Raw genomic sequence first — 56,120 nt, 5'->3', positions numbered from 1 at the left:
GGGAGGTGGCAGGCACTTGCCTGACGAAGGGGAGGTAAGGTGTCACCGCTGTTTCGCGTGCCTCCCCCTCCGTCGCCTACGGCGCCACCTCCCCCTGGCGGGGGAGGATCGTGAGGAGCGCATTCAAGGCATGGCGGCAACACTCACGAGCCATCAAGCACCCCCCCCGCGATTTCGCTGTCCTACTCCCCGATCGCCTGTCACACTCGCCGCCGATGCAGCTTCGCCTACGCGACTTGAATCATCTCTCGGCCAGCGCTCCGGCGCGGCTTGAACGCGTCGCCCGCGATGCTCATCTCCGGTTCGACGACACCGCGATCGCACTGTGCGTTGGCCTAACCCGGCCTAACCTTCTTTTGCAAAAGCCCTTCTTTTCCAAGCCTGTCCCTGAAAGGACCGTATGAGCCGTAAACCCGTTCCCGCCCAGTCCGGTGACCGCGCCCGTGTCGAGCTGCTGTTCGACAAGCCCCAATTGCTCGTCCGACTCTTCGGCCAGTACGACCAGAACCTGGTAGCGCTTGAGAATCGCCTCGGCGTCTACATCACCGCACGAGGGAACAAGATCGGCCTGGAGGGCACCGCCGAACAGGTCGCCAAGGCGCGCGACGTGCTCCACGATCTCTACGCCCGCATCCAGCGCGGGGAGGACGTCGATACCGGCTTGGTCGATGCGTCGATCGCGATGGCCGACGAGCCCGTGCTCGAAGGCATTATCCGCGCCGATGCCGGCGGCGGCGGCGCCCCCCCGATCATGATCCGGACGCGTAAGAAGACGATCGTCCCGCGTACCCCCGCGCAGGCGCACTACATGCGCGAACTCGCCAACAACGACATGATCTTCGCACTCGGGCCGGCAGGGACGGGCAAGACCTACGTGGCCGTCGCGCAGGCGGTGCAGCAGCTCATCACCGGCAGCGTCCAGCGCCTGATCCTCTCGCGCCCCGCGGTCGAAGCCGGCGAACGTCTCGGCTTCCTCCCCGGCGACATGAAGGAGAAGGTCGATCCCTATCTCCGCCCGCTCTACGACGCGCTATACGACTGCCTCCCCGCGGAACAGGTCGAACGTCGCATCGCCAGCGGGGAGATCGAGGTCGCGCCGATCGCCTTCATGCGCGGCCGCACGCTGGCCGACGCCTTCGTCATCCTCGACGAAGCGCAGAACACCACCCCTGCGCAGATGAAGATGTTCCTGACGCGCTTCGGCCAGAACAGCCGCATGGTGATCTGCGGCGATCCCAAGCAGGTCGACATCCCCGGCGGCGTGGCGGCCTCGGGCCTGGCGGACGCCGTCACCCGGCTGGAGGGAGTGGAAAGCATCTCGATGTGCCGCTTCACCGTCGGCGACGTCGTCCGCCACCCGATCGTCGGCCGCGTCGTCGCCGCCTACGAAGGAACCGATGCTTGATGGTGGGGATATCCTGGAGTACATCTTCAGGATATCCCCGGAGTCGGACGATGGCATCGCTCTATATCAAGAACGCGGATACCGCGGATCTCGCACGTGAGGTGGCGGGCTTGCTCGGCACCAGCAAGACAGCAGCGGTCCACGACGCTCTCCTGCACCGCAAGCGTATGCTCGAGATGGAGAAGCGCGCGAGTATCCATGATCGGTTCGCGGCTTGGCGAGCGGCTCACCCGCTAGGCGAACCGACGGGGTTGGAAGCGGACAAGGCCTTCTACGATTCGCTCAACGACGAAGACGACGATTGATCGCGTTCCTGGACGCATCCGCAATGGTCGCGATCATGACGGGCGAGCCGGAAGCCTTCTCTCTCGAGAAGCGATACGGTCAGGCTGACGCGGTACTGTGCTCGGCGATGTCGCTATGGGAAACGGTCCGCGCAATAGCACGCAAGCGCAAGGTTCCCGTTGCCGTCGCGCACGCCGAAGTCGAGACGTTCATAGTCGACTTCGCACTCCGCCTTGTCCCGATCGGCGAGATCGAAACCCGGGAGGCCATCATGGCCCATGAACGCTACGGCAAAGGGAACCACCCCGCCAAGCTCAACATGGGCGATTGCTTCGCCTATGCCTGCGCAAAGACCAGTGGTGCGGAACTTCTCTACAAGGGTAATGATTTCGCCCAAACCGATCTCGCCTGAAGGACCTGCATGCTCGAAATCGCGCTCTCTTCCGATGCCCCCTGGCCTGAGCAGGACTGGGACGCGCTCGCCCTGCGCGCAGCGACCGCGGCCATCGAGCGGACTCCACATGGCGAGTTGCTGACCAGCGCCGCAACCGTCGAAATCTCGATCCGGCTCGCATCCGACGAAGAGGTCCACACGCTCAACAAACAGTACCGCCAGAAGGACAAGCCGACCAACGTCCTGTCCTTCCCGATGGTCCAGGCGGACCTGTTAGAGACGATCACCCAGAACTCCGACGACGGCGAGGTGCTGCTAGGCGACATCATCCTCGCGCACGGCGTCTGCGTGGCGGAAGCCGCCGAGCGCGGCATTTCTGTCGAGGATCATGCCATGCATCTGATGGTGCACGGCACGCTGCATCTGCTAGGCTATGACCATATCGACGACGACGAGGCCGAGGGTATGGAGCAGATCGAGCGTGATGCGCTCGCCGCGCTCGGCCTTCACGACCCTTATCTGATAAAAGAGGACTGACGACCACGATGGCCGATGGCCCCAATGCCGGTAACGGCGATAGTAGCGACAGTATCTGGCGCGGGCTCAAGGGCCTGATCTTCGGTAGCCAGGACGAATCTCTCCGCGACCAGCTCGAGGATGCGATCGATCGGCACGAAGGCGATCCCGCGCCCGACGCCAAGGGCGATCTCACGCCGCTAGAGCGCCAGATGGTCCGCAACCTGCTCCACTTCAGCGAGCGCGACGCCGGCGACGTCGGCGTGCCGCGCGCGGATATCATCGCGGTCGAGGAGGACACGCCGTTCGCGGATCTGGTTAAGCTGTTCGCCGAGGCTGGGCACAGCCGCCTGCCGGTATATCGCGACAACCTCGATACGATCATCGGCATGGTCCACATCAAGGACGTCTTCAACATCCTCGCGACCGGCGCCGAGCATCCCGCGTCGATCGCCGGGCTGATCCGCGAGCCGCTCTACGCGCCCATGTCGCGCGGGGCGCTTGATCTGCTCGCCGACATGCGGCAGAAGCATGTCCACCTGACGATCGTGCTCGACGAATATTCGGGCACGGAGGGCCTCGTCACGTTCGAGGACCTGATCGAGGAAATCGTCGGCGATATCGAGGACGAGCATGACGATGCGCCGCAGGTGTTGATGACGCCGATCGAAGGCGGTGCCTGGGATGTCGACGCGCGCGCCGAGCTGGAGGACGCCGCAGAACTGATCGACGCGCGACTGGCGGAGGTCGATGGCGATATCGACACGCTGGGCGGCTTGGCGGCGCTGCTCGCGGGCCATGTGCCGCAGGTCGGCGAATGCGTCGATCACCCCAGCGGCTGGAAGCTCGAAGTCATCGACGCCGACGAACGCCGCATCAACCGCCTCCGCCTGCATCCTCCGGTGGTGGCGATCGAGGACGACGACTGAGTTTTGACGTTTGAGGATAACTGACGGCCTTTAATGTTCCCCGTAATCCCGCCCCCCTTGCCGCAAACCCGCCCCTCTTCCTCATTCCGTATCGTCCCGTCATCCCAGCGAAAGCTGGGATATCATCGTATAGGCCACGTCGCCCGCAAAAACGGGGAGACCCCAGCTTTCGCTGGGGCGACGGGGCTTGGCGGGGGCGGCGGGGTTGTCTGGGCGACGGGGTTGTCTGGGCGGCGGGGTTGTCTGGGCGGCGGGGTTGTCTGGGCGGCGGGGTTGTCTGGGCGGCGGGGTTGTCTGGGCGACGGGCTTGGCTGGGTGCTGGGGTTGAAAGGCGGCAGAGTTGGCCGGACGACGGGGTTTGGCGAGAACGGTCCGTTGAAGATGGGCACCGCGCCCCCGTCAGCCGCTCCACCGCAGATATCACCCAACCGATCACTGCCGACGACGCAATCTATTTCCCCAATCAGTCCGCTGATGGCATATCGTCTCCAACTGAAAATGCGCCCGATTGGAGATGGTATGACCACCGAAGCAACCACCGCAGCCCCCGCTGCCGGACAATGCCCGATGCATGGCGGCTCGACCCACCAGGCCACCAACGAGCCCGGCAAGATGGATGGCCCCGCCGTCCTGTTCGAGATGACCAACCGCACCTGGTGGCCAAACCAGCTCAACGTCTCGGTCCTCCACCAGAATCCGCCGGCCGGAGATCCGATGGGCGACGACTTCGACTATGCCGAGGCGTTCAAGTCCCTCGATCTTGCCGCGGTGAAGGCCGACATCGTCGCGCTGATGACCGACTCGCAGGAGTGGTGGCCAGCCGATTTCGGGCATTACGGTCCGCTCTTCATCCGCATGGCGTGGCACGCTGCGGGCACCTACCGCATCGGTGACGGCCGTGGTGGCGCAGGCGCGGGTCAGCAGCGGTTCGCGCCGCTGAACTCGTGGCCGGACAACGCCAACCTCGACAAGGCCCGCATGCTGCTGTGGCCGATCAAGGAGAAGTACGGCCGCAGCCTCTCCTGGGCCGATCTACTCGTACTCACCGGCAATTGCGCACTCGAATCAATGGGCTTCCAGACCGCAGGGTTCGCCGGCGGCCGCATCGACGTGTGGGAGCCAGCGACTGACGTGAACTGGGGCGCCGAGCGCGAGTGGCTCGCCGACGAGCGCTATTCGGGCGACCGCGACCTCGCGCACCCGCTCGCCGCGGTCCAGATGGGTCTGATCTACGTCAATCCCGAGGGCCCGAACGGCAACCCCGATCCGATGGGCTCGGCACGCGATATCCGCGAGACGTTCGGCCGCATGGCGATGAACGACGAGGAGACGGTCGCGCTGATCGCCGGTGGCCACACCTTCGGCAAGACGCACGGCGCCGCCGAGCCGGAGCCCTATATCGGGCCTGAGCCGGAAGGCGCGAGCATCGAGATGCAGGGGATGGGCTGGGCAAACAGCTACGGCAAGGGCAACGCCGGCGACACGATCACCAGCGGCCTCGAAGTCATCTGGACGCAGGAGCCCACCAAGTGGACCAACCTGTATTTCGAAAACTTGTTCGGCCACGAGTGGGAGCTGACCAAGAGCCCCGCCGGTGCGCACCAGTGGATCGCCAAGGACGCCGCCGAGGACGTGCCCGATGCGCATGACCCGTCGAAGAAGCATCGCCCGACGATGCTGACCAGCGACATCGCGCTCCGCGTCGACCCGGCCTACGAGAAGATCTCGCGCCGCTTCCACGAGAATCCGGACGAGTTCGCCAAGGCATTCGCCGAGGCCTGGTACAAGCTGACGCACCGCGACATGGGCCCCTACCCGCTGCTGCTGGGTCCGGAAGTGCCGGCAGAGCCCCGCATCTGGCAGGATCCCGTCCCCGCTGCCGAAGGCGAGCCGCTGTCCGACGCCGATATCGCGGCGCTGAAGGCGAAGATTCTCGACTCGGGCCTGGCGATCTCGCGTCTGGTGAAGACGGCGTTCGCGTCGGCCTCGACCTATCGCGGCACCGACAAGCGTGGTGGTGCGAACGGCGCCCGCATCCGTCTGGCGCCACAGAAGGACTGGGCGGTCAACGAGCCGGCCGAGCTGGCGCAGGCGCTCTCGACGTACGAGAGCATCCAGCGCGACTTCGCAGGCAGCGGCAAGACCGTATCGCTTGCCGACCTGATCGTGCTCGGCGGCAATGCCGGCATCGAAGCCGCGGCGAAGAAGGCTGGTCACGAGCTTACCGTGCCGTTCACCCCGGGCCGTACCGATGCGTCGCAGGAGCAGACCGATGCGCTGTCGTTCGCCCCGCTCGAGCCGCGCACCGATGCGTTCCGCAACTATGTCGGCGAGACGTCGGTCTATTCGGCCGAAGAGCTGATGGTCGACCGCGCGCATCTGATGGGCCTCAACGCCCCTGAAATGACGGTGCTGATCGGCGGCCTGCGCGTGCTGGGCGCCAATCACGGCGACTCGAAGCTCGGCGTGTTCACCGATCGTCCCGAGACGCTGACCAACGACTTCTTCCGCAATCTCCTGCGGACGAGCTTCACGGCAAAGTGGACCGCGACCGGCGAGGGCGTGTTCGAAGCCCGCGACCGCAAGACCGGCGAGACGCTGTGGACGGGCAGCCGCGTCGATCTGGTGTTCGGCTCGAACTCGCAGCTGCGGGCACTGGCCGAAGTCTATGCCGCAGACGACGCGAGCGAGAAGTTCGCGAGCGCCTTCGTGAAGGCCTGGAACAAGGTGATGAACGCCGACCGCTTCGACCTTGCCAAGGTCCGTGCGGAGCAGGATGCCGCGATCTCGTAAGCGACGTTTGGTTGATTAGAGGGCCGCTAGCAGCAATGCCGGCGGCCCTTTTTTTGTGCTCTGATCCGGTCTCCGACCGATCCCGCCATCCCCACTCTCCCGTCATCCTACCCCCCTCCCCGTGATCCCACGCCTACCCGTCATCCCAGCGAAAGCTGGGATCTCAATGAGGCGGATGCTGCGGCCCGAACTGAGAGATCCCAGCTTTCGCTGGGATGACGATCCTGGCGAGGATCACGCCGGGATTGCCCCCGCCCCGCCGCCCCCCTAATCTCCCCCCATGCGCAAACACATCCTCATCGTCCTGGGCCTGATCCTGCTCGTGATCGCCGCTGGCGTCACCTATCTCGCCTGGCCCGACACGGCGAAATTGCCGGTCGATCAGGTCACCGGCAAGCTGCCCAAGATCACCGACCCCCGCATCCAGACGATCCCGACCGTCAAGGTCGCCAAGGTCGTCGGCTGGCAGAACGGCGCGATGCCCACGCCCGCCGCAGGGCTGGCGGTGAAGCCGTTCGCGACTGGCCTCGATCACCCGCGCTGGATGTACCGTCTGCCTAATGGCGACGTGCTGGTCGCCGAGACGAACTCGCCTCCGCGCGAAGGTGGCGGGATCACCGGCTGGGTGATGAAGGTGCTGATGGGCCGCGCCGGCGCCGGCGTGCCGTCCGCGAACCGCATCACGCTGCTCCGCGACGCGAACGGCGACGGGGTGGCGGAGACGAAGTCGGTGTTCATGACCGGTCTCAACTCGCCGTTCGGCATGACGCTGCTCGACGGCCAGCTCTACATCGGCAACACCGACGCGCTCGTCCGCGTGCCCTATACCGACGGCGCGACGAAGATCACCGCCAAGCCCGAACTCGTCATCAAGCTCAACCCCGGCGGCAATCACTGGGCGCGCAACGTCATCACCGCAGCCGACGGCAAGACTCTCTATGTCGGTGTCGGATCGTCCTCGAACATTGCCGAGAACGGCATGGACGCCGAGAAATACCGTGCCAACATCCTGCAGGTCTGGCCGAAGGACAAGAACTGGCGGATCTACGCCGCCGGCCTGCGCAATCCCAACGGCATGGCGATCAACCCCAGGTCCGGCGGCCTGTGGACCGTCGTCAACGAGCGCGATCAGCTCGGCTCCGATCTTGCGCCCGATTACCTGACGCAAGTCGAGTTCGGCGATAATTTCGGCTGGCCCTGGTATTATTGGGGCGGCTATCCCGACAGCCGCGTCGAGCCGAAGAACCCCGCACTCCAGCAATATTCGAAGCGCCCCGACTACGCGCTCGGGCCGCACGTCGCCGCGCTCGGCCTGACCTTCTCGGCCGACGCCAAGCTCGGCGACCGCTTCACCAACGGCGCATTCGTCGGCGAGCACGGCTCGTGGAACCGCAAGCCGGTATCGGGCTACAAGGTCGTCTATATCCCGTTCGGCGACACCGGCTTCCCGGCGGCAAACGTGAAGCCGGTCGAAGTGCTGGGCGGGTTCCTCAACAAGGACGGCGACGCACAGGGCCGCCCGGTCGGCGTCATCACCGACGAGACCGGCGGTCTGCTGGTCGCCGACGACGTCGGCAACGTCATCTGGCGGGTCAGCGCGGGAGGCTGATCTTGGCGGGGGTACGCGACGCCCAGTTGGTCAGTCTGTCACCCCTGACGTGTTCTGTGCCTATCCCCTTCAAGTAAGGGCCGGTTGACCTTCGTACGGTACCCTGCCCTTCCTTGTTCTCCCGCGAAGGCGGGAGCCCAGTCTGGATCCCCGCCTTCGCAGGGAAACACGTCTTCTTGATTGAATGGCAAGCCGCCGACGTGCTGGAGGGAACCAGGATTCCGTAAACTCGAACTCGTCGCGGGCGCAGCATCGTGGACGCCGGGACGAGGCTCTCCCGGGCGTAGCCGAAGGGCCCGCATGAAAAATGGTCAGTCCGGGAGAATGTCTCTTGCGGCCACAAGATCTTCCTCGTCGACCATGACGCGCACCGGGATCAGCAGCCAGCTCCCCTCCATGATCGACATCCCCCCGTCGAACGCGACCGCGGGGATACCTTCGCTCTCGAGGCGCCCGACGATAATATGCGCTTCGTTCCGGCCGTACCGCCCCAGTTCGACCAGGCTCATGCGCCGACACGGTCCGGCAGGACGGTCCCAAGCCGCACCGGCAACCCGTCGATGCTCGCGGTCGGCCCCGCCAGCTCCTCGATCCGTTCGGCCTCGGTTTGCCGGGCATGATATTTCGACAGCGTCTGCCGCTCGCGGTCCAGTGTCATGAAGGGCACGCCCCAGCCGCAACTCGTCTGAATTTCATCGACATCGATCACGAAAATCTGTCGCGTGCCGGGTAGCGGCGTGAACCGGGCAAAGAGGTCCGCCCACCCCTCGTCCTGCGGCAGCACGGCACGGCCCTTGCCATAGATCCGGAAGATCAGCGCCGGCTGGTCGAACGCGCAGAACATGATCGTGATGCGCCCGTCCGCGCCCAGATGCGCGTTCGTCTCGTTCCCCGACCCACCGACGTCGAGATACGCGACCGTCTTCGCATCGAGCACGCGGAAACTGTCCATGCCCTTGGGACTAAGATTGATCCGCGCGCCCTCGGCCGCCGTCGCGACGAAGAACACCGGCTGCCGGTCAACGAACGCACGATGCTCGTCGGTGAGCGCGGGGAAGAATTCCATCGGTTGGCTCCGAATTGACGCGCAAGGATCATGCGCATAGATCTGTGCAATGAAACACGATGACATAGCTTCGAGCAAACGCCGCCCCGTCAACATGTCGATCGATACCGGCATCGTGGCGGCAGCGAAAGAAGCAGGTGTCAACATGTCGCGCGTCACGGAGGCTGCGCTTCGCGCGGCGATCAAGACCGAGCGTGAGCGACGATGGAAGGACGAGAACCGAGAGTGGATCGAAGCGCATAATCGCTGGATCGACGAGAATGGAATTCCGCTGTCTGGTCTCGAGACGCTCTAAATGGCACAGTTCGATGTCTATGCGATCGAAGGTCACGGCCTCGTCGTCGATTGCCAAAGCGATCTTCTGAGCGACTTGCGCTCGCGGGTCGTAGCTCCACTACGCGAACCCGACGAACCGTCTGTATCCAAGTCCCGCCTCAACCCTCTCGTGACGATGGACCGAACGGAATACCGGGTAGCGATCCAGTTTCTGCGCGCGGTCGATGATCGACGACTGCGCGAAAAAGTAGGTTCGCTGCTCAACTATGAATACGATCTCAAGGCCGCGATCGACATGGTGGTCAGCGGCCTTTAAGCCGCCGTCCCGCCGACCGTGAGCCCGTCGACCAGCAACGTCGGTTGCCCCACGCCGGCCGGGACCGACTGCCCGCCCTTTCCACACATCCCGATTCCCTCGTCGAGCGCAAAGTCGTTGCCGATCCCGCGCACCTTGGTCAGCGAGCTCGGCCCGTCGCCGATCAACGTCGCGCCCTTGATCGGTGCGCCGAGCTTGCCGTCCTCGATCAGATACGCCTCGGTGCAGCTGAACACGAACTTGCCCGAGACGATATCAACCTGCCCGCCGCCGAACGCTTTGGCGAAGATGCCCTTCTTGACGCGCGACAGAAGCTCGGCCGGATCGTCGTTGCCCGCCTTCATGAAGGTGTTCGTCATCCGCGGCATCGGCGCGTGCGCGTAGCTCTCGCGGCGGCCATTGCCGGTCGCCTCGACACCCATCAGCCGCGCGTTGAGCCGGTCCTGCATATAGCCCTTGAGGATGCCGTCCTCGATCAGCACGGTCTCGCGCGTCGGCGTGCCCTCGTCGTCGATCGTCAGCGACCCGCGGCGATCCTGGAGCGAGCCATCGTCGACCACCGTCACGCCCTCGGCCGCGACTCGCTCGCCGATGCGGCCGGAGAAGGCCGACGTGCCCTTGCGGTTGAAATCGCCTTCCAGCCCGTGACCGATCGCCTCGTGCAACAGGATGCCGGGCCAGCCGCTACCGAGCAGCACGGTCATCTCGCCGGCCGGCGCCGCGATCGATTCGAGGTTCACCAAGGCCTGTGACAGAGCCTCGTCGATCGCGCGGTTGTACGTCGCAGGCTCGAACAGGTCGTTATAGAGATAGCGACCGCCAATCCCGTAGCTCCCCGTCTCCCGGCGCCCGTTCTGCTCGGCGACGATCGAAACGTTGAGACGCACCAACGGCCGCACGTCGGTCGCGACGAAACCGTCGGCACGAACGATCTCGACCACCGACCATGTGCCCGACAGGCTTACCGACACCTGCGCGACGCGCGGATCTCGGGCGCGCGCGGCGGCATCGATCGTCTGGCACAAATTCACCTTGTCTGCGAACGGGACGAGGTCGAGCGGGTCGACGGCGGTATAGCGGCGCTGGTTCGTGCCCTGTGGCGGGCCCGCCTTTGCCACGACGCCAGGTTCGATCAGCGCCATCGTTTCGGCGGCGCGGCGGATCGCGGCGGGGGTCATCTCGTTGGAATGCGCGAACGCGGTCATTTCACCCGAGACAGCGCGAAGGCCAAACCCCGAGCTCGTATCGTAGGAGGCGGTCTTCAGCCGGCCGTCGTCGAAGCCGAACGCCTCGGCCTTGCGATATTGCAGGTACAGCTCGCCGTCATCGGCCTTGCCGAGCGCCTTGGCGGTCAGGGCCTGCGCCTGTTCGGGGTCGAGCGTATCGCGGTAGAGGAACGAACGGGGGTCTGCTGCTATCGTCATCCGATAGATATAAGCGGCTTAGCGCCCTGCGCCATCCCCGTGATCGCGCAATGTCGACTGGTCCGCGCCATCGGCCGTGCCGCCGACGAGGATGAAACGCCGGTCGCAATAGCCGCAATCGACATAGCCGGTCTCGTCGATCTGCAACCACACGCGCGGATGGCCGAGCGCTGCACCGCCGGGAATGTCGGTGGCGCCGTCGCAGGCGACGCGAGCGTGGGTGACGCGGGTGGTTTCGAGCGGCGGATGCATGAGGGGGCGATAGCAAGGGTGCGCCGGCCGGGCAATTGCTTCTTCGGCGTGGGCTAGAAGGAAGAATGGGTTCACGCGGAGGCGCGGAGACGCGGAGGTGTTACGCTTGTCGCAAAGCGACCTTCCGATCATCTACGGCGAAACAGACAGTTGCGTCTCCCGACCGACAGGCTGGATGCAACACCTCCGCGTCTCCGCGTCTCCGCGCGAACAAATCTTCTTTGCCACGCCCGAGGGGATGACCAGCCCGCGACGCCCCGCTATGCCGCTGGCATGACCGAAGCCGCGATCGCCATCAAGAACCTCTGCAAGACCTACGCGCCCGTCGGCACGGCGCCGCCGAAACGCGCGCTCGACGATGTGACGTTCGATATCCCCCGCGGCCAGATCTTCGGGCTGCTCGGCCCCAACGGCGCGGGCAAGTCGACGCTCATCAACATCCTCGCCGGCCTCGTCAACAAGACCGACGGCAGCGCCGCGATCTGGGGCTTCGACATCGACGAGCACCCGCGCAACGCCAAGGCGTCGATCGGAATCGTCAACCAGGAGATCCTGTTCGACCCCTTCTTCTCGCCGTTCGAGACGCTGGAGATCCAGGCCGGGCTCTACGGCGTCCCCAAGGCAAAGCGCCGCACGATGGAACTGCTCCGCGCGGTGCACCTCGAGGACAAGGCGCACGCGTATGCCCGCACGCTGTCGGGCGGCATGAAGCGCCGCCTGATGGTGGCCAAAGCGATGGTCCACTCACCCCCCGTCCTGGTCCTCGACGAGCCGACCGCGGGCGTCGACATCGAACTCCGCCAACAGCTCTGGACCTATGTCCGCAGCCTCAACCAGGCCGGGGTGACCGTCGTCCTCACCACGCATTATCTCGAGGAAGCCGAAGAACTCTGCGACCGGATCGCGATCATCAACAACGGTCGCCTGATCGCCAACGAACCCACGCGCGAACTGGTCGGCAAGGCGCAGGAAAAGATCGTCGCCGTCACCGTCGACCGCGACGTGACCGATATCCCCGCCAACGCCTGCTTCCAGAAGATCACGCTGATGGGCAATCGCACGCTCGAAATCACCTACAAGAAAGACCGCGTGAACGCTGGCGAAGTCCTGGCGGCAATCCAGTCCAACGGCTTCGGCATCGTCGACGTCTCGACCAAGGAGCCCGATCTGGAAGACGTCTTCCTCAGCCTGACTCGCGCCGCCAACGCATGAACAGCGACATCCTGATCGTCGGCTCGGGCGCCGCAGGTCTTACCGCCGCGCTCAACCTCGCCGACCGCTTCAAGGTCACCGTGCTCGCCAAGGGCGCGCTGAACGAAGGCTCGACCGCCTGGGCGCAAGGCGGGATCGCCGCCGTGCTCGAGCCCGGCGACACGTTCGAGAACCATGTCGAGGACACGATGGTCGCAGGCGCCGGTCTCAACGACCGCGCGGTCGTCGAGATGGTCGTCGAAGGCGCGCCCGCCGCAATCGAGCGCCTGACGCATCTCGGCGTGCCGTTCGAGACCGAAGGCAACGCGCTGCACCTCACACGCGAAGGCGGCCACTCGCACCGCCGCATAGTCCACGTCGCAGACGCGACCGGCTGGGCGGTCCAGGAGGCGCTCCAGAAAGCCGCCGAAGCGCATCCGAACATCACCCTCGTCCCCGACCAGATCGCGATCGACCTCGCTACCGGCCGTCACGAGCAACGCTATTCGGGTGCCGGCAATGTCTGGGGGGTCTACGCGGTCGACCGCAAGACCGAGCGGGTCGCGCTCTACACCGCGCGCGCGACGATCCTCGCGACCGGCGGCGCCGGCCGCACATATCTGTTCTCGACCGCACCCCGCGGCGCGACCGGAGACGGCATCGCGATGGCATGGCGGGCGGGGGCGCGGGTCTCGAACATGGAGATGATGCAGTTCCACCCGACCTGCCTCTACAATCTGGAGGTCAAGAATTTCCTGATCACCGAGGCAGTGCGGGGCGAAGGCGGGCGCTTGATCAACCCGTCGACCGGCAAGCGCTTCATGACCTATTACGACCCCGCGCGGATGGAACTGGCGCCGCGCGATATCGTCGCGCGTGCGATAGATGCCGAGATCAAGCGCTACGGCCTCGATTACGTCCATCTCGACATCAGCCACATGCCCGCCGAATTCATCCGGCATCACTTCCCGAACATCCACGAGAAGCTGCTGACGGTAGGCATCGACATGACGACCCAGCCGATTCCAGTCGTTCCCGCGCAGCACTATACCTGCGGCGGGATCGTCATCGACGAACATGGCAAGACCGACCTTCCCGGCCTGTACGCCGCCGGCGAGTGCACCGAATCCGGCCTGCACGGCGCCAACCGCCTCGCGTCCAATTCGCTGCTCGAATGCTTCGTGTTCGGCGAGGCGGCGGCGGACAACATCGCGGCGAACTGGGACAAGTTACCCCCGCCCCCGCCAATCCGCCCCTGGGACGAAAGCCGCGTCACGGATTCGGACGAAGAGGTCGTCATCAAGCAGACCTGGACCGAAATCCGCCGTTTCATGTGGAATTACGTCGGCATCGTCCGCACCACGAAACGGCTCGAACGCGCCAAGCACCGCATCGAATTGCTCAACGACGAGGTCGCGGAATATTACCAGCATTTCCGCGTCACCCCCGACCTGATCGAGTTGCGCAACCTGCTCCAGACCGCCGAACTGATCGTACGGTCCGCGCTGCACCGGCACGAAAGCCGCGGGCTGCATTTCACGCTCGATTATCCCGGAACGCTGCCCGACGCGGTCGATACGGTTCTCGTTCCCTGACATGGGGGCGGCTTGGCGCACGGTCGGCGCGCTTCGTCGCAGCGGGGAACAGGCGCTGTTTCCCGCGCCGGATCAACGGATAAGGGTCGCTGCTCCAGTGCAGGGCGTTCAATCCATGATGACATCGGCGAGTGCGTTCAAGCGGCTTCTGGCAACCACTCTCTTCGGCGTGGCGCTCGCTGGATGCGGATCGGCGTCGCGGCCGAGCCCACCGGCGGTCACCCCGATGCAGCAGGCCGGGGGGGTCGTCTCGATCCCGGTGCCGCCGCCACTGCCGCGGACCCCGCGCCCCGCGCCCGCCAGCCTGATCAACGCGATCTCCGAATTGCAGAGCGGCTTCCAGGGCAAGGCCGGCATCGCCGTCCGCGCGGTCGACGATGGCTGGACGGTCGAGGCCGGGGGGCGCCAGTTGCTGCCGCAACAGTCGGTCAGCAAGCTGTGGGTCGCGCTCACCGTCATGGACCTGCGCGATCAGGGCAAGATCCGCCTAGACGAACCGATCGTCGTCCGCCCGCAAGACCTGACGCTGTTCCACCAGCCGATCGCGATCCTGGTGAAGGGCGATGGCTATCGCACGACCGTCGGCGCACTGCTGACCCGCGCGCTAACGCATAGCGACAATACCGCGAACGACCGGTTGCTCACGCGGGTCGGCGGGCCGTCCGCGGTGCGGTCGATGATCGCGCGGAAACAGCTTGGTGCGATCCGGTTCGGGCCGGGCGAGCGACTGTTGCAGAGCGGCACGGCGGGGCTGGTCTGGCAGCCCTCCTATGCGGTCAACGGCGGCTTCATGACGGCGCGCAATCGGCTGTCGCCGGCCGTGCGCGAGGCTGCGATGAACGCGTATGTCCGCAATCCGCCCGATGGCGCCGCCCCGATCGCGATCGCCGATGCGATTGCCCGGCTGGCGAAGGGCGATATCTTGTCCGAAACCTCGACCAAGATCCTGCTCGACACGATGGGACGTTCGGTCACCGGCCGCGCCCGCCTGCGCGCCGCGCTCCCCGGCGGCTGGGAGATCGCGCACAAGACCGGCACCGGCCAGGACCTCGGGCGACGCAATGCGGGGTTCAACGACGTCGGCCTGCTGACCGCGCCGGATGGGCGTCGCTATGCGATCGCGGTGATGATCGGCGATACGATCCGGCCGATGCCGGAGCGGCAGAAGCTGATCCAGGCGGCCGCGGCGGCGGTGGCGAAGTACGCCGGGACCACGCGGGCTCTTAGTTAAAGCACGGCGGCGGTATCGGGCGGAAGCCTAGGCCCTGCCGTCATCCTGACGAAAGTCAGGACCCAGAGCCAAATGCGGTATCGCCCGCAATTCTGGGTCCTGACTTTCGTCAGGATGACGGTGTAGTAGGCGACGTCTTCCAAAACAGCCTCAGTCGAAGCCGTTTGCCAAAAACCGCTCCGCCACCGCGCAGTGCATCGCGATCCCATGCGCCATCACGCGCTCGTCGATCGTCATCTTCGTGTTGTGCAGCGGCGGGTTGGTGCGCGGATCGCTGCCCTCTGGCGCCGCGCCGATGAACGCCATCGCGCCCGGCAGTTTCTGAAGCACGTAGGAGAAGTCCTCCGCCCCCATCATCGGCGGCATCACCTGATACGCGCCCTCGCCGCCGATCGCGGTCGCGCATGCCTTCATCAGGTCGGTGGCGCGCTCGTCGTTGACGGTGACCGGATAGCCTTCCTCGATCGTCGGCGTTCCGACCGCGCCGTGCGCCGCGGCGATCCCCTCGACCATGCGGATGAACGCCGCGCGCACCTGCTCGCGCGTCCGCTCCGACAGCGTCCGCATCGTGCCGAGCATCTCGACGGTCGACGGGATGACGTTGTGCGCGGACCCGGCATTGAGCTTGGTGATCGACAGCACTGCAGGGTCGGTAACGGCCACCTGCCGAGCGACATAGGTCTGCAAGGCGGTGACGATCTCGCAGGCGATCGGCAGCGGATCGAGGCAGTCGTGCGGCATCGCGGCATGCCCGCCGCGGCCGGTGATCGTCGCGCGCAACGTGTCGGTCGACGCCATCAGCGTACCCGCGCGGCTGACGACATGGCCCATCGGCATGTTCGGCGAGATGTGGAGCGCGAACCCGGCCTCGGGCAGCGGGGCGTCGAGCAGGCCGTCGGCGATCATGTGCCGCGCGCCGTGATGGCCCTCTTCGCCGGGCTGGAACATGAAGACGACTGTGCCGGGGAGTTCGTCGCGACGTGCGCAGAGTGCCTTGGCCGCGCCGACGAGCATCGCCGTGTGCGAATCATGGCCGCAGGCGTGCATAGCGCCGTTGATCTTCGAGGCGAACGGCAGGCCGGTCTCCTCCTGCATCGGCAGCGCGTCCATGTCGCCGCGCAGCAACACCGTGCGACCGTTGCCGCCGGCGGTGCCGCCGCGCCCGCCGCGCAGTATCGCGACGAAGCCCGTGGTGGAGGTGCCCTCGCGGATTTCCAGCGGGAGGCCAGCGAGCGCGGCCTTCACCTTGTCCGATGTGCGGGGGCAGTGAAGGCCGACCTCGGGATCGGCGTGGATCGCACGACGGAGCGTGATCGCGTCGTCGAGGCTGTCCTCGCCGATAGTGGCCCAGTCGGTCGGGGCCCAGTCGGTGGTGGATTCGAAATCGAGGGACATCGCTTGGCTCCTTGAATGGCCTGACCACCACCCCGGCGGAGGCCGGGGCCCAAATGGGAAGGTCGATGTAACGGAGCGCCGTCCGCCGTTACCTCAGTCACCCAATTGGGCCCCGGCCTTCGCCGGGGTGGTGTTTGGTTGGGGCGGGTGGCTGCCCGCCCCCAATCATGGAGGCAGTCTACCCCCGGAACAGCCCGCCTAAAACCCCGCGCAGGACCGTGCCGACCAAGCCACCGCCCGTCGACGACCGTCGCGATTTGGTGCCGAACACCTGCTTGCCGATCTCGTTCGCTACCTGCCGGCCGATCGACGAACTCGCCGCGCGCGTCGCCGACGATGCCATCTTGGTCCAGGGCGAGTTCGCAGCCCCGCGGTCCGCTTCGCGTTGCTGGCGATCCGCCTCGCGCTGTTCTGCAACCCGAGCCCGCTCGGCCTCTTTCGCCGCCTTCGCATCGAGCTTCGCCTGCGCGGCCGCAGCCTTCTCCGCCTCGGTCGTCGCCTTCGCCTCGGCCGCGGCGGCGCTAGCTTCCTGCGTCTTAGCCGCGAGCAGTTCCTCGGCCGACTCGCGGTCGACCAGCATGTCGTATTTCGCGCCGACCGCATCGGTCTCGATCATCACCTTCCGCTCGGCGGCCGTGATCGGACCGACGCGCGAGGCAGGCGGCTTGATCAGCGTGCGCTCGACCGGCGTCGGCGCGCCGTCCGCCTGGAGCAGCGACACGAGCGCCTCGCCGACCTTCAGCTCGGTGATGATCGTCGCGACATCAACGCCGGGGTTCGCGCGGAACGTCTCCGCTGCAGATCGCACCGCCGCCTGATCGCGCGGCGTGAACGCACGCAGCGCATGCTGGACGCGGTTGCCGAGCTGCCCCGCCACCGTGTCGGGGATATCGATCGGGTTCTGGGTGATGAAATACACGCCGACGCCCTTCGAGCGGATCAGCCGGACGACCTGCTCGATCTTCTCCAGCAGCGCCTTGGGCGCCTCGTCGAACAGCAGATGCGCCTCGTCGAAGAAGAAGCACAGCACCGGCTTGTCGGGATCGCCGACCTCGGGAAGATGCTCGAACAGCTCGCTCATCAGCCACAGCAGGAAGGTCGCATACAGTTTCGGCGAGGCCATCAGCTTGTCGGCGGCGAGGATGTTGACGATCCCCCTCCCCCGATCGTCGACGCCGATGAAGTCGTTCATCTCCAGCGCCGGCTCGCCGAAGAAATTCTCCGCGCCCTGCGTACGCAACTGGAGCAGCGAGCGCTGGATCGCACCGATCGACTGCTTCGAGACGTTGCCGTACGTCACCGTCAGCTCGTCCGCACGCCCGGCGCATTCGGTCAGCATCGCCTGGAGATCGTCGAGGTCGATCAGCAGCAGCCCCTCCTTGTCGGCGACGTGGAAGGCGATCGTCAGCACGCCCTCCTGAACCTCGTTGAGGTCCATCAGCCGCGACAACAGCAGCGGCCCCATCTCGCTGATCGTGGTGCGGATCGGATGGCCCTGCTCGCCGAACAGGTCCCAGAACTGCACCGGGTTGTCGGCATAGGCCCAGGTGTCGTCGCCGATCGCTTTCGCGCGCTCGGCAAATGTCGCGTGCGTCTTGGCGGTCGGCGAGCCGGCCATCGCGAGCCCGGACAGGTCGCCCTTCACGTCGGCGACGAAGCACGGCACGCCGTTCGCGGAGAAGCCCTCGATGATGCCCTGCAGCGTCACCGTCTTGCCGGTACCGGTCGCGCCCGCGATCAGGCCGTGGCGGTTGGCGCGCTTCAATTCGAGCGTCTGCGGCTTGCCGTCCACGCTTGCGCCGATGAAGATGCCGTCGGTCATGGGTCTCGTCCTCTGTATCCGGTGCTGACCCTATCCCCGCACGATGCAAAGAAAAAGGACCGCCGCTCGGGTGAGCGACGGTCCTTTGAGATCAATAGGTCGGTCGAGTCTTACTTGATCTTGACCGGCAGGAACTGCGCCGGACCACGGGCACGCTTGACCTGCAGCAGGACCTGCGGGCGCCCGGCGGACTTGGCGGTCGTCACTGCGGTCTGAACGTCGGCAGAGGTACGCACCGGCGTACCGTTGACCGACATGATGACATCGCCACGCTTGAGCTTACCATACGCATCGCTGGTCTGCGCGACCACGGCAATGACGACGCCCTGCGTGCCGGGCTCCACGCCAACCGCCTGTGCGATCGCCGGGGTAAGCGGCTGTACGCCGATACCGAGCGCCGCGCCGGCCGTCGGTGCCGCGGTCGTGCCGGAATCGTCGCCGTCATCGCTGTCGTCACCACCGAAGCCCTGCGCGTCTCCGCCCAGCGTCGCCGCCAGCTTGTCAGCGCTCGGCCGGGGAACGACGACCACGTTGGCGGTAGTCGGCTTACCGTTGCGCAGGATATCGAGGCGCGCGGTCTGGCCGGGCTTCACGTTCGAGACGAGGTACGACAGCGACTGGTCGACCGTCACCGGCTGACCGTTCACCTTGGTGACTACGTCGCCCGCGCGCACGCCGGCCTTTGCCGCCGGACCGCCAGCGGTCACGTCGTTGATCAGCTCGCCCTGGTTCTTGGGAATGCCCAGCGCCGCGGCGGTGTCTTCGTTGATCGTACCGCCCGGCTGCAACTGCACGCCGATATAGCCGCGCTCGATCGTGCCGCCCTTCATGAAGGTGGCAATGATCGGCTTGGCGACGGCTGCGGGGATCGCGAAACCGATGCCGATATTGCCGCCCGACTGGCTGAAGATCTGCGAATTCACGCCGATCACGTTGCCGTTCAGGTCGAACATCGGGCCACCCGAATTGCCCTGGTTGATCGACGCGTCGGTCTGGATGAAGCGGTCATAGGCGCCGCCCTGCCCGGTGACGCGGTTGATCGCCGAGACGATACCCGCGGTCACGGTGCCGCCCAGGCCGAACGGCTCGCCGATCGCGACGACCCAGTCGCCGACGCGCGCGCCGTTCGAATCGCCGAACTTCACGAACGGCAGGTTGGCCGCGTCGATCTTCAGCAGTGCGAGATCGGATTCCTGATCCTTGCCGATGACCTTGGCGACATATTCCTTCTTGTCGCTCAGCGTCACCGTGATCGAGTCGACCGTCGCGCCCTGTGCGCCCGGCGAGATCACGTGGTTGTTGGTGACGACATAGCCGTCGGGCGAGATCAGGAAGCCGGAGCCGAGCGAGGCGCCTTCGCGCTTCACCGGGGGCGCGCCCGGCGCGCCGCCCATGCCGCCGAACAGGTCGCCGAACGGCGTGCCCGCGAACGGATTGGCCTGCTGCTTCTGGACGATCGTCTGCTTGGTCGAGATATTGACGACCGCAGGCTGGAGCCGCGCGACCATGTCGGCGAAGCTCATCGGCGCGCCGGGTTTCGGCGAAACCGCCTGGATCGCACCGGGTTCGTTCTGCGCAACCTGCGCACCGCTGGGCTGGAGCGCGAGCGTCGCGGTCGCGCCGCCGAGGAGAAGAGCACTGGTAATGGCGTAGGCGTAACGCACTAGATGTTGTCCTCTCGTTTCATCAATCGAAACAGGTGGCGCTTAGCCACACCGTCCTGAATGATGCTTGAATATGAACCGGGGTTCAAAGGTTCCGCAGGCTCAACGCCCGCGGCCCTCGAATTCCCGCAGATAGCTGTTGTTCGGCGAAAGAATGATCGAGGTCGATCCTTCGGGCGCCGGCCCGCCATCCGCGCCGAACGTGTGTCGATACGACTGCATCGCGCGGTAGAAGTCGTAGAAATCGGCGTCCTTGCCGAAGCTCTCGGCATAGATCTTCGCCGAATCCGCATCGGCCTGCGCACGCACGATCTGCGCCTGCTTCTGGCCTTCGGCACGGATCGTGATCGCCTCCTGCTGGCGTGCGCTCGACATGCGCTTGAGCGCGCTTTCGAGCGGCAGGCCGACGGGGAGGTTCGCCTGCTTGATACGGACATCGACAATCTCGACGCCGTACTGGCTGGCGACGCGCTGGAGGCCCTTCTGGATGTTGTCCATCAGTTCGGAGCGCTCGGGGCTCAGCAGTTCGACGAAGCGCCGCTTGCCGAGTTCGTTACGCAGCGCCGAACCGAGGATCGGGCGAAGCTGATCGGGGATCCGGTCCTCGCTGCCGACCGCGTTGCGCATCTTCCGCGGATCGACGATCCGGTAGCGGGCGTACGCATCGACTTCGAGCCGCAGCTGGTCGGTCGACAGCACCAGCGTGTTGTCGAGCTCCAGATCCTGCACGCGCTTGTCGATCCAGACGATCCGGTCGACGAACGGGATGGGGGCGATCAGGCCCGCACCGGTCTGGCCGAACGCGGTGTTGGGCTGCCACGCGTTCACCGTGCGGATCGGCTGGCCGAAGCGCAGGATCACCGCCTGCTTGGTCTCGGGCACGATCGCAAAGGTCGCGGCGGCGAGGATCACCAGCAGCAGCGCGACGATCCCGGCCACGATCGGATTGCGGAAACTCACGGCGTTCACTGGGCAGCTCCAGACTGAGGGGCAGCCGCCGCCGCGGCCGGCGCTGGCGTCGACTGGACAGCCTCGGGGTTCGGCAAACGCTTGGCGTTCGATAGCGGCAGGTACGGCACCACTCCGCCCGGCGTCTCGACGATCGTCTTGTCGCTCTTTGCGAGCACAGCCTCCATCGTCTCGTAATACATGCGGCGACGCGTCACCTCGGGGGCGAGGCGATACTGCTCGTAAACCTTGTCGAACGACGCGGCCTCGCCCTGCGCGCGGGCCACGACCTGCTGCGCATAGGAGCGCGACTGGTTGAGGTTGGCGATCGCCTCCTGCTGCGCGGCGGTGACGGCGTTGAAGTCCTCGACGATCCGTGCCGGCGCAGCGGCCTGCTTGATCGCGACGCCCTGGATGCGGACGCCGGACTTATAGTCGTTGAGGATCTGCTGCGTCATCTCCGCGACGCGCTGTTCGATTACCGTGCGTCCCGTACCGATCGCCTGGTCGAGCGTGGTCGTCGCGACCACCGCGCGCATCGCGCTCTCGGCGGCGGCGCGAACCGTGTCGTTCGGCTCGGCGAGCTGGAACACATAATCGCGCGGATCGGCAATGTCCCAGCGCACCGAATAGGCCAGATCGATGATGTTCTGGTCGCCGGTGAGCGTCAGGTTCTCGCCTTCGCCTACGGGGAAGTTGTCGGTGCGGATCTTCTGCACGTCGACCACCATCACATTGGCGATCGGCGCGGGCATCGTCAGGCGGATACCCGGATCGAGCGTGCCTGCATATTTGCCGAAATAGGTGACGACGCCGCGCTGCTGCGGGCCGATCTGGTGAATCGCGGTGAACAGGATCCAGACGACCGCAATGATCGCGACGCCGATCGCCCAGAGCGCACGGGCATTGGCGCCCGACGGCAGGCCGCCGAAGCCGCCATTGCCGCCGCCCCCGCCACCCGAGCCACGAGCCTTGCGCAGGAACTCGTCGAGCGCGGTCGGCTTGGCCGCGGGTTTGCGACCGCCGGGCGGCAGGGCCCAGGGATTGCGCGGACCAGGGTTACCGTCGTCGCCCGAACCGCCCCAAGGGCCTTTCGGTGTTTCGGTGGCGAGGATATCGGGGCGCCGGAACCAGCGCGAGAAGATCGTCATACCAACCTTTATAGGTGTGCGGCGGCGGAAAAACAGTGCCAAGCGCCCTTAGCGGCCCTATCTGGCCACGATGATCGATATCGAAGCGGTAAAGGCGGCGGTTGCCGCAGTGGCGGGCAAGCGGGCGACCGTCCGGCTCGAAGGAACACGAGCAGGCATCATCATCGATGCCACCGGGCTCGATCCGCAGGCGCGCGATGCGCTGGAGGCGACCGTGCGGATGGCCGCGACGCAGCCCGGGGTGACCGAAGTACGGATCGCGGTGACCGCCGAACGCTCGACCCGCCGGCTGATCGCGGTCGCCAGCGGCAAGGGCGGCGTCGGCAAATCGACGCTCGCCGCCAACCTCGCCATCGCGATGTCGCGTGCCGGTCGCCGCGTCGGGCTGGTCGACGCCGATATCTACGGGCCGTCCCAGCCTCGCCTGATGAATGTCGAGGGCACCCGCCCGACCGCCAAGGACAAGGTGCTCGATCCGGTCCCGACCCCGTACGGCGTTCCGTTGCTGTCGATGGGCCAGCTCGTCGAACCGGGCAAGGCGATCGCCTGGCGCGGGCCGATGGCGGCGGGTGCGCTCGGCCAGCTGGTCGAGGCGGACTGGGGCCTGACCGATACGCTCGTACTCGATCTCCCGCCCGGGACCGGCGACGTCCAGCTGACGATGGTCCAGAAATACCGCCCGGCGGGCGCGGTGATCGTCTCGACCCCACAGGATCTCGCGCTGATCGACGCGCGCCGCGCGATCGACCTGTTCGAGAAGGCCGGCATTCCCATCATAGGTCTCGTCGAGAACATGGCCGGCTATATCTGTCCGCATTGCGGCGAGGCGTCGGACCCGTTCGGCAATGGCGGCGCGGAGGCAGCGGCGCGCGAGCTCGGCATCCCGTTCCTCGGCCGCGTGCCGCTGACGATTTCGATCCGCACCGCGTCCGATGCGGGGACGCCGCCGGCTTCGAACCCCGACGATACTGTGTTCATGCCGATTGCGGCTCAGGTCGTCGCATGGCTCGGAAAACTGTGAAACCCGCGAGCCCGATCTACGTTGTCTGATTACCGGTCGTACCCGACGCGTAGAGTTGCGGTACGAGCGGACCAGGTTTCCCCCGACAGGAGGCATCGATGCCGTTGACCGCCGATGCCGACATCAAAGCCTTGCTCGAAGGCGCACGGACGATCGCGATGATTGGCGCGTCCGATCGCCCGGACCGCCCTTCCTACGGCGTGATGGCCAAGCTCCAGGCACACGGCTACCGCGTGATCCCGGTCAATCCGCAGATCACCGGCGAGCATATCCACGGCGAGTTCGTCTTCCGCGAGCTATCGCAACTCGGCGACCCGATCGACATCGTCGATATCTTCCGCAATTCGTCAGCCGCCGGTGAGACGGTCGATCAGGCGATTGCAGCGGGTGCGAAGGCGGTTTGGATGCAACTCGGCGTCATCAACGAGGACGCGGCAGCGCGCGCCGAGACGGCAGGGCTGAAAGTCGTGATGGATCGCTGCCCGGCGATCGACATTGCCAGGCTTGGAGTCGCCAAGATCGAGCAATGATGCTTGCCCCGGCGCGCGATCGCGGTCAGTCTGAATGTCTGTCCGGGAGATGCCGATGCTCGCGATGCTGCTGTCGATACTGATCGAAGACCCCCTGATGGCAACCGCAAAGGCGCGAATGGCCGCCGAGCAACCCTGTATCCAGAGCGCGGACGAAACCGACATCACCGTCTGCGGCATGCGTACCGCGGACCGGTTTCGTGTGCCGTTCGTCGTCCATGACGCTGGCGATCCCAAGCATGAGAGCGTCCGCAACGAACGGACTCGCTTGCTCCGCCGCACGTCGCCACTCGCCGATCTCGGTCCGTTCCAGGTCGGTGGCGGGATGGCGGGAGTCAGCATGACCGTGGGTGGCGAAGGCGGGACATCGTTCCGCAAGCCGGCACCATAGAAGGGTCCGTTCGATGTTCGCCGTCATCCTGTCCACACTGATGCAAGTCGCCACACCGTCTCCGACCGCGGCGCCGGAGCGTTTTTCGATTTTGGTCGATCCATGCGCGGCCGCCTCGAAGGACGGCAACGACGTCATCGTCTGCGGGGGCCCCGCGGCGAACAGCCCACGCCTGCCGCTGCCGGACGAGCGCGGCCCCCCCGACCGCGCGGTCGCGTCGAATCCCGAACTCAGCGCAGCCCGAGCATTACAACTGGAGGGTACGCCGTGTGCGGCCAGCCAATGGGGGTGCCAGGTCGGATTCGGTCCCCCGATCGCCCCGATCGCCAAGGCGGCGGTTGGGCTGATCAAGAGCGCGCTGGCAAAGAAGCCCGATACGCGTGGTCGCGTGCCGATCGACCTCGACGGTCCCGTCGGTACGGTCAACTAGGATTTAGGGGGCGCCGTGATCCTGCTGTCGATCCTGTTGCAAGCCGCCGTCGGCACAACGCCGGTCGTCGCACCGCCCCCGCAAAGCTGGTCGATCCTGAACCCGCCCGCCTGCCCCGGTTCGAGCCCGAGCGAAGTCGTCGTCTGTGGCGGCAAGGGCACGTCCGAGCAGCGCCTGCCCCTCCCCGACGAGCGCCTGCCCCAGGACCGCCCGCGCCAGCCGACCGGCGATCCGCGCGCCGCGCTCGACAATGCCGGGCGACCCTGCCCGCCGGGTGGCTGTACCGGCGTGGATTTGCTGACGGTCCCGGTCGTCCTGATCCGCGGCATCGGCGCGCTGATCGATCCGCATAGCTGCTGCGAGAATGGCGAGGGCAAGGACCCGATGGCACTGGTGCGCGACGTGGCCGGCAAGTTCCGCAAGAAGCCGGATACGTCGAACCGCGTGCCGATCGTGCTGGATGATCCGGTGAAATAAAATCCGGCAAGTCTTCCACCGGACCAACCAAAGTGTTTCCCCCGCAAAGGCGGGGACCCAGTTGGGAGACGAAGCTAACGAAGCGCGCGCGCCGTTACTGCGACCTCTCCAACTGGGCCCCGGCCTTCGCCGGGGTGGTCGCTTTTAGACGGGATTGGCAGTCATTACCGCCCCCAATCAATCCAGAATATGCATCCACATCGGCTGGCCCACCAGGCTCTGCGACCCCCGCAATTTCTCCAACGCCTGGGCGATCGACCGCTCCGGGCTCTCATGCGTCACGATCGCCACCAGCACGCTGCCGTCCGCAATCGCCCCCCGCTGGATCAGGCTCTCGATCGACACACCCGCATCCCGCATCGCCGCCGCGATCTCGGCCAGCACGCCGACCCGGTCCGCGACGGTGAACCGCAAATACGCACGCCCCCGCCGCTCGCCGCTATCCGCTTTCGACGCAGCAGTGAGCGACACCACCGGCATCGCGAACGGCGGCCCGAACTCTCCACGCGCGATGTCGATCAGATCCGCCACGACAGCGCTCGCGGTTGGCCCATCACCTGCCCCTGCGCCTTGGAACAGCAACCGGCCGACGAAATTGCCCTCCGCCACGACGGCGTTGAGCGACCCCGTCACATGCGCCAGCGGATGATCGATCGGCACGAGATGCGGATGCACGCGCTGGAACAGCCCGGCCGCGCCCGCTTCCGCCAACCCGAGGAGACGCACGCGATAGCCCAGCGCCGCCGCCTCGGCGATGTCCGCCCCCAGCAGATTCCGGATGCCGCTCACCCCGACGTCGTCGAACGCCGGCTGGGTCCCGAACGCGACCGCGGCCAGGATCGACAGCTTGTGCGCGGCATCTACCCCGTCGATGTCGAAGCTCGGATCGGACTCGGCGAACCCCAGCGCCTGCGCCTCCGCCAGCACCTCGGCAAAATCGCGACCTTCGGACTCCATCTTCGACAGGATGAAATTGCAGGTCCCGTTGAGAATTCCGTACACCCGCGCGATCTCGTTCGCCGCCGCACCTTCACGCAGCCCCTTGATGACCGGGATGCCGCCAGCGACCGCCGCCTCGAACTTCAGCGCGACGCCCGCTGCCTCGGCCGCCTGCGCCAGCTCGAGCCCGTGATGCGCGATCATCGCCTTGTTCGCGGTGACGAAACTCCGTCCTGCCCCCAGCGTGCTGCGGGCCAGCGTCAACGCCGGGCCATCGGAACCGCCGATCAACTCGACCACGACATCCGCCCCTGGTTGCTTCGCCAGCGCGGTCGTGTCGTCGACCCAGGCGAACCGCGACAGATCGACGCCGCGATCCTTGCCGCGATCGCGTGCGGACACCGCGACGATCTCGATCTCGCGCCCCGCCCGCCGCGCAATCAACTCGCGGTTCGCATCCAGCAGCCGGATCACCCCGCCGCCGACAGTCCCCAGCCCGGCCAGAGCCACTTTCAACGGGGCCACGCGCAATGGTTCGCTCATTTTCGTCCTCCACTCGCGCGTCCGGTTACGTTTCGCGGCGACTTTGCGCAATCCTGATGACGCGACACGCCGCCGCCCCTATCTGAGGCGACATGATAGGCCGCTTCGATCACCTCCCCAACCGCCGCACGATCATCGATCGCCGCGCCGTCGCCGAAACCATCGCCACGCTGCACGGCGAGGACGCCACCGCGCTCCGCCGCGACGCGACAACGCTACTGAAGGCAGCACTCGAGGCCGGCCGGGTCGAAGTCGAACGCCGCCTCGTCGAACATCCGTCGCGCGGGCTCGAAGCAGCGGGTGCGCAGGCGTATCTCATCGATCAGCTGCTCCGCATCCTGTTCGATTTCACCACCCAGCGACTCTACCCGCTGCCCAACCCGACGATCGGCGAGCGGCTGACGATCATCGCCGTCGGCGGCTATGGGCGTGCGGAAATGGCGCCGCATTCGGATGTCGATATCGGCTTCCTCACCCCCGGCAAGCAGACCCCTTGGGCCGAGCGCGTGATCGAATCGATGCTGTACGCGCTGTGGGATCTCGGTCTGAAGCTCGGCCAGTCCAGCCGCTCGCTCGACGAAATGGTGCGTCAGGCCAAGGGTGACGTCACCGTCCGCACCGCGTTGCTCGAAGCACGCTACGTCTGCGGCGATGCCGACCTCTACGAACAGGCATCGCACCGCTTCAAGACCGAGGTCCAGGCCGACACCGCGCGCACCTTCATCGCCGACAAGCTCGCCGAACGCGACGCGCGCCACCGCAAGATGGGCGACACCCGCTATGTCGTTGAACCCAATGTCAAAGAGGGCAAGGGCGGCCTGCGCGATCTTCACGCATTGTTTTGGATCGGCAAATACATCTACGACGTCCAACGCGCCGCCGAGCTGGTCGAGGTCGGGTTGTTCACCAAAGCCGAATACCGGCTGTTCCACCGCGCCGACAATTTCTTCCAGGCGGTCCGCTGCCATCTCCACAGCATCACCGGCCGCGCCGAGGATCGGCTGACGTTCGACCTGCAACGCGAGATCGCCGACCGGATGCGCTTTTCCGATCGACCGGGGAAATCGAAGGTCGAGCGATTCATGCAGTTCTATTTCCTGCAGGCGAAGACGGTCGGCACGCTCAGCGGCGTGTTCCTCGCGCATCTCGACGAGAAGTTCGCCGCGCGCGGCCGCCGTTTCGGGTTGCCGACGATCCGTCGTTCACCGCGCAAGCTCAACGGTTTCGTGCTCGATCGCGGCCGGTTGGCGCTACCTAGCGACGACTTCTTTCAAGTAGATCCCGAACGCCTGATCGAGATCTTCCAACTCGCCGACAAGCACGGCGTCGAGATCCATCCGCTGGCGATGCGTGCCGCCGCCCGCGACGCCAAACTGGTCGATGACGTTCGGAACAGCCCGACCGCCAACGCGCTGTTCCTCGACGTGCTGACCTCACCACGCGATCCCGAACTCGTGCTGCGCTGGATGAACGAGGCGGGCGTGTTCGGCCGGTTCGTGCCCGACTTCGCGCGTGTCGTCGCGCAGATGCAGTTCGACATGTATCACCACTACACCGTCGACGAGCACACCATCCGCGCGATCGGCCTGCTCGCGCGCATCGAGAACGGCGTGTTGAAGGAGGAGCATCCGCTCGCCAGCGCGATCTTCGAGCAGATCGTGTCGCGGCGCGCTTTGTATGTCGCGGTGCTGTTGCACGATATCGCCAAGGGCCGCGGCGGCGATCATTCGATTCTCGGTGCGGAGGTGGCGCAGCGCCTGTGCCCACGCTTCGGGCTGACCGCCGCCGAGACGGAAACGGTCGCGTGGCTGGTCCGTTGGCACCTGCTGATGTCCGCCACCGCGTTCAAACGCGACCTCAGCGACTTCAAGACGATCCTCGATTTCTGCGACGTGGTGCAGAGCCCCGAGCGCCTCCGCCTTTTGCTGACGCTGACGATCGTCGACATCCGCGCGGTCGGCCCCGCCGTCTGGAACGGCTGGAAACGCCAGCTGCTTGGCGACCTGTACGAATCCGCCGAAGAGGTACTGCGGCTCGGTCACAAGCAGAAAGGGCGCGCCGAACGCATCGCCGCCAAGCAGGAGCATTTGCGCGATGCGCTTGGCTGGGACGAGGCGACCTTCGAAACGCTCGTTCGCCGTCTTCCCGAAGCCTATTGGATCGCCGAGCCCGAGGACGTGCTCGCGCACAATGCCCGCTTCCTCGCAACCACCGGCGACGCGCAACTTGCGATCGACGCCCACGTCTACCCTGGGCGCGGCGCCACGCTGGTGACAATCTACGCGGCCGATCATCCAGGACTGTTCTATCGCATCGCCGGCGCGATCCATGTCGCTGGCGGCAACATCATCGATGCGCGCATCCACACCACGCGCGACGGGATGGCGGTCGACAACTTCCTCGTCCAGGATCCGTTCGGCCGACCGTTCGATGGCACCGAACAGGTTTCACGCCTCAAGACGGCGATCGAGGATGCGCTCGCCAATCGCGGCAAGCTGGCCGACCGGCTGGTGGCGAAACCCCTTCCCCGGACGCGAGCCGAAGCGTTCGACATCGTTCCCAACGCGCTGGTCGACAACAAGGCGTCAAACCGGTTCACCGTGGTCGAGGTCAATGCGCGGGACCGGCCGGCGCTGCTGAACCAGCTCGCCAACGCCCTGTTCCAGTCGAAGGTCACGATCCATTCCGCGCATGTCGCGACTTACGGAGAGCGCGCGGTCGATACGTTCTACATCACCGACCTCACGGGGGACCGGATTACCCAACCTGCCCGGTTGAAGACGCTGGAGCGAAGGTTGCTCGCGGCGGCGGCCGGCGAAGAGATCGATCTCGCAGCATAGTGTCGCGCGCCCGACTTCCGCGGGGGAAGCGCTAGGGACAGTCCGGTGTCACAAGCGGCAGTTGGTGCTCGGCGTTCGCGGGATGCGGCGCGTACGGCAGGTTCACTCAGACACGAAAAAGCCGGCCCGCAGCAAACTGCGGACCGGCTCTTCACGCAGCCCTCCGATCAGAAGCGCGAGCGCAGCGTCAGGCCATAGGTCCGCGGCTCGCCCAGGAACGAGGAGAAGATCTGGTTCGCGGTCGAACCGAACGCCTGCGTCTGGGCCTGGCTGCCGGCACCCTGGAACGGTGCGTTGAACGCCACCTGCTGATAATTGGTGTCGAGCAGGTTCTGTGCCCAGAGTTCCAACGCCCACTTCTGCTGAGGCCCACGGATACCGACACGGGCATTCACCAGGAAGAAGCCATCCTGCGCCTTTTCCGGGAACAGGTCAGATCCGGTGTTGTAGTCGCTGGTCATGCGGCCGTCGACGTAGAACAGCGCAGTCATCCCGGTCGACCCGATGTCCGGCGTCCAGGCGGTCGAGGCGGTCACGGTGTGCTTCGGCGCATTCGACAGGTTGCTGCCCGAGAGCAGGAACAGCGCGGGATCGAGTGCCTGCCCCGAGTCGCTGCCGACCAGATTGTTGCGGAAATGCGTGTTCGTGTACGTGTAGCCGAGGTTCACCGTGTAATTCGGTGCCGGGAACAATCCTGCCTCCAGCTCGAAGCCCTGCGAGATGACGCCGTGCTGGACGCCACCGGAGCAGGCGCCCGTGGCCGCGCTCGCATCGCGGTCCGCACCGTTCAGGCTGGTGCCGCAGGTGCTGATGTTCTCGACGATGAAGTTGGTGCCGTTGAAGGTGTTCAGCTGGAAATTCTTGAACTCCTGGCGGAAGCCCGCGACGTTGAAGGTGAAGTCCTTCGAGGTGAACTTCAGACCGAGTTCGTACGAATTCACCGTCTCCGGATCGAACCGGAGATTTACGACGCTCGCATTCGTCGGCGACGAGAACACGTTCGCGGTCAGGTCCGAACGATCGAGATTGTAGCCGCCCGCCTTATAGCCGCGCGAATAGGAGGCATATAGCAGCGTGTCGGTACGTGGCTTGTAGGAGATGACGCCGGTGCCGGTGAACTCGCCTTCCTTGAACCCGTCGTTCAGATCGAGGCCGTTAAGTGCCGACGACGAATTGCCCGTGCAGGTGAGCGTGATGATGCCACCGACGAGCGTCTTGAGTGCGGCGGGCACGGCTGCACTGGCGAGCAGCGGGCTGAGATTGGCCTGCTGGGCCGGACATACCGTGTTGTTGTTATTGAAGTCGGCGTGGAAATCCTTCGCCTCGCGCGTGTAGCGCAGACCGCCGGTGATCGAGAGCTTGTCGGTCAGCTTGAAGATGTTGTGCGTGAAGAACGCGTAATTCTCGCTGTCCTGATAATAGGTCGAGCGCTGATCGCCCAGATTGTTGAGCGTGCTGAGGCGATCGAGGCCGGCGAGGATCGTTGGTCCGAGAGCGCCGAACCCTGCCCCAAGCGCCTGTCGTCCATTGGCGCCGCCGAGCGCAGCCTGCGGGGTCGTGCTCAGGCAGCCGGGGTTGTTGGGGTTGCGCAGTGCCGCCAGCGGATTGGCCGTCGCGACGATCCGGCACGCCGCGAACGCGCCATATTGCGTGCCGAACTTGAGATTGTCGGCAACGACCAGATCCTCCTTCGAGTAATAGCCGCCGATCAACCAGTCGAGCTTGTCGTTGAACAGGGAGCCGTTCAACCGAACTTCCTGGGTGAACGTATGGAACTGGCGAAAGCTGTTTCCGTCGTCGGCCCGATAGCCGATGTCGAGGTTGCCGTAATCGATGTCGGACGCGCCGCCAGATTTGTATTCGCGGTATGCCGTGATCGAGGTGAGCGACGCGCCACCCAGATTGATGTCGATCTGGCCGGAGCCGCCATAGTCGGTCGTGAGGTTGGAATAAGCGCGACCCGGCGTATTGGCGATGCGGCGGTTGTACGGGTCACCCGCACTGGCGAACACCGCACCCATGCTTTGCATGACCTGAACGATACGGTTGCCGGCAGGATTGATCGCGAAATCGCCGGGCACGCCTGGCGTCGGATCGATCTTTTCCTGGGTGTTCACGTACACCGCGCCGCAGCACTTCTCGTCGCGCCTCGTATAATCGCCGATCAGGCGGACGCTGATGTCGCTCGACGGCTCGAACAGCAACTGGCCACGCACGAAATACCGGTTGCGATCGTTGTAGTCGGTCCGGTTGATGACATCGTAGTAGAACCCGTCGCGCTTGCCGAACACGCCATCGAGACGGAAGGCGAGCTTGTCCTTGATGATCGGACCGGTCATCCCGCCCGCGATGCGGACGTTGTTGTAATTGCCGTAGGTCGCCTCGGCATAGCCGCCGAAATTATACGAAGGCAGCTTCGTCAGGATGTTGATCGAGCCGGCGGTCGCGTTACGGCCAGACAGCGTACCCTGCGGCCCACGAAGAACCTCGATACGATCGACTTCGCCGAGATCGTTGAGCCCGGATCCGGTTCGGCTGCGATAGACGCCGTCGATGAACACCGCGACCGAGCTTTCGAGGCCCGGATTGTCACCGACCGTGCCGATGCCGCGGACGCGGGCGGAGGCGTTGGCTTCACTGCCGGTCGAGGAGATGAGCAGCGAGGGGACGAGCTGCGTGGCTTGGCGAATGTCGTTGGCGCCGGTGTTCTCGAGGGCCGCCGAACCGACGGCGGAGACCGCGATCGGGACGTTGGACAGCCGCTCGGAACGGCGCGTCGCGGTGATGACGATGTCGCTGGCATTGCCCGAATAGGCCTCAGGCGCCGCAACGGGCGCCTGCCCGGCATCGACCGATCCGGCCGCTGTACCCGATGTCGTGGTGGTCGTCTGCGCCTCAGGCTGAGTCGTGGGCACGTCCTGCGCGAAGGCCGGCGATACAAGCACCGTGGTCGCAGCGGCAGACAACAGATATGCGATCATACGCATCGGCATTCCCTCCTGAGTGTTCGAATGTTTTCGAACTTATGGTTTGGACGTTAGGTAGCGAGGTTCCCACCTGTACGTCTAGCAATTTCCGCATACGGAAACCGGTTTTTTGAATGTTGTGTCTCCAAATCGCCACATAGGGCCAGCCAACAAACCCTAGTTTCAAAATGCAACCGTTTGAGAGGTTGGCTGGGTATGGAGCGGCTCATGGAATAGCGATGGGTAGCATCGTCCGGCGGAGGGCGCCGCCCCGCCACCTTGAGGTCCCGCCTCGGGATCACCTGGCATGGACAAGTGACCGCTGTTCATGGGCTGGCGCGGACCAGCCGAGATCTGGCCGTATATGGCTGTGGGCCGCTCCTGCGCCGCTGCAGGGCCATCAGACGATTGCTGCGCTAAATTGCCCGCGCGATCACTTCTGGCGCGTCAGGACTGCGCGAACACCTTGGTGCCGACGATGCCGACCACGGTCAGTGCCATGAAGCAGGCCTGGATGCCGCTGACCTTATCGCCGAACAGGATGACGCCGCCGATGATGACGCCGATCGCGCCCGCGCCCGTCCAGATCGCGTAGGCGGTGCCCGCCGGGAGGCCGCGCATCGCGAGGGCGAGCAGGCCCATGTTGACGAAGCTGAGGATGATCGGGACGCTGGAGGCTTGCCACGTGGCTATGGTGGCCGCCCATTTGAGGCTGAGCGCCCAGCAGATTTCGGTGACGACGGCGACGGCGAGGATGAGCCAGGACATGAGTGTTCTCCAACGGGCTCAGATTGGAGACTCGGCCGCCGGAAACCCGGGAAGAGACGGCCGTCTGTGAGAAACAGAAAAAGCGCCAAGCGAACTACCGTTCCCCCGCGGAGGCGGGGGTCCAGGGTTGCGGGCGCTGTCCTGTGAGATCCTGGGCCCCCGCCTTCGCGGGGGAACGGCAGCGCCTCTCGCGCTACCCAAGATTAATTCAGGCGGCTGAGACCCGAGATTGAGCGATCAACCATCGCGCGATCGGCGGCTGCGTCGTGGTGCTCGGCGATCAGGATACCGGCAGCCTTGGCCGCGGCATCGGCGGCGCGCGCGCGGACTTCGGCGATTGCGGCGCGTTCTGCGGCGGCGATCTTGTCTTCGGCCATCTTCGCACGGCGGGTCATGAGGTCTTCTGCGCCGGCCTTGGCCTTGGCGATGATCGCCGCGGCTTCGGTATGCGCGTGGGCCTTCATCGCTTCGGCTTCGACGTGCGCGGTCTTGGCCTTCGCCTCGTATTCCGTGCGGATCGCCTCGGCTTCGGCACGGAGCGCCTTGGCTTCGTCGAGCTGCGTGCGGATGCCGGCGATGCGCGCGTCGAGCATCTTGCCGATCATCCCTGGAACCTTCTTCCAGATCATCAGCAGGATGACGACGATCATCGCCACCGCGACCCAACCGGTCGAGGTCAGGCCGAGCGCGGTTGGATCGGGAACATGCTCGACGCCGCCGGGTGCGGTCGTGTGGCCCTGGATGCCCTGGTTGTCGATCGCACCTTCGGGCGCCATGCCCTCTTCGTGGATGACCTTTGCGGCCGAATCTGGATTAGCCATGCGCCGTCGTCCTGCGTACCGCGTCGCTCGCCGCGTCCAGGCTGACCTGGAGCCCGGCGACCTTGGCGGCCAATTGCTGTGCTGCCTCGGCGGCGACACCCTGAAGGTTCGCGAGTGCCTCGGCCTTCGCGTTCGCTACCGCCAGATCGTGATGACCCAGACGCTCGGCGAGTTCGACATCGGCCGCATGGACCTGCTGCTCGAACGCCGTCGCCGCACGCTTCGCAGCGGCAGCGGTTTCGGCCTGCGCCGCGGTACGTGCCGCGTCCATTTCGGCCTGCCAGTTCGCCTGGACCGTATCGGCCTGCGCACGGGCAGCGACCGCCGCCGCCAGATCGCCGGCGATCCGGCCTTCGCGCGAGTCCACGTTGGACACGATCTTTGGCACCATTCCCTTGCCGATCCCGAAATACAGGATACCGAAGGTGAGGAGCAGCCAGAAGATCTGCGAGGCGTAGGTGGCGGCTATCTGGGCAATCTGGGGCATTGGTCTGTCCTGCGTTAATCCGGCCGGGCGCGGTTGCCCGGCCAAATCACCGAGTGGTTAGGCGACGAACACCAGGATGATCATGGTGACGAAGGCGAGCAGACCGAGAAGCTCGGCTGCTGCGAAACCGATGAACAGACGGCCCTGCTGGCTGTCGGCTGCGCCCGGGTTGCGGAGAGCACCGGCGAGGAACTGTGCGAACACGTTGCCCACGCCGAGGGCTGCGAGGCCCATGCCGATCGCTGCGAGGCCGGCGCCGATCATCTTTGCTGCGTTGACGTCCATGATAAATTCCCTTTGAAAATTAGGTAGGTAAACGGAAAACTTAGTGGAGATTGACGGCGTCGTTCAGATAGACCGACGTCAGCAACGCGAACACGTATGCCTGGATCGCGGCGACCAGCAGCTCGAGCAGCGTGATGCCGATCATCAGCAGCATGCTCGGCGCGGTCACCAGGCCGATATACATCCCGCCGAGGTTCAAACCGTTGATAACGAACGCGGCCAGCACCTTGAGCAGGATATGGCCTGCGGTCATCGCCACGAACAGTCGCAGACCGAGCGAGAACGGACGCACCAGGAACGACATCAGCTCGACCACGAAGATCAGCGGGATCATCAGAGCGGGCGTGCCGCTCGGCACGAACAGCGAGAAGAAGTGGAAGCCGTGCTTGCCGAAGCCGACGAGCAGCACGATCGCGAAGCTGATCAGCGCCAGGACGCCGGTGACGGTCATGTGGCTGGTCACGGTGAACGGATGCACGCCGGGGACGATGCCGAACGGGAGCAAACCGATGATGTTCGCGAACAGGATGAACATGAACAGCGAGAAGACATAGGGCACGAAGCGCTTGCCGCCGGGGCCGACATTCTGCTCGAGCATGCCCGAGATGAAGCCGGTGAAGCCCTCGACCGCCATCTGCCAGCGACCGGGCACGAGCTCGCGCTTCATGCCACCGATCATGAACGCCCAAAGCGCGACCAGCGTCACCACCATCCACAATGCGGAGTTGGTGAACGACAAGTCATAGCCACCTACGATCCAGTGCGAGCCGAACGCCGGCTCGATCAGGAACTGGTGCATCGGATCGATCTTGCCGCCCTGTTCTGCCGCCACGTGGAATCCCTGCCGTCTTGATACGACAAACGCCCGGTTACTCCGGGCGTTCGCCTGAAATTCGAATGATCTGCCTGAACGCGACCGCTATCCCGAGGAATAGCAGAACGATCAGTCCCCAAGGGCCAGTGCCGAACCAATGGTCAATCAACCACCCGATCAGCGCACTGCCGACAAGACTCCCGATCAGAGCGGAAATGACGCGATTGCCTTGCGAGTATCCTCGCTCGGCGTCCGGCCCCTTCTGCCCCTTTGCGAGCGTTTCCCGATGCTGCGCCTCTCGCAATCGCTCATCGAGCGCGGAAAGTCGCGGATCGTCAACACCCTGGGGGTCCTGTCCGGGTTCGATCTCCGCCACGCACGTTCCTCCACCTGATTTCGCATCGGGGAGGAAGCAAGCAGCGACGAGCGATCCCGCCAAGGCGCGGTCCGTTTAGAAAAGGGGGGGGTGCAAGTCAACCGGTGTGACAGACGCGTCATCAATGACGGGGGACAACTTGCAATCCTCCCCCGCCAGGGGGAGGTGGCACCGCAGGTGACGGAGGGGGAGGACACGCAACAGCGGTTTCCCTTACCGCCCCCTCCGTCTGGCAAGAGCCAGACACCTCCCCCTAGCGGGGGAGGATTTTAGAACGAACCATCGAAATGGCCGCACTCTTCGTCATCCCGGCGAAAGCCGGGACCTCGCGCCGCAAGGGGACGGCCCCATTTCATCACCACTGCAAAATACCCGTCACCCCAGCGAAAGCTGGGGTATCCCGGTAATGGAGCGTCCCCTTGCCGCACGAGACCCCAGCTTTCGCTGGGGCGACGGTGAAGGGCAGAGGACGCTCCCGTCTTCGTCACCCCGGGCTTGTTCCGGGGTCCACGGTTCCGCACAGTCAAGACTATCGAGTCCGCGGAACCGTGGATGCCGGAACGAGCCCGGGATGACGGACTATCTCAAACGCAGCGCGAATCGCGTTCCGGGGCACCGGCGGTACGCGTCTTCCACACCCCGTTGGGCGTCTTGTACTTCTCGCCGGGGTTCGTCGCGGCGATCAGGTTGCAGCCACTAGTGAACGCCAGCTGCTCGACCGTCGCGCCGCTCGCCTGCGCCTTTTGCGTGTACGCCGACTTGCGCTGGATATTGATGTTGTTGACCAGCGCGCGAAGGTCCGCGCTCGCCGCGCCGACGAGGCCCAGATACCCGTCGGGCTGCTCGCCGACCTCGCCACCGGCACGCGCCGCGGCATAGGCCGGATCGCGCTGCGCGGACGCCGCTACCGAAAGGCCGCCGAGAACCGCGGCTGCGGCGATCATGACAAGGACCTTTTTCATCTTAGAATATCCCCGGATTCTGCTGGATCAACGATTTCGCCTCGCCATCGAGACGATAGACCACTTCCTGCGTGACGTTGATGTTGAGGTTGATCTCGATCGGCTTGTCGGGGGCCGACACGCTGATGCAGCCCGGCAGGGCGGCGGCGGTCGTCACCAGAAAAGCGATCGTCCTCATCATCTGCAAGATCGGCCTTTGCTCCAGCTTCTTCAATCCTGTTTCGGTCATGGCACGATACTGCTTTCCGTGGGCTGAATGGTTGGAGGTTTGGGAGAAGGCGGCGCCGACTGCTGCTGGATCAGTGCGGGCAGATTACGCTCGATCAGCCGCTTCGGATCGTAGAAGCTCTGCGCGGTGTCGAGCAGCCCGCGGAACGGCGCCTTGATCCGGATATTGAACACGAACGGCAGCTTTTGCAGGCGGCGGACGATGAAGTTCGCCTTCGCCCCCTCGCCCTGGCTGATCCCGGCAAAGCGCACGTCGGTGACCATCTCGCCCGCGAGCGGCCCGTTCATGCCGACGCGCAGCGACTGGTAGCGGAGCGACTTCAGCGCCTGGAACGCGATGTTCGCCCAGATGCCGAGATCCTTCTGGCTGAGATCGCCGACATAAGCGAGCGTGCCGCCACCGGGCCGGACGCGCAGGTCGCCCCCCTCGATCCGGCCGCCGCTCTCGTCGAAGATCATCGGCAGCACGCCGTCGAAGATCCCGGTAGCGTCCAGATTCTTGAAATCGAACTGTTGCAGGAACTGGTCAGCAGCCATGTTGGCAATGTGGAACGTCATCCGGCGCTCCTTCGGCGCGGAGAAATCGAGCAGGGTCGGATCGAGCGTCAGCGACCCGCCGGCGAACGGCCACGCGCCGCCCTCGACCTGCACGCGCGCACCCGGCAGCGTCTGGTAGCGGATCGTGCCGTCGGTGACCGGGATGCCGGGGTTGAGCGTGCGGATCGTCGCCACCTGCCCCGGCGCGCTCTGGAGATTGAGCAAGTCGGTGAAACGAATCTCGGTCGCGATTCCCGTGACCGGGCCGAACGCGGCGGCGAGATCGGTGCCGGCGGTGCGGAACACGCCATTGCTCGTCACGCCTTGAGGGTTCCAGGCAATGTGGCCCTCCCCGCTGACCGATCCGTTGACGTCGGCGATCACGCCGAAGGTGAGCGGGGTGAGCGCGTCGGGTTGCAGCCTGTCCTTGGCGAAGGCGATCGCGGGCACGTTCAGGTCGGCCTTGCCCACCCCCGTCCCGAGCGCGTGGTCCAGCGTGACGTCGGCGACCTTCGTGTTGGTGGTCGGCTCGAACAGCGTGCCCGCCGCGGTGATCGTGCCGTTCACCAGCGCCAGCGTCACGGTGCGCGCCGCGAGCGGCTTGAACCGGGGCGTCGGCGCGGCATCGGTTACGCCCATCGTACCGGTGAGGTTGAGCGCGCCGCCGACCAGCGTCCAGTCGCCCGCCGCCTCGCCGAGCAGCAGCGGGACATTGGCGATCTGCCCCGAGCCGTCGGTGAAGGCGCCGGCCACGCCCTGCCCCGTCATGCGGCCGGTGATGGTGCCGAAATCGAGTCGCGTGACGCGCTCGGGCGCGCCGATCCGCGTCTGCACCCCCTCGATCCGGAAGTCCCGATCGGCGAGCCGCACGGTCGCCCCGGCGGTCGCGAGCGTGATCGGCGTGGTGCCGAGTCGGCCGCCCAGCTTCGCGGCCGCGATTTTCGCGCCGCCGCTGATCCGCGCGCCATCGACCTGCACCAGCGCGCCGTCGACCGGGCACAAGGTCAGCCGCGACGGATCGAGCACCAGCCCGGAGATCGCGAGGCGCCGGACGGCGAGCGGCGCGCAGCCGGTGTTGACGACCAGCCGCCCGCGACCGTCCCATAACGCTGCGACCGGCATCGCCAGACCGTCGACGCGGCCGTTGGCGATCGGCCCGTCGAGCGTTGCCTGCGTGGTGATCGACGTCGCGCCGCCGGGCGTCGCGCTGAACGTCACCGGGGTCAGCGCCAGTCGAGCGCCGCCCGCCGCATAGGGCGCGATGCGCGCCACGCCGCGGATCGCTGCGCCGGGTTTCGCCTGGGCGAGCGACACGCGCGCCTCCGGCAGGCCACCGCCTTGCAGCGCCAGAGTCGTGTCGAGCCGCACGCCGCCGTTCGGCCAACCGAACGCGACCCCACTCCCGCCGCCAAGCGCCACGCGCGCGCCGCTGGCCGAGGCGAGCACGAGGCGGGACAGCACCGCCGAGCCGCGCCCATCCGCGAGCCGCACGGACACGTCGCCGTCCGCCGCGAAACCAGGGCCCGCACGCTCAATGGCCTGCGTCATGGCAACCGCGAGGGGTGCGACCGGCGTTCCCACCGCCGCGCTGCCCAGGCCGCCGACGCTGGCGAGCCGCGCCTGCGCCACCGCGGCACCGCTCGCCCGCACGCGTCCGTCGAATGCGATCTGCTTGCCGATCCGGTATGCGCCCGCGATCGAAACGCGTCGTGCCCGGCCTTCCACGGTCCGGACGGCATCGGCGACAACGTCCGCCTTGCCGCTGGTCGCGGCCGCGCTGCCGGTGAAATCGATCGCGCCTCCCGCCCCGGCCAGCGCGATCCCCGGTGCGCGTGCCGCCCCGGTCTTGAGCGTCGCCTTGCCCTGCCAGCGGTCGAGCGCAGCCGATAGCCCGACGTCGAGGTCCGCGACGATGTGGTCGGCGTGCGTTGCGCCGCAGGCGAGTCGCGACACGCGTACCGGCCCGGTGATCGTCGGTCTCGCCGCGTCGATCCGCAGCTTCACGGTCGCCGCCAGCCGATCGATCGCGCACCCGCCGACATCGAGCCGCTCGCTGATCGCGGCCAGCTTGCCGCGGAAACCGTCGTCGAGCTTGCCCGATCCGGCGAGCTTCAACCCGACGACACCCTGCGGAGTCTCCAGCCGCATCCGCCCATCGGCGACCGCCACGTCGAGCGCGGGCAGCGAGAACGGCTTGCCCGTCGAGGCCGGCAGCAATTTGTCGATCGCGCCGAGCGAAACTTTTCCATCGACCAACCGACCGCGCAGCCGGACCTTGCCCGCACGCACGCCCTCCAGATACGGCCCCGACAGCCCGACCCCGGTCCGCGTCTCGACCCAGTCCGCGACCAGATCGGGATGCGCCGGATCGCCCAGCACGACGTTCGTCAGCCGCTGGCCGCCCAGCGCGAGGTTGGCGATCTCGTACCGCGCAGGCGCCCCGGCCTTCGCCAACTCGCGATCGATGAACCCTTCCGCGATCGGCTTGCGCGCGAGCCACAGCGCGGTCAACCCGGCGAGCAGAACCAGCGCGATACCGCCGAGCCACCGCACCTTCCGCGGGAGCCGAAGGCGGGGGTTGCCCCCTGTATCGCTCGCCTCGCTCAACCGCCTACTCCGCCACGCAACTGGCCCCTGCATAGGCGGGTGCGGGGTCGACACGCAATTGCGCACAGCCAGTTGCGCAGTGCCAAGGATCGACATTCTACGATCCTCCCCCGCAAGGGGGAGGTGGCGCCGTCAGGCGACGGAGGGGGAGGACACGAAACGGAGGTTGCTCCTGCCTCCCCCTCCGTCTGGCAAGTGCCAGCCACCTCCCCCTTGCGGGGGAGGATCGTTCGGAGTGGATATTCGTGCTAGCGTCGCGTGATGGCCGATGCAGATGACGCAATCGACAACCTTAAAGGCCATAGAGGGCGCCTCCGCAAACGCTTGTTCGAAGGCGGCAGCGACGCGCTGCTCGACCACGAACTCATCGAATATCTCCTCGCGATCGCGATTCCCCGCGGCGACACGAAGGCGCTCGCCAAGGCCCTGATGCGCGAGTTCGGTGGGATCGGCGGCGTCCTCACCGCGGATGCCGAGGCGCTCGGTCGGGTGAAGGGCATGGGCCAGATCTCGACCGCGGCGATCAAGATCGCGCATGCCGCCGCGATCCGCCTGCTCCAGTCGCACGTCAGCGATCGCCCGGTGCTCGCCAACTGGCAGGCGCTGCTCGACTATCTCCGCGCGGACATGGCACACCACGCGATCGAGCGGTTCCGCGTGCTGCATCTCAACACCAGGAACATGCTGATCCGCGACGAGGTGATGAGCAAGGGCTCGATCGACCAGGCCGCGGTGTATGTCCGCGAAGTCATCCGCCGCGCGATCGACCTCGGCTCGGCGTCGATCATCCTCGTCCACAACCACCCGAGCGGCGACCCCTCCCCCAGCCGCGCCGACATCGAGATCACGCGCACCATCGCCGAGGCCGGCAAGCGGCTGGGCATCACCGTGCACGACCATATCGTGATGGGCACCGGCGGCCATGTCAGCCTGCGCGCGCAGGGGTTGATCTGAGGCAACCCAATAGTTCCGTGGAAGCACGCGACGTTTGCCCCGCGCCTTCGTTGTCCGGTCGAAGGAATTGCATGTGGACAATAAGCTACACGACCAAGCCTCGACCGTAACCGCCGAGCATGGTCAGGTTCTGGTCGATGGGCCGGACGGCATTGCGGTATCGCTGACACCCGATGCCGCCGTCGAGACATCCGACCGGCTCCTGGAGGCCGCCGTCGAAGCGCAAGGCCAGATCTTGTCCAAGACGCTTGCCGACAAGGAACAGGCCGCGCGGAAGGCCGACTGACCGTCGCCACGTGCGTGTCCCGTCGATCATGCAAACCGGATTGATCGAAGCCAAGGACGCGAAAGGCCGCCGGGCGAACCCGACGGCCATGCATTTGCGTGAAGCGTGGAAGATCAGCCCTGCGACAGAAAGCTGGTCAGCTCCGGCTTGGACAGCGACTTGCTCTTGTCGGTATCGGCCTGCGCGAACGCGGCGGCGACCCACTTCTTCGTCTCGGGCGCGCCGGGCTTGGTCGCCGGATCGGTCTTGGTCTTCAGCGCGACCATCCAATCCCCGAACTCGGCCGCGCTGAGCTTGCCGTCGCCGTTCTTGTCGTAGGTCGGGAATTCGGTGTCGATGACCTGCGCGACCTGATCGCTGCTTGCGGGTTGCATCGCCTGTGCGGTCTGTGCCGGCTGGCTTGGCCCAGCCTGGGTGGGCGCAGTCTGGGCGGGCGACATCGAAGGATCGGCCGCACCCGTCGTCGCCGCCGGCGCAGTCTGCGGCGATGTCATGGTGGATTGCGCGAGCGCCGGCGCAGCAATCGTCATCGCGCCTGCGAGCAGAGCATATTTGAGCATTGCCATTCTCCATCGGCTAATCGAAATCGTTACTGGACGATCACCGCAGCAGCCCCGGGGATACTGGGCGGATACTGCGACACACCGACCGTCGAAGGCGGATATAGGCCGAACGCATTGCCGTTTGTACCCCCGTCGATGGCCTGCTAGGCGCTCCGCAGGCGTCTCCCGAGGGGAGCACGCGACGAACCGTGCCATTCACCAGCCCCGAGGAAACCCATGGTCCCCCGCTATTCCCGCCCCGACATGGTCGCGATCTGGACGCCCGAAGCGCGCTTCAAGATCTGGTTCGAGATCGAGGCGCACGCCACCGACGCACTCGCCGAACTGGGCGTAGTCCCCAAGGAAGCGGCCGCCGCGATCTGGGAAAAGGGCGCGTTCGAGGTCGACCGGATCGACGAGATCGAGCGCGAGACCAAGCACGACGTCATCGCCTTCCTGACCAACGTCGCCGAGCATGTCGGCCCCGAAGCGCGCTTCATGCACCAGGGCATGACCTCGTCGGACGTGCTCGACACGTGCCTCGCGGTACAGCTGGCCAAGGCCAGCGACATCCTGATCGCCGATCTCGACGCGCTGCTGGTGGTGCTCGAACGCCGCGCGCGCGAACACAAGATGACGCCGACGATCGGCCGCAGCCACGGCATCCACGCCGAGCCGGTCACGTTCGGGCTGAAGCTCGCCCAGGCGCATGCCGAATTCGCGCGCAACCGCGCGCGGCTGGTGGCGGCGCGCGAGGACGTCGCAACCTGCGCGATCTCGGGCGCGGTCGGCACGTTCGCCAACATCGATCCGTTCGTCGAAGAGTATGTCGCGGGCAAGCTCGGCCTGTCGGTCGAGCCCGTCTCGACCCAGGTCATCCCGCGCGATCGCCATGCGATGTTTTTCGCGACGCTGGGCGTGATCGCCAGCTCGATCGAGCGGCTCGCGACCGAAGTGCGCCATTTGCAGCGCACCGAAGTGCTTGAGGCGGAGGAGTTCTTCTCGCCCGGCCAAAAGGGCTCGTCGGCAATGCCGCACAAGCGCAACCCGGTGCTGACCGAGAACCTGACCGGGCTCGCGCGGATGGTCCGCGGCTACGTCACGCCCGCGATGGAGAACGTCGCGCTGTGGCACGAGCGCGACATCTCGCACTCGTCGGTCGAGCGGTACATCGGGCCGGATGCGACGATCACGCTCGACTTCGCGCTCGCACGGCTGACCGGGGTGATGGACAAACTGGTCGTCTATCCCGAGCGGATGTTGAAGAATCTCAACAAGATGGGTGGTCTCGTCCATTCGCAGCGCGTCCTGCTCGCGCTGACGCAGGCCGGCGTGAGCCGCGAGGACGCGTATCGCCTCGTCCAGCGCAACGCGATGAAGGTGTGGGATTCGGATGGTGCCCTGTCGCTGCTCGAACTGCTGAAGGCGGATCCCGAAGTGACGCTGAGCGATGCCGAGCTCGAGGACAAGTTCGACCTTGGATATCATCTGAAGCACGTCGACACGATCTTCGCCCGGGTATTCGGCGCGGCTTGAGGGGCGGCTGCTCAGCACGCCTCCCGCCCGGACCGTCATCCTGACGTAAGTCAGGACCCAGGGCCAAGCAGGGCAACGTTGCGTTACTCTGGGTCCTGACTTTCGTCGGAATGACGCGTGGATTTGTTGGGCACGCCGTCCTTCAGATCACTTCAAGTTGCACGCAACGCAATTGCGATTGTATGTTACAAAATTGCGACAACGCGCAACTATAGCCATATCGCCCTTGCCGGATATTCTTCCGGCATCGGAGACCTACCCATGCGCATGTTCGAAACCGTGACCAGCACCATGCTGGCGATCGCGGCTCAAGCGCTGGTGGTCGGGGTGGTCGTCACCGCCTTCTGATCCATCGGCCCGCCCGCCCCCTTCCGAGGGGGCGCGGCTAGGGCCCGAGATTTCGCGCAGCCTGCTTCTGGCCGCGCAAGTGATTGATCGATCTCCCGCGTTCAAGACGCGCAACAAGGAGATTTATCACGTCGAAACCCATCCTGATCGCCGCCACCTTCGCTATGACCGCGATGGCGAACGCACCCGCCTTTGCCGACGAACCGGGCCGAGGCTGGATCAGCAACGCACGGGTGACGACGATGCTCGCCCAGCGCGGCTACAGGGTCACCAAGATGGAAGCCGACGACGGCCATTGGGAAGGCGAGACCGCGCGGCGTACGGCGATGTACGAATTCCACGTCGATCCGCACAACGGCAAGGTCACGAAGCTGGAACGCGATCGCGACTGACCTATCGATCCTCCCCCGCAAGGGGGAGGTGTCGCCGAAGGTGACGGAAGGGGAGGACACGGAGCGGGGGTTGTCGCTTACCTCCCCCTCCGTCCGGCAAGAGCCGGCGACCTCCCGTGGCGGGGGAGGATCAGACGACGTTCAATTCATCAGATCGACCACGATTACCGCGTCCGCGGATAGCGTGCCGCAAATTCCTCGTCCGACATCATCAGATAGCGGATCATGTCGATCAACGCCCAGGGTGCGCTGATGACCAGTCCCACCACGGTGATGCTCAGCACCAGCATGACGATCCCCGAGCCCGTCCGCCCGAGATAGAAGCGGTGGATGCCTAGCGTCCCGATCACGAACGCCATAACCGCGGCGACGTATTTGTTGCGGTCATTGGTTGGCGCGGCGACGGGAGCAGGCGGCACCGCACGGCGCGGGCCCGGCGCGGTCGGCATCGGGAATACGCTCAGCGCACGATCGTTGGCGGCTTCGAAATCCACCTCGATGCCGATAGCCGGTTCGCCGCGATGCGCCCAATCCTCCGGCGCAAACCGATAGCGTTGTCCGTCCTGCCCCGCGACGATCCCTTCGCCGGTGCGGGGATCGACGCCTAAAACCTGTCCGCGCATGTCATTCCTCGATGTTCGGTACTATTCTGGCGGAAGCCGCGGAGCAGGCAAGCTCGAACTCGCCCCGCCCCAGATCAGGCCGCGATCTCAGGCCGCAATCTCGAACTGGCGTCTGTCATCGTCGTTATCAGCAGCGGCCGGCCGCGCTTTCCGCGAACGGATAGCGCGGTTGTGAGCTTTTCCCGCCGGGCGTCGACCGAAGGCTCCCAGATACCGCGCCAACACTCCACGAACACGAAGGCTGGAGATCGTAGCGGCCAGCGCCATGACGATGTCGAGATACGCCGATACTTCAAAGGTGGTGATCCAGATCGCGACGTCGGGTGCGGCCAGCGTGAGCAACCGGATGCCGTCGCCCTCACCGACGAGAGTGACCATCGCGGCCGCCATCATCAGAAGAAACATCACGGCGGCGTCACCGCGGGAGAAACGCGCCAGGCGAGCCGCCGGGCGATCGATCACCATGCGCCGCATGGCCTTGCCGATCGCAGTTTCGGGGGCGGCGACGATGACCAGCCAACAGGCGATCATCGTGAAACAACATGCCAACATCGCGCACCCCTCCCGTTCGGTATCTTACCTGGCTTATTCCCCCGCGAACACGCCCTTGAGCTTGGCGAAGAAGCCCTGGCTCGCCGGGCATTCGTCGCCCGTCTCCGTCTCGCGGAACATCTCGAGCAGTTCCTTCTGGCGGTTGCTGAGGCGCGTGGGCGTCTCGACGTCGATCTGGACGACGAGGTCGCCGAAGCCGCGGCCCTGCAACACGGGCATGCCGGCGCCGCGCTGGCGGAGCTGCTTGCCCGACTGGATGCCGGCGGGAATCTTCACCTCGTGCGTGCGGCCGTCGAGGCCGGGGATCGAGAGAGATCCGCCGAGCGACGCGACCGTGAAGCTGATCGGCGCGCGCGCGAACAGCGTCGTGCCTTCGCGCTCGAACAGATTGTGCTTGGTCACGTGCAGGAAGATGTAGAGATCGCCGGCCGGCGCACCGCGGGCGCCCGCCTCGCCCTCACCCGACATGCGGATCCGAGTGCCCTCGTCGACGCCGGGGGGGACGTTGATCGACAGCGTCTTGGTCTTGTCGACACGGCCTTCGCCGCGACAATCGGGGCATGGGTCGGCGATGACTTCGCCGGCGCCGTTGCAGACCGGGCACGCGCGTTCGACCACGAAGAAGCCCTGTTGCGCACGAACTTTGCCGTGACCGCCGCAATGCTGGCAGGTTTTCGCGCGCGTACCGGCCTTGGCGCCCGAACCGTCGCACGTGTCGCACATCGCGGAGACGTCGACCGTGATCTCGGTCGTCTTGCCGTGGAACGCTTCCTCCAAACTAACTTCCATGTCGTAGCGCAGGTCCGCGCCACGTCGCGCCGCAGACCGGCCACCGCCGCGCTGTGCGCCGCCCATGAATTCGCCGAAGACGCTTTCGAAGATATCGCTGAAGCCGCCAAAGTCCTGCGCCCCGCCGCTATGGCCGCCGCCGCCGTTCTGGAACGCGGCGTGGCCGAAGCGGTCATAGGCCGCGCGCTTCTGCGGGTCCTTGAGGCATTCGTACGCCTCGCTGACCGCCTTGAACTGCGCCTCGGAATCCTTGCAGCCGGCATTCTTGTCCGGGTGATACTTCATCGCGAGCTTGCGGTAGGACGACTTGATCGTCCCCGCATCCGCGGTCCGCTCGCATTCGAGCAGTTCGTAATAATCTGTCTGGGTACTCATACTTCGCCCCTCCGGCCCCGCCCGTCATGCCAGCGAAAGCTGGCATCTCGTTCCACGGGAGCGAACCCCTGCGGAAGGAGACCCCAGCTTTCGCTGGGGTGACGGAGGGCGGTCATGGTTTACGCCTTCGGGTTGTCGTCGACTTCCGAGAACTCGGCGTCGACGACGTCGTCGTCCTTCTTCGCCGCGTCACCGTCGGCCGACGGCGAAGCGTCCGCCTGGGCCTGCTTCTCGTAGATCGCCTGGCCGAGCTTCATCGCGACCTGGGCGAGCGCGGTGCTCTTCTCGGTCATCGCGTCCGCATCGCCGCTCTCGACCGCAGCCTTGGTCGCGTCGATCGCGGCCTGGATCTCGGTCTTCAGCGACTCGTCGACCTTGTCGCCATTGTCGGCAAGCTGACGCTCGGTAGTGTGGATGAGCGACTCGGCGTTGTTCTTCGCCTCGGCGCCGGCACGACGCTTCTTGTCCTCCTCGGCGAAGGTCTCGGCGTCGCGGACCATCTGGTCGATGTCGTTGTCCGAAAGACCACCCGACGCCTGGATGCGGATCTGCTGCTCCTTGCCGGTGCCCTTGTCCTTGGCCGAGACGCTGACGAGGCCGTTCGCATCGATGTCGAACGTGACCTCGATCTGCGGCACGCCGCGCGGTGCGGGCGGGATGCCGACGAGGTCGAAATTGCCGAGCATCTTGTTGTCGGCCGCCATCTCGCGCTCGCCCTGGAACACGCGGATCGTCACTGCGCCCTGGTTGTCGTCGGCGGTCGAGTAGGTCTGCGACTTCTTGGTCGGGATCGTCGTGTTGCGATCGATCATCCGGGTGAACACGCCACCCAGCGTCTCGATGCCGAGCGACAGCGGCGTCACGTCGAGCAGCAGCACGTCCTTGACGTCGCCCTGCAGCACGCCCGCCTGGATCGCGGCGCCCATAGCGACGACCTCGTCCGGGTTGACGCCGGTGTGCGGCTCCTTGCCGAAGAATTGCTTCACGACTTCACGCACGCGCGGCATGCGCGTCATGCCGCCGACCAGCACGACTTCCGAGATGTCCTCGGGCTTCAGGCCTCCGTCTGCGAGCGCCTTGCGGCAAGGCTCGAGCGTACGCTTGACCAGATCCTCGACCATCCGCTCAAGATCGGCGCGGGTGATCGACTTCACCAGATGCTTCGGGCCATTCTGGTCGGCGGTGATGAAGGGCAGGTTGACCTCGGTCGACTGTGCCGAGCTGAGCTCGATCTTCGCCTTCTCGGCCGCTTCCTTCAGACGCTGCAGCGCGAGCTTGTCCTTGGCGAGGTCGATGCCCTCGGCCTTCTTGAACTCGTCGGCGAGATACTGGACGATCTTGTTGTCGAAATCCTCACCACCGAGGAACGTGTCACCGTTGGTGGCCTTCACCTCGAACACACCGTCGCCGATTTCCAGCACCGAGATGTCGAACGTGCCGCCGCCGAGATCGTAGACCGCGATCGTCTTGCCGTCCTGCTTGTCGAGGCCGTAGGCCAGCGCCGCGGCGGTCGGCTCGTTGATGATGCGCAACACTTCGAGACCGGCGATCTGGCCGGCGTCCTTGGTCGCCTGGCGCTGCGCGTCGTTGAAGTAGGCCGGCACGGTGATGACCGCCTGCGTGACCGTCTCGCCGAGATACGATTCGGCGGTTTCCTTCATCTTCTGCAGCGTGAACGCCGAGATCTGCGACGGCGAGTAATCCTTGCCGCCCGCCGAGACCCATGCGTCGCCGTTCGGCCCGCGCGAGATCTTGTACGGGACCAGCTCGGTGTCCTTCTTGGTGATCGGATCGTCGAAACGACGGCCGATCAGGCGCTTCACCGCGAAGATGGTATTGTCGCCGTTCGTCACTGCCTGGCGCTTGGCCGGCTGGCCGACCAGTCGCTCGCCGTCCTTGGCAAACGCGACGATCGACGGCGTGGTGCGCGCGCCCTCGGAATTCTCGATGACCTTGGGCTTGCCGCCTTCCATGACGGATACGCAGCTGTTGGTCGTGCCGAGATCGATACCGATTACTTTAGCCATGAGTTCTGATTAGCCCCTCACTTGAAACGAACATACGAAACCGGTTCCGCCCCGTTACGGCAGTGGAACCTTTCTGATGATGGGCGCGATATAGGTGGCCTCGCGCTTGCCGCAAGATTGTACCGGTCATAGGATGCGCAAGTGGTCGGGCCCGGAGAAAAGTAACCTATGCGTATCGTTTTCGGACTGGGTGTTGCCGCGATGGCACTGGCATCGTGCTCGCCGCCGAAGGAGTTGTCGGTCGACGGCGCCTATATCCGGCTGGGCGCGGTGACCGGACGCCCGGCTGCGGCGTATTTCACGGTGCACGGCGGGCCGACCCCGGCGACGCTGATCTCGGTCACCACCGACGTCGCGATCAAGGCCGAGATGCACGAGACGATGGCGAAGAGCGGCGTGACCTCGATGGTGCCGCTGGCGCGCGTCGAGATTCCGGCGAACACCGACGTGGCGTTCGCGCCCGGTGGGCGCCACGTAATGCTGTTCAACATGAATCCGGGGATCAAGCCGGGCGCTCAGGCGATGCTGACCTTTGCATTTGCGGACGGAACGCGCCTCTTGGGAAATGCGAACGTGGTCGCGGCGGGGACTCCGGCGGGGAAGTGACCCGGGAAGATTTAAGGCGCGGACTGACCGAGGGGGAGACGGCGCTGGCCGCATCGGTGTTCGGGGGTGCGATCGACTATGCCCAGGTCAGCCTGTCGCGGCGCAAATGGGCGTTCTTCCAGCCGCGCGACACGGTGATGGCGCCGCGCGGCTGCATCCACTTCCACCCCAAGGGCGATCTGTGGTGCGACGATTTCGCGCATGCGCACCTGACGCTGCAGGGGCTGTTCATCCACGAGATGACGCATATCTGGCAGCACCAGCGCGGCGTGTTCCTGCCGTTGGCGCGACATCCCTGGTGCCGGTACGATTATGCGTTCCGGCCGGGGCTCGCGCTGCACCGCTACGGGATCGAACAACAGGGCGAGATCGTGCGGCACGCCTTCCTGCTGCGTGCCGGGGCGAAGGTGGCAGGCGCACCGCCGCTCGAGCAATACGAGACAGTGCTGCCGTTCACGCCGTTAGCGTCGGCCTGACGTCCACCACCCCATCCCCGTCCGCTCCCCACCGTCATCCCAGCGAAAGCTGGGATCCCAAGCGGCAAGGGTGCGCGCTATCACGGGGAGAACCCAGCTTTCGCTGGGATGACGGGTGTTATTGGATGACGAATGTCATTGAATGACGGATGTCACCCACTGACGGCAGTGGCCTCAAAGCCAGCTACGGCCATCCGCTCCGCCACACCCGTAAGGCGGCAACTGCCCCGGGAAGCGCGCCTGCATCTTGTGGCAACCCCAGGCTCGCATCGGCCCCGGCGCATAGCCGTTCAGCGCGATGCCGACCTCGTCATACGGGCTCGAGCCGCGTGCGACGTACATGTACCAACGCCCGCCGAACATCACCGCCGCCGCGATGAGCACGACGCAAACGACCTGAACGATTTTCTGCATTGAAGACCCCTTTTGTAACGAAGGGCGCCCCGTTGCAGACAACCTGGATCAATTTCAACCAACGATCTGGTAGATCGCGATCATCCAGATCGGCGGAAATCGGTTGATTACAGCGAGTCGAAATCGATAGGTCGTGTCCGATCAAGCGCTTGCGGCGCCTCAGGCATTGGATATTTCAAACCGGTCGCGCAGTTGAAAAGTACGATCTTGTCGTCCTCGTCGACCAACCCGGTGTTCAGCGCCTGATGATACGCCGCCAATGTCGCACCGCCCTCCGGGCATAGCAGCAGCCCGTCCTGCTTCGCCGCCGCGTCGACCGCCTTCAGAATCGCTGGATCGCCGACCGCGAGCGCCTGCCCACCGCTTTCGCGCACCGCCCGCAGGATCAGAAAGTCGCCGACCGCCTTCGGCACACGAATGCCGGCTGCGACGGTGCTCGCGTCTTCCCAACGCTCGGCATGCTCCTCGCCGGCCTCGAACGCGCGCACGATTGGCGCGCAGCCGCTTGCCTGCACCGCGAACATCTTGGGCCGCTCCGAGCCGATCCAGCCGAGCTTTTCGAGTTCGTCGAACGCCTTCCACATCCCGATCAGGCCGGTGCCGCCGCCGGTCGGATAGAAGATCGCATCCGGCAGTTTCCAGCCGAACTGCGCGGCGAGTTCGAGCCCCATCGTCTTCTTGCCCTCGATCCGATAGGGCTCCTTCAACGTCGAGAAATCGAACCAGCGGCCTTCAGCGGCGCCCTTGCCGACGATCGCGCCGCAATCGTCGATCAAGCCGTTGACGCGCCAGACGCGCGCGCCCTGCATAGCGATCTCGCGGACGTTGATCTCGGGGGTGTCGTCCGGGCAGAACACGATCGTTTCGATCCCGCAGCGCGTCGCATACGCTGCCAGCGCCGCGCCCGCATTGCCGTTGGTCGGCATCGCGATTTTCGTGACGCCGAGTTCCTTGGCCATCGCGACGGCCATGACGAGCCCGCGCGCCTTGAACGAGCCGGTCGGGAGGCGGCCTTCGTCCTTCACGAGCACGTTGGGGCCGCCGGACTTGGTCAGCGGCACGAGTGGTGTCTCGATCTCGCCGAGGCTGACGATGTTGTCCGTGTGACGGACCGGAAGCAGTTCGCGCCACCGCCAAAGGTCCGTCGGCCGCGCTTCGATCGTGTCGCGCGAGATCGCGGATCGCACAGCGTCGAGATCGTAGCGCACCAGCAACGGCCGCCCGGCACGCGACAGCCCATGAAGCTGGTCCGCCTCATACCGCTCGCCGGTGATCGAGCATTCGAGATGCGTGACGAAAGTCTGGCGATCGGTGGTGAGGTTCTGGTTCATGGACTGACTTTCAAATCCTCCCCTGCAAGGGGAGGGGGACCAGCGCAGCTGGTGGAGGGGGCGTGCCACGGGCGTACCGCTCGACGTAAACGCGCCCGGCCGCAGATGGTACGCGGGAGGAGAGCCCCCTCCACCGCCACGCAAGCGCGTGGCGGTCCCCCTCCCCGTTCCGGGGAGGATTACCCCGCCTTGGCGACGCCCACCATAGCCGGACGCAGCAGGCGGTCCTTGATCATGTACCCGGCCTGCATCTCCTGGACGATCGTCCCCGCAGGCTGGTCGCTCGGGATTTCCATCATCGCCTGATGCTTGTTCGGGTCGAGCATCTGGCCCTCCGCGGCGATCTTGGTGATGCCGTGGCGCTGGAACACGCTCTCCAGCTCGCGCCCGGTCGCTTCGAGACCAGTAACGAGCCCCTTCATCTTCTCGTCCGAGCGCAGGTCCGCCGGAATCGCCGAAAGCCCGCGCGAGAGGTTGTCGGCAACCGACAGCACATCGCGCGCGAACGCCGTGGCAGCATAAGCACGCGCGTCCTGTGCTTCCTTCTCGGCGCGGCGGCGGACGTTCTGGATCTCGGCCTGTGCGTAGAGAACGTTTTGCTTGGCCTCAGCGAGCTGGTTCTCAAGCTCGGCGACGCGGTCGTTCGAAGCCACCTCAGGCGCGTCTTCAGCGGTTTCTTCGCGCAGGTCTGCAGGCATGTTCTGGTCGATGTCGGACATTGCTTTCCCTATAAAATTGGCCGGCTCAACCCATCAACCGGGCGAGCGTTGCAGCCGTGAAATCCACCATGGGCACGACGCGCGCATAGTTCAACCGCGTCGGGCCGATGACGCCGACCACGCCGACCACCCGACCGTCCAACCCGCGAAACGGTCGCGCGATGACCGAAGACCCTGACAACGCGAACAATTTGGTCTCCGCGCCGATGAAAATCCGGGTCGAATCGCCCGCCCGCGCGCTGTCCAAAAGCGATGCGACTTCCTGCTTTCCCTCGAGATCGTCGAGCAGGTCGCGCACCCGGTCGAGATCGGCGGCGGCGGCGGCATCGATCAACCGCCCCTGCCCGCGCACGATCAACACCGGGCGGCGATCCGCATCCTCGCTCCACACCGCAATCCCGCGCTCGACCAGCGTCCGCGCCGCGCCGTCAAGCGCCGCCTGCCCGTCCGCCAGCTCACGCTCGATCCGGCCGCGCGCTTCAGCCAGCGTCAGCCCGCCGAGCGTCGTCGACATATAATTACCCGCCTCGATCAGCGCGGACGCCGACATGCCCTTGGGCAGCGCGATCACGCGGTTCTCGACCGAGCCGTCCTCGCTGACCAGCACCGCCAGCGCCTGCTCCGGCGACAGCGCAACGAACGCGATCTGGCGGAGTTTCAGCTCGCGCTTGGGCACCATCACCAGTCCCGCACAGGCTGAGAGTCCCGACAGCGCGAGCGTGGTCGCGGCCAGCGCCTCCTCGACCGGGCCACCGACGCCGGCGCGCGCCTCGATCGTCTGGCGTTCCTCGATCGACGGCTCCATCGCCTGCATCATACCGTCGACAAACAGTCGAAGCCCCCGGTCGGTCGGCATCCGGCCGGCGCTGGTATGCGGGCTGGCGAGCAGGCCGAGACCTTCGAGTTCGCCCATCACACCGCGAATCGAGGCGGGCGAGAGGCTGAGGCCGGTCAGCTGCGCGATCGTCTTCGACCCGACCGGCGTGCCGCTAGCGAGATAGCTGTCGACCACCGCACGAAAAATGTCGCGCGCGCGATCGGTCAGTTCGGTGACTGGGGGCGTGGCCATCGCTTTGATCTAGGGCGGATCGACCTTTGCCAAAAGAGGGAATGCAGCCCGCCCAGCCTCACCCCCACCCGTCATCCTGACGAAAGTCAGGACCCAGAGCCACACAGGACGCCGTTCGGTTACCCTGGGTCCTGACTTTCGTCAGGATGACGGCGGTGGTTGGGCTGGCGAGCACGGAAACGAAAGGCTAGGCAGCGGGCAACCACTCACTTCCGTTAGGACACCGATTATGCGCCCATCCGGCCGCGCCCCAGACCAGATGCGTGCGATCACGATTGAGCCGCGCTTCACCAAGCATGCCGAGGGCTCCGTCCTGATCGGCTTCGGCGACACGAAAGTGCTCGTCACCGCCAGCGTCGAGGAGAAGGTGCCGCCGTTCATGCGCGGCAAGGGCGAAGGCTGGGTGACCGCCGAATACGGCATGCTCCCGCGCGCCACCAACACGCGCAACAACCGCGAGGCCGCCAAGGGCAAGCAGTCGGGGCGCACGCAGGAAATCCAGCGGCTGATCGGGCGCAGCCTGCGCGCGGTCGTCGACCTGAAGCTGCTCGGCGAGCGCCAGATCGTGATCGATTGCGACGTGATCCAGGCCGACGGCGGCACGCGCACCGCGTCGATCTCGGGCGGCTGGGTCGCGCTACGGCTCGCGATCGACGGCTTGCTCGCAAGCGGCAAGCTGACCGCCGACCCGCTGACGCAGAAGGTCGCGGCGATCAGCTGCGGCATCTATCAGGGCAATCCGGTGCTCGACCTCGACTATATCGAGGATTCGGGCGCGGATGCAGATGCGAACTTCGTGCTGCTGGAAAACGGCAACATCGCCGAGGCGCAGGCGACCGCCGAGGGCGCGACCTATGACGAGGAGGCGCTGCTCCGCCTGCTGCGGCTCGCGCGGATCGGCTGCACGGACATCTTCGCGGCCCAGGCCAAGGCAGTCGCCAAGTGAGCGGCGAGGGCCCCTTTGAGGAGGGCAAGGAACCGCAGGCGATCCGCAAGCTCGCCCCCGGCAAGCTGGTCATCGCCAGCCACAACAAGGGCAAGGTCCGCGAGATCGCGGCGTTGCTCGAAGGCCGCGGGCTCGAAGTCGTCTCCGCCGCCGAACTCGACCTGCCCGAGCCGATCGAGACGGGCACCACCTTCTTCGCGAACGCCGAACTGAAGGCGCGGTCGGCCGCCGACCTGTCGGGCTACCCCGCGCTCGCGGACGATAGCGGGCTGTGCGTCGATGCGCTGGGTGGTGACCCGGGCGTCTACACGGCGGATTGGGCGGAGACGCCGAACGGTCGCGACTGGATGATGGCGATGCAAAAGGTCGAGGACGCGGTCGTCGCGAAGGGCCCGGACGTCACCCGCGGCGCGCATTTCGTCAGCGTGCTCGCGCTCGCATGGCCCGACGGTCATGTCGAATGGTTCGAAGGTCGCGCCGAGGGTACGCTGACCTGGCCGCCGCGCGGGAATGTCGGGTTCGGCTACGATCCCGTCTTCGTGCCGCTCGGCTACGACCAGACCTACGCCGAACTCCCGCACGAAACGAAGAACGCGATCAGCCACCGCAACGAGGCGTTCAAGCTGCTCGAAGCCGCGGTGTTCTGATTTGCCGTGAGGGCGGCGTATCGATCCTCCCCCACCAGGGGGAGGTGGCACCGCAGGTGACGGAGGGGGAGGACACGGAGCCGACGTTACCCTTTCCTCCCCCTCCGTCTGGCTAGCGCCAGCCACCTCCCCCTAGCGGGGGAGGATTACAAATTTCGCACCGCTTCAAACGGCGATCAGCTGCTTCCTCGGCCAATTCACCACCGGCAAGGCCTCGAACGCCGGTTTCGCCAGCAGATACCCCTGGATGTACCGCACCCCGAGATTGCGCAGGGCGTTGAACTCGCCTTCGGTCTCGACCCCCTCGGCGATCACCGAGATCCCCAATCCGGCGCACATCCGCAGCATCCCCTCGACGATCATCCGCCGCGGCAGACTCGTGTCGATGTCGCGGATCAGCTCCATGTCGAGCTTGATGATGTCCGGCTGGAACCGCGCGAGCAGGTTCAACCCCGCATGTCCCGCCCCGAAATCGTCGAGCGCGGTGCCGAAGCCCATCTTCTGATACGTCGCGATGATGTTCGCGACATGCGCCGGATCGAGCATCTCCTCGTTCTCGGTGAACTCGAAGATCAGCCGATCGGTCGGCATCCCGACCGCGCCCGCAGTCTTCAGCGTGAGCTGGATACAGGCCGCCGGCGAATACACCGCGTTCGGCAGGAAATTGATCGACAGCCGCGCGGGCGTATCGAGCAGCCCAGCCTTCACCGACGCCTCGATCGCGCGCACCCGGCATTGCTGGTCGAACGCGTACAGGTTCTCCCCGTCGACCTGGCCCAGGACGCTTGCAGCCGACTGCCCCTCGGGACCGCGCACCAGCGCTTCGTACGCGAAGACCGTCTCCGTCTCGACATCGACGATCGGCTGGAACGCCATCGAAAAGGCGAACGACAGGCCGACGCCATCACGGCATCCGACGCAACCGATACGGGGGACATCGGGTGAAGGTAGTGGTCTCATTAAAGTAGGTTAGCCGGCAACCACTTAAGAAAATACCACCGCTCCAGAACTACCGGCTTGCTCCAGATCAATACGCGCGTTCGCCGAAGACGTTGCCGGGCGGCGAATAGCGGCACACCAGATAATCGTCGGTCTTGTTGCTCGCCATCGCGCAGCCGACCTGCGTCGAACCGCGCCAGACGATCTGCGTGTAATGCGCGACGTCCTCGAATTTGCCGGTGCGGCTGAACCCAGGAGTCGGCTG

At 65.7% G+C, this 56,120-nt stretch carries 58 protein-coding genes (1 of these 58 only partly in view); 27 read left to right on the top strand and 31 right to left on the bottom strand.

Annotated features, from left to right (window positions below; all coding sequences use genetic code 11):
• Positions 1 to 400 precede the first annotated feature (400 nt).
• The 7 genes from SPHN_RS09105 (at position 401) to SPHN_RS09075 (ending at position 7,931) form a co-directional block, all read left to right on the top strand.
• The gene (locus SPHN_RS09105) at positions 401 to 1,405 is read left to right on the top strand and encodes a PhoH family protein (RefSeq protein ID WP_132737677.1); all 1,005 of its coding nucleotides are present in this window, start codon (positions 401 to 403) and stop codon (positions 1,403 to 1,405) included.
• 50 nt (positions 1,406 to 1,455) lie between these two features.
• On the top strand, positions 1,456 to 1,710 hold the full coding sequence (locus SPHN_RS09100; RefSeq protein ID WP_248522829.1) for a type II toxin-antitoxin system VapB family antitoxin: 255 nt from the start codon (positions 1,456 to 1,458) through the stop codon (positions 1,708 to 1,710).
• Complete coding sequence (locus tag SPHN_RS09095) at positions 1,707 to 2,102, top strand: type II toxin-antitoxin system VapC family toxin (protein WP_248522828.1); 396 nt, start codon at positions 1,707 to 1,709, stop codon at positions 2,100 to 2,102. Before SPHN_RS09100 ends, SPHN_RS09095 begins: the two co-directional genes overlap by 4 nt.
• Positions 2,103 to 2,111: 9 nt before the next feature.
• The gene (gene ybeY / locus SPHN_RS09090) at positions 2,112 to 2,621 is read left to right on the top strand and encodes an rRNA maturation RNase YbeY (RefSeq protein WP_248522827.1); all 510 of its coding nucleotides are present in this window, start codon (positions 2,112 to 2,114) and stop codon (positions 2,619 to 2,621) included.
• Between the two features lie 8 nt (positions 2,622 to 2,629).
• Complete coding sequence (locus tag SPHN_RS09085; protein WP_248522826.1) at positions 2,630 to 3,529, top strand: hemolysin family protein; 900 nt, start codon at positions 2,630 to 2,632, stop codon at positions 3,527 to 3,529.
• A gap of 519 nt (positions 3,530 to 4,048) precedes the next feature.
• On the top strand, positions 4,049 to 6,322 hold the full coding sequence (gene katG / locus SPHN_RS09080) for a catalase/peroxidase HPI (protein WP_432715067.1): 2,274 nt from the start codon (positions 4,049 to 4,051) through the stop codon (positions 6,320 to 6,322).
• A gap of 280 nt (positions 6,323 to 6,602) precedes the next feature.
• Positions 6,603 to 7,931, top strand: a complete 1,329-nt coding sequence (locus SPHN_RS09075) for a PQQ-dependent sugar dehydrogenase (protein WP_248522825.1) — start codon at positions 6,603 to 6,605, stop codon at positions 7,929 to 7,931.
• 311 nt (positions 7,932 to 8,242) lie between these two features.
• On the opposite strand, the gene SPHN_RS09070 is transcribed toward SPHN_RS09075, so the two are convergent.
• Together SPHN_RS09070 and SPHN_RS09065 are read right to left on the bottom strand one after the other, a co-directional pair.
• Positions 8,243 to 8,440, bottom strand: a complete 198-nt coding sequence (locus SPHN_RS09070; protein ID WP_248522824.1) for a DUF2007 domain-containing protein — start codon at positions 8,438 to 8,440, stop codon at positions 8,243 to 8,245.
• Positions 8,437 to 8,997: a pyridoxamine 5'-phosphate oxidase family protein gene (locus SPHN_RS09065; RefSeq protein ID WP_248522823.1), complete on the bottom strand. Its 561-nt coding sequence runs from the start codon at positions 8,995 to 8,997 to the stop codon at positions 8,437 to 8,439. Before SPHN_RS09065 ends, SPHN_RS09070 begins: the two co-directional genes overlap by 4 nt.
• A gap of 49 nt (positions 8,998 to 9,046) precedes the next feature.
• Between SPHN_RS09065 and SPHN_RS09060 the strand changes: the two genes are divergently transcribed.
• Positions 9,047 to 9,292: a type II toxin-antitoxin system CcdA family antitoxin gene (locus SPHN_RS09060; RefSeq protein ID WP_248522822.1), complete on the top strand. Its 246-nt coding sequence runs from the start codon at positions 9,047 to 9,049 to the stop codon at positions 9,290 to 9,292.
• Positions 9,293 to 9,589: a CcdB family protein gene (locus tag SPHN_RS09055; protein WP_248522821.1), complete on the top strand. Its 297-nt coding sequence runs from the start codon at positions 9,293 to 9,295 to the stop codon at positions 9,587 to 9,589. It abuts the gene before it with no gap.
• On the opposite strand, the gene tldD is transcribed toward SPHN_RS09055, so the two are convergent.
• Positions 9,586 to 11,013 (bottom strand): metalloprotease TldD, encoded by a 1,428-nt coding sequence (gene tldD / locus SPHN_RS09050; protein ID WP_248522820.1) that lies wholly within the window; start codon positions 11,011 to 11,013, stop codon positions 9,586 to 9,588. The genes SPHN_RS09055 and tldD overlap by 4 nt on opposite strands.
• An 18-nt stretch (positions 11,014 to 11,031) precedes the next feature.
• Positions 11,032 to 11,265: a zinc-finger domain-containing protein gene (locus SPHN_RS09045; RefSeq protein WP_248522819.1), complete on the bottom strand. Its 234-nt coding sequence runs from the start codon at positions 11,263 to 11,265 to the stop codon at positions 11,032 to 11,034.
• A gap of 273 nt (positions 11,266 to 11,538) precedes the next feature.
• Between SPHN_RS09045 and SPHN_RS09040 the strand changes: the two genes are divergently transcribed.
• The 3 genes from SPHN_RS09040 (at position 11,539) to SPHN_RS09030 (ending at position 15,282) form a co-directional block, all read left to right on the top strand.
• Positions 11,539 to 12,477, top strand: a complete 939-nt coding sequence (locus tag SPHN_RS09040) for an ABC transporter ATP-binding protein (protein WP_248522818.1) — start codon at positions 11,539 to 11,541, stop codon at positions 12,475 to 12,477.
• A complete protein-coding gene (gene nadB / locus SPHN_RS09035; RefSeq protein WP_248522817.1) occupies positions 12,474 to 14,051 on the top strand; it encodes an L-aspartate oxidase in 1,578 nt (525 codons plus the stop codon). The genes SPHN_RS09040 and nadB overlap by 4 nt, the downstream gene beginning before the upstream one ends.
• Before the next feature lie 115 nt (positions 14,052 to 14,166).
• Positions 14,167 to 15,282 carry a serine hydrolase gene (locus SPHN_RS09030; RefSeq protein ID WP_248522816.1) on the top strand — a complete coding sequence of 372 codons (1,116 nt, stop codon included), beginning with the start codon at positions 14,167 to 14,169 and terminating at the stop codon, positions 15,280 to 15,282.
• A 150-nt stretch (positions 15,283 to 15,432) separates the two neighbouring features.
• Here the strand turns inward: SPHN_RS09030 and SPHN_RS09025 are convergent, their stop codons facing one another.
• The 5 genes from SPHN_RS09025 to hflK form a co-directional block, all read right to left on the bottom strand.
• Positions 15,433 to 16,677 (bottom strand): M20 metallopeptidase family protein, encoded by a 1,245-nt coding sequence (locus SPHN_RS09025; RefSeq protein WP_248522813.1) that lies wholly within the window; start codon positions 16,675 to 16,677, stop codon positions 15,433 to 15,435.
• 178 nt (positions 16,678 to 16,855) lie between these two features.
• Entirely contained in the window at positions 16,856 to 18,499 is a 1,644-nt protein-coding gene (locus SPHN_RS09020) for a helicase HerA-like domain-containing protein (RefSeq protein WP_248522811.1), read from the bottom strand.
• Positions 18,500 to 18,609: 110 nt separating this feature from the next.
• Positions 18,610 to 20,163, bottom strand: a complete 1,554-nt coding sequence (locus tag SPHN_RS09015) for a Do family serine endopeptidase (RefSeq protein ID WP_248522809.1) — start codon at positions 20,161 to 20,163, stop codon at positions 18,610 to 18,612.
• 102 nt (positions 20,164 to 20,265) lie between these two features.
• The gene (hflC, locus tag SPHN_RS09010; RefSeq protein WP_248522807.1) at positions 20,266 to 21,132 is read right to left on the bottom strand and encodes a protease modulator HflC; all 867 of its coding nucleotides are present in this window, start codon (positions 21,130 to 21,132) and stop codon (positions 20,266 to 20,268) included.
• Positions 21,129 to 22,262, bottom strand: a complete 1,134-nt coding sequence (gene hflK, locus SPHN_RS09005; protein ID WP_248522805.1) for a protease modulator HflK — start codon at positions 22,260 to 22,262, stop codon at positions 21,129 to 21,131. Before hflK ends, hflC begins: the two co-directional genes overlap by 4 nt.
• Before the next feature lie 70 nt (positions 22,263 to 22,332).
• Here hflK and SPHN_RS09000 point away from each other — a divergent pair, with 70 nt between their 5' ends.
• From SPHN_RS09000 to SPHN_RS08980, 5 genes are all read left to right on the top strand, one after another.
• Complete coding sequence (locus tag SPHN_RS09000) at positions 22,333 to 23,283, top strand: Mrp/NBP35 family ATP-binding protein (protein ID WP_187504017.1); 951 nt, start codon at positions 22,333 to 22,335, stop codon at positions 23,281 to 23,283.
• Between the two features lie 98 nt (positions 23,284 to 23,381).
• Positions 23,382 to 23,813: a CoA-binding protein gene (locus tag SPHN_RS08995; RefSeq protein ID WP_248522803.1), complete on the top strand. Its 432-nt coding sequence runs from the start codon at positions 23,382 to 23,384 to the stop codon at positions 23,811 to 23,813.
• A 55-nt stretch (positions 23,814 to 23,868) separates the two neighbouring features.
• Positions 23,869 to 24,204, top strand: a complete 336-nt coding sequence (locus tag SPHN_RS08990) for a hypothetical protein (RefSeq protein WP_248522801.1) — start codon at positions 23,869 to 23,871, stop codon at positions 24,202 to 24,204.
• 13 nt (positions 24,205 to 24,217) lie between these two features.
• Positions 24,218 to 24,634 carry a hypothetical protein gene (locus SPHN_RS08985; protein ID WP_248522799.1) on the top strand — a complete coding sequence of 139 codons (417 nt, stop codon included), beginning with the start codon at positions 24,218 to 24,220 and terminating at the stop codon, positions 24,632 to 24,634.
• Positions 24,635 to 24,649: 15 nt separating this feature from the next.
• On the top strand, positions 24,650 to 25,111 hold the full coding sequence (locus tag SPHN_RS08980) for a hypothetical protein (RefSeq protein ID WP_248522797.1): 462 nt from the start codon (positions 24,650 to 24,652) through the stop codon (positions 25,109 to 25,111).
• A 177-nt stretch (positions 25,112 to 25,288) separates the two neighbouring features.
• Here the strand turns inward: SPHN_RS08980 and SPHN_RS08975 are convergent, their stop codons facing one another.
• The gene (locus tag SPHN_RS08975) at positions 25,289 to 26,593 is read right to left on the bottom strand and encodes a homoserine dehydrogenase (protein WP_248522795.1); all 1,305 of its coding nucleotides are present in this window, start codon (positions 26,591 to 26,593) and stop codon (positions 25,289 to 25,291) included.
• 92 nt (positions 26,594 to 26,685) lie between these two features.
• Between SPHN_RS08975 and SPHN_RS08970 the strand changes: the two genes are divergently transcribed.
• Entirely contained in the window at positions 26,686 to 29,433 is a 2,748-nt protein-coding gene (locus tag SPHN_RS08970; RefSeq protein WP_248522793.1) for a [protein-PII] uridylyltransferase, read from the top strand.
• A 167-nt stretch (positions 29,434 to 29,600) separates the two neighbouring features.
• On the opposite strand, the gene SPHN_RS08965 is transcribed toward SPHN_RS08970, so the two are convergent.
• The 10 genes from SPHN_RS08965 to SPHN_RS08920 form a co-directional block, all read right to left on the bottom strand.
• Entirely contained in the window at positions 29,601 to 32,420 is a 2,820-nt protein-coding gene (locus SPHN_RS08965) for a TonB-dependent receptor (RefSeq protein ID WP_248522791.1), read from the bottom strand.
• A 426-nt stretch (positions 32,421 to 32,846) separates the two neighbouring features.
• Positions 32,847 to 33,167, bottom strand: coding sequence for a DMT family transporter (locus SPHN_RS08960; protein ID WP_248522789.1), 321 nt, complete (start codon positions 33,165 to 33,167; stop codon positions 32,847 to 32,849).
• Positions 33,168 to 33,370: 203 nt separating this feature from the next.
• Positions 33,371 to 33,943 (bottom strand): hypothetical protein, encoded by a 573-nt coding sequence (locus SPHN_RS08955; protein WP_432715073.1) that lies wholly within the window; start codon positions 33,941 to 33,943, stop codon positions 33,371 to 33,373.
• A 37-nt stretch (positions 33,944 to 33,980) separates the two neighbouring features.
• Complete coding sequence (locus SPHN_RS08950) at positions 33,981 to 34,475, bottom strand: ATPase (protein ID WP_248522785.1); 495 nt, start codon at positions 34,473 to 34,475, stop codon at positions 33,981 to 33,983.
• Between the two features lie 57 nt (positions 34,476 to 34,532).
• Positions 34,533 to 34,760 carry a F0F1 ATP synthase subunit C gene (locus SPHN_RS08945; RefSeq protein ID WP_031394300.1) on the bottom strand — a complete coding sequence of 76 codons (228 nt, stop codon included), beginning with the start codon at positions 34,758 to 34,760 and terminating at the stop codon, positions 34,533 to 34,535.
• A gap of 40 nt (positions 34,761 to 34,800) precedes the next feature.
• Entirely contained in the window at positions 34,801 to 35,559 is a 759-nt protein-coding gene (locus SPHN_RS08940; RefSeq protein ID WP_060527334.1) for a F0F1 ATP synthase subunit A, read from the bottom strand.
• 70 nt (positions 35,560 to 35,629) lie between these two features.
• Complete coding sequence (locus SPHN_RS08935) at positions 35,630 to 35,950, bottom strand: AtpZ/AtpI family protein (RefSeq protein ID WP_187504811.1); 321 nt, start codon at positions 35,948 to 35,950, stop codon at positions 35,630 to 35,632.
• A gap of 584 nt (positions 35,951 to 36,534) precedes the next feature.
• Complete coding sequence (locus tag SPHN_RS08930; protein ID WP_248522784.1) at positions 36,535 to 36,912, bottom strand: YdbL family protein; 378 nt, start codon at positions 36,910 to 36,912, stop codon at positions 36,535 to 36,537.
• A 1-nt stretch (position 36,913) separates the two neighbouring features.
• Positions 36,914 to 37,093, bottom strand: coding sequence for a YnbE family lipoprotein (locus tag SPHN_RS08925; protein ID WP_432715072.1), 180 nt, complete (start codon positions 37,091 to 37,093; stop codon positions 36,914 to 36,916).
• Between the two features lie 44 nt (positions 37,094 to 37,137).
• Complete coding sequence (locus tag SPHN_RS08920) at positions 37,138 to 40,284, bottom strand: intermembrane phospholipid transport protein YdbH family protein (protein ID WP_248522780.1); 3,147 nt, start codon at positions 40,282 to 40,284, stop codon at positions 37,138 to 37,140.
• A gap of 261 nt (positions 40,285 to 40,545) precedes the next feature.
• Here SPHN_RS08920 and radC point away from each other — a divergent pair, with 261 nt between their 5' ends.
• Complete coding sequence (gene radC, locus SPHN_RS08915) at positions 40,546 to 41,238, top strand: RadC family protein (RefSeq protein WP_248522778.1); 693 nt, start codon at positions 40,546 to 40,548, stop codon at positions 41,236 to 41,238.
• A 73-nt stretch (positions 41,239 to 41,311) separates the two neighbouring features.
• Positions 41,312 to 41,524, top strand: coding sequence for a hypothetical protein (locus SPHN_RS08910; RefSeq protein WP_248522776.1), 213 nt, complete (start codon positions 41,312 to 41,314; stop codon positions 41,522 to 41,524).
• Positions 41,525 to 41,637: 113 nt separating this feature from the next.
• On the opposite strand, the gene SPHN_RS08905 is transcribed toward SPHN_RS08910, so the two are convergent.
• Positions 41,638 to 42,084: an EF-hand domain-containing protein gene (locus SPHN_RS08905; RefSeq protein WP_248522774.1), complete on the bottom strand. Its 447-nt coding sequence runs from the start codon at positions 42,082 to 42,084 to the stop codon at positions 41,638 to 41,640.
• A 219-nt stretch (positions 42,085 to 42,303) separates the two neighbouring features.
• Here SPHN_RS08905 and purB point away from each other — a divergent pair, with 219 nt between their 5' ends.
• The 3 genes from purB to SPHN_RS08890 all read left to right on the top strand — a co-directional run bounded on the left by purB (position 42,304) and on the right by SPHN_RS08890 (position 44,342).
• On the top strand, positions 42,304 to 43,602 hold the full coding sequence (purB, locus tag SPHN_RS08900) for an adenylosuccinate lyase (protein WP_107954426.1): 1,299 nt from the start codon (positions 42,304 to 42,306) through the stop codon (positions 43,600 to 43,602).
• 117 nt (positions 43,603 to 43,719) lie between these two features.
• Complete coding sequence (locus SPHN_RS08895; protein WP_248522772.1) at positions 43,720 to 43,950, top strand: hypothetical protein; 231 nt, start codon at positions 43,720 to 43,722, stop codon at positions 43,948 to 43,950.
• Positions 43,951 to 44,033: 83 nt separating this feature from the next.
• Entirely contained in the window at positions 44,034 to 44,342 is a 309-nt protein-coding gene (locus tag SPHN_RS08890) for a PepSY domain-containing protein (protein ID WP_282580501.1), read from the top strand.
• A 164-nt stretch (positions 44,343 to 44,506) separates the two neighbouring features.
• On the opposite strand, the gene SPHN_RS08885 is transcribed toward SPHN_RS08890, so the two are convergent.
• From SPHN_RS08885 to dnaK, 4 genes are all read right to left on the bottom strand, one after another.
• Positions 44,507 to 44,965 carry a TM2 domain-containing protein gene (locus SPHN_RS08885; RefSeq protein ID WP_248522770.1) on the bottom strand — a complete coding sequence of 153 codons (459 nt, stop codon included), beginning with the start codon at positions 44,963 to 44,965 and terminating at the stop codon, positions 44,507 to 44,509.
• Positions 44,966 to 45,052: 87 nt separating this feature from the next.
• Positions 45,053 to 45,517 (bottom strand): hypothetical protein, encoded by a 465-nt coding sequence (locus SPHN_RS08880; RefSeq protein ID WP_248522769.1) that lies wholly within the window; start codon positions 45,515 to 45,517, stop codon positions 45,053 to 45,055.
• A gap of 33 nt (positions 45,518 to 45,550) precedes the next feature.
• Positions 45,551 to 46,681, bottom strand: coding sequence for a molecular chaperone DnaJ (gene dnaJ / locus SPHN_RS08875; RefSeq protein WP_248522767.1), 1,131 nt, complete (start codon positions 46,679 to 46,681; stop codon positions 45,551 to 45,553).
• Positions 46,682 to 46,800: 119 nt separating this feature from the next.
• Positions 46,801 to 48,708 carry a molecular chaperone DnaK gene (gene dnaK / locus SPHN_RS08870; RefSeq protein WP_248522765.1) on the bottom strand — a complete coding sequence of 636 codons (1,908 nt, stop codon included), beginning with the start codon at positions 48,706 to 48,708 and terminating at the stop codon, positions 46,801 to 46,803.
• Between the two features lie 168 nt (positions 48,709 to 48,876).
• Between dnaK and SPHN_RS08865 the strand changes: the two genes are divergently transcribed.
• Together SPHN_RS08865 and SPHN_RS08860 are read left to right on the top strand one after the other, a co-directional pair.
• On the top strand, positions 48,877 to 49,314 hold the full coding sequence (locus SPHN_RS08865; protein ID WP_248522764.1) for a copper chaperone PCu(A)C: 438 nt from the start codon (positions 48,877 to 48,879) through the stop codon (positions 49,312 to 49,314).
• Positions 49,311 to 49,790 carry a vgr related protein gene (locus SPHN_RS08860; RefSeq protein WP_248522763.1) on the top strand — a complete coding sequence of 160 codons (480 nt, stop codon included), beginning with the start codon at positions 49,311 to 49,313 and terminating at the stop codon, positions 49,788 to 49,790. Before SPHN_RS08865 ends, SPHN_RS08860 begins: the two co-directional genes overlap by 4 nt.
• A 174-nt stretch (positions 49,791 to 49,964) precedes the next feature.
• Here the strand turns inward: SPHN_RS08860 and SPHN_RS08855 are convergent, their stop codons facing one another.
• The 4 genes from SPHN_RS08855 to hrcA all read right to left on the bottom strand — a co-directional run bounded on the left by SPHN_RS08855 (position 49,965) and on the right by hrcA (position 53,323).
• Entirely contained in the window at positions 49,965 to 50,204 is a 240-nt protein-coding gene (locus SPHN_RS08855) for a hypothetical protein (RefSeq protein WP_187505063.1), read from the bottom strand.
• 107 nt (positions 50,205 to 50,311) lie between these two features.
• On the bottom strand, positions 50,312 to 51,535 hold the full coding sequence (locus tag SPHN_RS08850; protein ID WP_248522762.1) for a threonine synthase: 1,224 nt from the start codon (positions 51,533 to 51,535) through the stop codon (positions 50,312 to 50,314).
• 179 nt (positions 51,536 to 51,714) lie between these two features.
• A complete protein-coding gene (gene grpE / locus SPHN_RS08845; RefSeq protein ID WP_248522760.1) occupies positions 51,715 to 52,254 on the bottom strand; it encodes a nucleotide exchange factor GrpE in 540 nt (179 codons plus the stop codon).
• A gap of 25 nt (positions 52,255 to 52,279) precedes the next feature.
• Positions 52,280 to 53,323 carry a heat-inducible transcriptional repressor HrcA gene (hrcA, locus tag SPHN_RS08840; RefSeq protein ID WP_248522759.1) on the bottom strand — a complete coding sequence of 348 codons (1,044 nt, stop codon included), beginning with the start codon at positions 53,321 to 53,323 and terminating at the stop codon, positions 52,280 to 52,282.
• A gap of 229 nt (positions 53,324 to 53,552) precedes the next feature.
• Between hrcA and rph the strand changes: the two genes are divergently transcribed.
• Together rph and rdgB are read left to right on the top strand one after the other, a co-directional pair.
• Positions 53,553 to 54,269 (top strand): ribonuclease PH, encoded by a 717-nt coding sequence (gene rph / locus SPHN_RS08835; protein ID WP_056055360.1) that lies wholly within the window; start codon positions 53,553 to 53,555, stop codon positions 54,267 to 54,269.
• Entirely contained in the window at positions 54,266 to 54,916 is a 651-nt protein-coding gene (gene rdgB / locus SPHN_RS08830; RefSeq protein WP_248522758.1) for an RdgB/HAM1 family non-canonical purine NTP pyrophosphatase, read from the top strand. The genes rph and rdgB overlap by 4 nt, the downstream gene beginning before the upstream one ends.
• Positions 54,917 to 55,081: 165 nt before the next feature.
• Here rdgB and SPHN_RS08825 read toward each other — a convergent pair whose 3' ends face one another.
• Positions 55,082 to 55,792: an EAL domain-containing protein gene (locus SPHN_RS08825; protein WP_248522981.1), complete on the bottom strand. Its 711-nt coding sequence runs from the start codon at positions 55,790 to 55,792 to the stop codon at positions 55,082 to 55,084.
• Positions 55,793 to 55,943: 151 nt separating this feature from the next.
• A protein-coding gene (locus tag SPHN_RS08820) for a CAP domain-containing protein (RefSeq protein ID WP_248522757.1) crosses the window boundary here: on the bottom strand, positions 55,944 to 56,120 show its end. Its footprint extends 381 nt past the window's final position; the window shows 177 of its 558 coding nt (coding positions 382-558); its start codon lies beyond the right edge, outside the window; its stop codon occupies positions 55,944 to 55,946.

It is taken from the genome of Sphingomonas faeni (genome assembly GCF_023195535.1).
GTDB lineage: Bacteria > Pseudomonadota > Alphaproteobacteria > Sphingomonadales > Sphingomonadaceae > Sphingomonas > Sphingomonas faeni_B.
The sequence above is the reverse complement of the archived record's forward strand: the minus strand, read 5'-3'. Positions and strand labels throughout refer to the sequence as shown.

Coding starts and splice junctions, on each gene's coding strand:
- grpE (WP_248522760.1), bottom strand. CDS start 52,254: ATGTCCGACATCGACCAGAACATGCCTGCAGACCTGCGCGAAGAAACC.
- radC (WP_248522778.1), top strand. CDS start 40,546: ATGGCCGATGCAGATGACGCAATCGACAACCTTAAAGGCCATAGAGGG.
- SPHN_RS09085 (WP_248522826.1), top strand. CDS start 2,630: ATGGCCGATGGCCCCAATGCCGGTAACGGCGATAGTAGCGACAGTATC.
- SPHN_RS09045 (WP_248522819.1), bottom strand. CDS start 11,265: ATGCATCCGCCGCTCGAAACCACCCGCGTCACCCACGCTCGCGTCGCC.
- SPHN_RS09060 (WP_248522822.1), top strand. CDS start 9,047: ATGAAACACGATGACATAGCTTCGAGCAAACGCCGCCCCGTCAACATG.
- ybeY (WP_248522827.1), top strand. CDS start 2,112: ATGCTCGAAATCGCGCTCTCTTCCGATGCCCCCTGGCCTGAGCAGGAC.
- SPHN_RS08970 (WP_248522793.1), top strand. CDS start 26,686: ATGATAGGCCGCTTCGATCACCTCCCCAACCGCCGCACGATCATCGAT.
- SPHN_RS08855 (WP_187505063.1), bottom strand. CDS start 50,204: ATGCAGAAAATCGTTCAGGTCGTTTGCGTCGTGCTCATCGCGGCGGCG.
- SPHN_RS09025 (WP_248522813.1), bottom strand. CDS start 16,677: ATGTCCCTCGATTTCGAATCCACCACCGACTGGGCCCCGACCGACTGG.
- SPHN_RS08865 (WP_248522764.1), top strand. CDS start 48,877: ATGCGTATCGTTTTCGGACTGGGTGTTGCCGCGATGGCACTGGCATCG.
- SPHN_RS08965 (WP_248522791.1), bottom strand. CDS start 32,420: ATGCGTATGATCGCATATCTGTTGTCTGCCGCTGCGACCACGGTGCTT.
- SPHN_RS08955 (WP_432715073.1), bottom strand. CDS start 33,943: ATGGCGCCCGAAGGTGCGATCGACAACCAGGGCATCCAGGGCCACACG.
- SPHN_RS08850 (WP_248522762.1), bottom strand. CDS start 51,535: ATGAACCAGAACCTCACCACCGATCGCCAGACTTTCGTCACGCATCTC.
- dnaK (WP_248522765.1), bottom strand. CDS start 48,708: ATGGCTAAAGTAATCGGTATCGATCTCGGCACGACCAACAGCTGCGTA.
- SPHN_RS08990 (WP_248522801.1), top strand. CDS start 23,869: ATGCTCGCGATGCTGCTGTCGATACTGATCGAAGACCCCCTGATGGCA.
- SPHN_RS08975 (WP_248522795.1), bottom strand. CDS start 26,593: ATGAGCGAACCATTGCGCGTGGCCCCGTTGAAAGTGGCTCTGGCCGGG.
- SPHN_RS08885 (WP_248522770.1), bottom strand. CDS start 44,965: ATGCGCGGACAGGTTTTAGGCGTCGATCCCCGCACCGGCGAAGGGATC.
- SPHN_RS09020 (WP_248522811.1), bottom strand. CDS start 18,499: ATGACCGACGGCATCTTCATCGGCGCAAGCGTGGACGGCAAGCCGCAG.
- hflK (WP_248522805.1), bottom strand. CDS start 22,262: ATGACGATCTTCTCGCGCTGGTTCCGGCGCCCCGATATCCTCGCCACC.
- SPHN_RS09075 (WP_248522825.1), top strand. CDS start 6,603: ATGCGCAAACACATCCTCATCGTCCTGGGCCTGATCCTGCTCGTGATC.
- SPHN_RS08825 (WP_248522981.1), bottom strand. CDS start 55,792: ATGGCGTTCCAGCCGATCGTCGATGTCGAGACGGAGACGGTCTTCGCG.
- SPHN_RS08880 (WP_248522769.1), bottom strand. CDS start 45,517: ATGTTGGCATGTTGTTTCACGATGATCGCCTGTTGGCTGGTCATCGTC.
- katG (WP_432715067.1), top strand. CDS start 4,049: ATGACCACCGAAGCAACCACCGCAGCCCCCGCTGCCGGACAATGCCCG.
- SPHN_RS08905 (WP_248522774.1), bottom strand. CDS start 42,084: ATGCTCAAATATGCTCTGCTCGCAGGCGCGATGACGATTGCTGCGCCG.
- SPHN_RS08960 (WP_248522789.1), bottom strand. CDS start 33,167: ATGTCCTGGCTCATCCTCGCCGTCGCCGTCGTCACCGAAATCTGCTGG.
- tldD (WP_248522820.1), bottom strand. CDS start 11,013: ATGACGATAGCAGCAGACCCCCGTTCGTTCCTCTACCGCGATACGCTC.
- SPHN_RS09055 (WP_248522821.1), top strand. CDS start 9,293: ATGGCACAGTTCGATGTCTATGCGATCGAAGGTCACGGCCTCGTCGTC.
- SPHN_RS09040 (WP_248522818.1), top strand. CDS start 11,539: ATGACCGAAGCCGCGATCGCCATCAAGAACCTCTGCAAGACCTACGCG.
- SPHN_RS09100 (WP_248522829.1), top strand. CDS start 1,456: ATGGCATCGCTCTATATCAAGAACGCGGATACCGCGGATCTCGCACGT.
- SPHN_RS09070 (WP_248522824.1), bottom strand. CDS start 8,440: ATGAGCCTGGTCGAACTGGGGCGGTACGGCCGGAACGAAGCGCATATT.
- dnaJ (WP_248522767.1), bottom strand. CDS start 46,681: ATGAGTACCCAGACAGATTATTACGAACTGCTCGAATGCGAGCGGACC.
- SPHN_RS08945 (WP_031394300.1), bottom strand. CDS start 34,760: ATGGACGTCAACGCAGCAAAGATGATCGGCGCCGGCCTCGCAGCGATC.
- nadB (WP_248522817.1), top strand. CDS start 12,474: ATGAACAGCGACATCCTGATCGTCGGCTCGGGCGCCGCAGGTCTTACC.
- rph (WP_056055360.1), top strand. CDS start 53,553: ATGCGCCCATCCGGCCGCGCCCCAGACCAGATGCGTGCGATCACGATT.
- SPHN_RS08950 (WP_248522785.1), bottom strand. CDS start 34,475: ATGCCCCAGATTGCCCAGATAGCCGCCACCTACGCCTCGCAGATCTTC.
- SPHN_RS08940 (WP_060527334.1), bottom strand. CDS start 35,559: ATGCACCAGTTCCTGATCGAGCCGGCGTTCGGCTCGCACTGGATCGTA.
- SPHN_RS08930 (WP_248522784.1), bottom strand. CDS start 36,912: ATGAAAAAGGTCCTTGTCATGATCGCCGCAGCCGCGGTTCTCGGCGGC.
- SPHN_RS09105 (WP_132737677.1), top strand. CDS start 401: ATGAGCCGTAAACCCGTTCCCGCCCAGTCCGGTGACCGCGCCCGTGTC.
- SPHN_RS08925 (WP_432715072.1), bottom strand. CDS start 37,093: ATGATGAGGACGATCGCTTTTCTGGTGACGACCGCCGCCGCCCTGCCG.
- SPHN_RS09065 (WP_248522823.1), bottom strand. CDS start 8,997: ATGGAATTCTTCCCCGCGCTCACCGACGAGCATCGTGCGTTCGTTGAC.
- SPHN_RS08995 (WP_248522803.1), top strand. CDS start 23,382: ATGCCGTTGACCGCCGATGCCGACATCAAAGCCTTGCTCGAAGGCGCA.
- hrcA (WP_248522759.1), bottom strand. CDS start 53,323: ATGGCCACGCCCCCAGTCACCGAACTGACCGATCGCGCGCGCGACATT.
- SPHN_RS09030 (WP_248522816.1), top strand. CDS start 14,167: ATGATGACATCGGCGAGTGCGTTCAAGCGGCTTCTGGCAACCACTCTC.
- SPHN_RS09000 (WP_187504017.1), top strand. CDS start 22,333: ATGATCGATATCGAAGCGGTAAAGGCGGCGGTTGCCGCAGTGGCGGGC.
- purB (WP_107954426.1), top strand. CDS start 42,304: ATGGTCCCCCGCTATTCCCGCCCCGACATGGTCGCGATCTGGACGCCC.
- SPHN_RS08985 (WP_248522799.1), top strand. CDS start 24,218: ATGTTCGCCGTCATCCTGTCCACACTGATGCAAGTCGCCACACCGTCT.